Origin of the sequence: Microcystis sp. BLCC-F210 (genome assembly GCF_042134685.1) — a bacterium.
Taxonomy (GTDB): Bacteria; Cyanobacteriota; Cyanobacteriia; order Cyanobacteriales; family Microcystaceae; genus Microcystis; species Microcystis aeruginosa_D.
In genome coordinates, this window is sequence record NZ_CP169647.1 from 918,118 (window position 1) to 975,788 (window position 57,671).

Consider the following 57,671-nt stretch of genomic DNA (forward strand, 5'->3'; position numbering starts at 1 on the left):
CAGTTCCGATTCAGTAGGAAAGCTTCCTATCAAGCTTATTGCTCCTATTACAGACTGGAAAACATATTTTTCCGCAAATTTCTGGCACGTTAAAATTGAACCTAACAGTATCAATGGATTGAATAAAGCTTCTGCAATTGATACTCTTCAACTAAGGGGGGTGGATTTACAAAGGTTTATGCGTAAATTAGGAAGCGTTTCTGAAATTACAATGCTGGAAATTGTAGCCGCCATTGCTACTGTAATCGAATTTGAGGTCTAACAAATGATTGCACCCGACCGTGTGTTAGATAACTCCTAATCATGTAAACGTAGTCAATTCAGCTGGTAGGCTGCGTTCCCTAAGGTGGCTCCTACTGCTCCATCGATCGATTTTGGGGAACGCACCATGTACATTGATTGAAACTGTGGGTTAAAGTGCGATACCGAAGGCATTGGGTAGCACCCCTAGATGGGGTTGGAGGGATTGCTTTAGGGCGCTATACTGGGTTATAGGGGTTTTCAAGATTAGTGCTATTTCTCATCAAATCCTATGCTAGACTGGTGCTAGATTAGTTATCAACTACTACAAAAAGTTGAATTGGTAAAATACATGAGTACATCAGCAAAATCACTAGAAGAACTGGTGAGACAATTATCGCCCCAGTTAAAGGTTGAAGTACAAACGTTTGTAGAGTCACTTTTAAGTAAATCTAACCAACCCATAAGACCCAAACTCCGTCAAGACTGGGCAGGGATGCTTAAAACCGATTACACATCAATTGAGTTACAGCATCTTGCAGTTGAATGGAGAAATGGCTAGTGTTTCTTCTGGATACGAATATTTGGCTAGAACGTTTATTAGGACAAGGACAGGCGGAGGTTGTTGCGGAGCTACTTGATACGCTCTCACCCTCTGATATGTGTATGACTGATTTTACTTTACATTCTATCGGGGTGATCTGTAATCGGCTGAATCAAAGAGACGTTTTTATCAAATTTGTGGATGACGTTTTGATTGATGCTGGTGTTGTACTGATCGGTGTTCCTGCTAACCAAATGAAGAGAGTCGTAGAAATAATGGATCTCTTTCGCTTGGATTTTGATGATGCTTACCAATATGTTGCTGCCGAGCTTGAAAAAGCTACTATTGTGAGTTTTGATCAAGATTTTGACAGGACAGAGCAAAGACGTTTGACTCCTATGCAAGTGCTTAAAATTAGAAATTAATTGCTTGCTCCCGTCAGTCATTGCCGTAGGGTGCGTTCCCTAATGTAAGTCCTACTGCTCCACTAATAGATTTTGGGGAACGCACCATGTACGATACCGAAGGCATTGGGTAGCACCCCTAGATGTCGTTAGGCATTCAATCTACTTACAGATCAGAGGCAGGCATTGACAATTAATGTAGGATTAGTTAGTATGATGATCTAATCCTACCAAGCTGTCGTAAACAGTTTATGGCAATGAGTAAGAAAGTTAGCATAACCTTAGATGACGAAGTTTTGGAATTTGTAGATCGACTAGCAAGCAATCGTAGCAGCTTCATAAATGACGTTCTCTGGCAAGAGAAGAGAAGGGTTTTTATGAAAGAGCTAGAAGACGCTTATAAAGATCAGGCCAATGATCCAGAGATGCAAGCAGAAATCTCTGTCTGGGATATTGCAGTGGGCGACGGTCTAAATGCCTAATGGAAGACTAACCTACAAGCGAGGAGAGATCTGGTGGATCGATCTGAAACCCGTTGTTGGTTGTGAAACCGATAAAGAACGTCCTTGCCTGATTTTACAAAACGATATTGGCAATCAAAATGGAACAACGACAGTAGTTGCTCCATTGTTGCCCGGGAAAAGGACTTATCCTTTTGTTGTCAATATTACCCCGACAGTGCCGAATGGACTAGACGGAGATCGATACATCAACTTAAGTCAAATGAGGGCTGTAGATTCTCAAAGAATTAAGAATAAACAGGGTGTTTTAGAAGACGTTTATTGGGAAGAAATAGAGAAAGCAATATGTATTGAGCTCGGTTTCAGCAAATCCCTATCGCCGTAGAGTGCGTTCCCTAAGGTGGCTCCTACTGCTCCAGCGATTAATTTTGGGGAACGCACCATGCACATTGATTGAAGCTGTGGGTTAAAGTGCGATGTGGGCTAATCTGGCTAACACGCTTTTGGGCGTGATATAGGGAAAAGTTCTGGCGATTGCGCCTAAATGGGGTGATATACCGAAAGTTGACCCATATCGTTAGTCTGGAGAGTGTTATACGAAAAGTTTACCTATGTCGTTACTCTCAGGAGTGTTATTAGGAGTATGGAGAACCATGAGACTTGAAAATGTAACCGATACCACTATCCTATCTATCGATCAGATAAAACAAGACCGAGAATTAGCTCGTCAAATTCAAGAGATACTTGTTTATCGATTCTTTTTATTAGAACCACCTGTTGATGAAAATTAGCGTTCTGAAACTTTGCCGAAATGGGATGTGACGGTTCTGCCCTCCTAGCTGGCATCTTATTTTTACGCAAGTCCCTATTGGGGATGGGGAAATGGGGAAATGGGGAATTTAACTAAAACCCCAACACCCCAAAACCCTCTCAGTCCCAGAAAAAGTCAAGAAGTCAACTATTTGCTTCCGAGTTGCCAAAATCTGAGAAATTTTCAGCCATAGACTCGTCAACTGGGGAATTTTCCCCAGAGTTTAGGTTTTTGCGACTGCCTTTGTGGGAATTTTTACCCCCTTCCCGTCCAATAGCTGCCATGTGGGCGCGATCTCGGCTAACTACTTCACCGCCTTTTCGTCCCGCTTCGCGAGCTTCTTCGGAGGTAAATTCGTGGGCTGTACCTTTTTGATGAGCAGCTTTACCACCTTTACTAGCGATTTCCCTTTGTTTAGCTTGATCCATAGAGGCAAAACCGCGTTTACTCTTACCTGTCATAATATCCCTCCTGTGTGAATGCTGATTTTAAAAGTTCTTAAAGACTTATGCGAGATTTTTAAAACATCACAATCATGGTCTTGTGGGTGGGCAAAACATTGAGATTGCCCCGCTTTTTTCCTCTAAGAACTATAGATCCCTACCTACGATTATAACTCATTAGCTTGACTTCTAGGGAACCAATTACAGCAATCAAAGAGCAGATTTTATGTTAAAAAATATTAAGGGAATCGGGCATTTATCAGTCTAAAGATATAGAAGTTATCTCAATAGTGAGGTACAAAGTTTTCGTTTGGGGGAGTCAGTCCTCAGTTATCAGTTTTTTTCTCCTCTGCTCCCATCTCCCCACTTCCCAATTCATAATTCATAATTCCCACGTTTTTTGGGGATTCAATCGCGAAAAATCAGGGTAAAACTTGGGTTTTTTCGATCAACCATTTATCTCCTCGCCGTACCAAATCATAGCGCACCTTCAAGGACTCATTATAGGAACGCTCGACAATTTCCTTGCTATTATGGAAATACATGGCCTTTTCGTTGACTATCGCTTCCACTGTCGCTAAATTAGGATTTTTCGGATTATTAGTGACCGATCGCACATCCACTTGATGATCGTAGCGCCAATAGTTATTTCCCTGTAAAGCCGCCGCCCGTTTTTGCCAAATTTCCAAAGCTGAACCCGTTAAAACTTCTTTCAATGGCTCTTTTTGGTGTTCACTGCCAAAAGCGGCCGATTTTGCCTCTAACCAAGCTTGAATCGTCTCCTTGGCCGTTTCCTTGTCTAAGGGAGTCCTTTCCATCACCTCCGCGTTAGCCGAAGGAATTTCTAGTATAGGAGTATTTAAAGAAATCGGTAACTGTTCCCCTTGCAGGGCTGCCAAAGGAGATTGACTATCGACAATTGCCTTTATCCCCAGGGCTAAGACTGCGAGCGTTCCCACTAATCCTACCCCCAATATTGCCACTCGATCGAGTCGTAGTTTTCTGCGGGCCGGTCGTCTCCGTTTCGGTGGGACTAGGGCAGTTTTTAGCGTTTCTGGGGCTGCCTGCTGGGAGTTACCCGCTGCCAGGGGACGGGAGCGACTAGGACGACGACGGGGGGGATTAAGTGCCGGTTGACGATAGGCTGCTGTCACCACTACACTGCCCTGAGTATAGGGGGTAAGAGTTTCCTCCTGAGCAGTGGCTCTCAGGGCAGGTAAAGCAGAGCTTGTCCGCTCACCGTTAACTCTAGCTAAAGACGGTTTTTGGGGACGAGAGTGGGAAGAAGAATAAGCAGATTCCCTCATCGGTGTCGCTCCTAGCACTGGGTTTAAATGGGTGGGGGGGGTGTGGGTTTTGAGAACAGTTACCTCCGATTCTAAAGGTTCGCTAACCTTTTCTCGGACCGACACGGGAACCTTTTCGTCAGGAAAACCTGACAATTCTTCTAAATAATTTTGTACCTCTTCCTCGGCAAAATACTCTTTGAGTGAGGCTTTCCGCTCAACTAAATCACTAAAATGGCAGAAAACTTCTGTTTGTAACCAACGCTCACCGTAACGACATAACCCGGGTAAGAGATCGGGAGATTGCCCCGATTGTTCCTTAATATAATTTAATATTTCTTGCTCTTGACTTTTTTCTAAAATTGTGCCTGCTTGTTCGGTTTGACCGAGCAGTAGGGCGCAGATTGATCGCTCGAGGGAGACATCCTGATGTTTTTGTAATTGCTGCAGGCGATCGCTGGCTGCCACAATAGCGGCGGGTTGTTTTTGGGCGAAACCGCGGGCAATCAAGGCATAAACCAGCAGATAATTACCCACCGCCGAGGGGCGTTCTGCCTCTTTTGCCCAGATTTTCTCCTGTTCGGCCTGAGTTAAATAAACCCGTAACTGTTGAATAAAGCGTAAAAAATTATCCACCCCCAACCCAGAGCGATCGTCGCCCTGGCCATCAATGCCGCCGCGAGCGGCCAACATCTCCTCCAAGAGATTTAAGCCGCGCTGACGGGCAAGACCGGGGTTTTTTTCTTGGGATAACAATTCCAGAACCCGGTAGGGACGCAAGCGATCGCAATCATGACGAATCTCGCTGGCCACTTGTGGGAACATTTGTTCTTGTTCTAACCAAGTCAGGGCCTTGGCTGCGGTGCTGGCCGCCTGTTCATAATTTTTATCCTGCCAATATTCCCGACTTAATTCCCCGTAGGCCAAAGCCAAGGTTAAGATCATGTCTGGACGAGTAGTTGGCTCTAAATCTAGATAAGTTTCGGCCAAACGAATCACTAACTCGTATTCTCCCAACTCTTGCAGGATGAGCAAAGCTCCCACTAGATCGGCGGGGGCAATGGTAATCTGGGGAGTGGGATATTCTGCGGAAGTCGCAGCCACCTCCCCATCCTGAGAATCGAGGTTTTCGGTGCTGCTTTCTGGGTTGAGAAGCAGGGGATTGGGAGCGAAAAATTGGGCATCGTAATCACGACGGCGATCTGAATCACTTAACACTTGGTAAGCTTCATCTAACAAGTGCTGACGGGCAACGATCGCTGTTTGACTGTATTCTTGACGCGGCAATTGCCGTCCCCGATCGGCGTGGGCCAAATCAATCTGCTCGGCACTCACCTGAAAAGGGATTCCCAATATCCTGTAGTAGTCGAGAGGAATTCGCACGGTTAGCTGTACCTCAACTCTGGAGAGTCCTTAGTGAATTAAATGATGTAAGTGAGAGCGGAGCGAGTAAAATAACAAGATACCATCTTATCCTAGCCAATCTCTGACTGACTAAGATTAGATTTGAGAGAGAAAATACTAAGAACCCCTTGGTTTAAGACCAAAAAATTCACTGCCAGAATTCTCGAAAAATCTACCGCTTCCTCTCCCCTTGCCTTTTTGTTGTCTAAATGATACTACAGACCCTATGATTTCCGAACGTACTTTACCAACCTTTAATCCTGCTTCCATCATTATCACCAAAGCTGAAGGTCTTCGCCTATACGAGGATATGGTTTTGGGGCGGATGTTTGAAGATAAATGCGCCGAAATGTATTATCGGGGCAAAATGTTCGGTTTTGTCCATCTCTACAACGGTCAGGAAGCCATATCTAGCGGTATTGTTAAAGCCTTGCGTCAGGGAGAAGATTACGTTTCTAGCACCTATCGCGATCACGTCCACGCCCTCAGTGCCGGAGTTCCCGCTAAGGAGGTAATGGCGGAGTTATTTGGCAAAGCTACCGGTTGTAGTAAAGGACGGGGCGGCTCCATGCATATGTTTTCCGCCGAACATAAGCTTTTAGGGGGTTACGCTTTCGTGGCCGAGGGGATTCCCGTCGCTACTGGGGCGGCTTTTCAGAGTAAATACCGTCGCGAGGCCATGGGTGATGCCAGTGCCGATCAGGTAACGGTTTGTTTCTTTGGGGATGGGGCGAGCAATAATGGCCAGTTTTTTGAGTGTCTGAATATGGCCGCCCTCTGGAAGTTGCCGATTATCTATGTGGTGGAAAATAATAAGTGGGCGATCGGGATGGCCCACGATCGAGCCACTTCTCAACCGGAAATCTATAAAAAAGCCAGTGTTTTTAGTATGGTCGGTGTGGAAGTGGACGGTATGGATGTGGTCGCCGTTCATGCCGCCGCCAGAGAAGCCGTGGCCCGCGCCCGCGCCGGTGAGGGGCCGACTTTGATTGAGGCCTTAACCTATCGTTTCCGGGGTCACTCTCTGGCAGATCCCGACGAGTTACGCAGTGCTGACGAGAAACAATTCTGGGGCGAAAGAGATCCGATCACTCGCTTTGCCGCCTACCTCTACGAGCGAGATCTGGCCACGAGAGAAGAATTAAAAGAAATCGAGGAGAAAATTCAAGCTGAAATCGAGGCAGCGGTGAAATTTGCCGAATCTAGCCCCGAACCCGATCCCAGTGAACTAACTCGCTTTATTTTCGCAGAAGACGAGTAATTTCAGTGATCAGTTACCAGTTATTCAGAGTTGAGTTTTCAGTAATCAGTGATCACTGTTTATTGATCACTGATTACTGACGACTGATCACTGATTACTTAGGGTATTCTATGAGGGGGAGCAGAAAAATCCCGCCTCGAAGATGGCTGTCGTCAAAAAAATTTGTAAAAAACAGTTGCGCTCTTGTATAATTCGCTAAAATCCAGAGAAATAGCTTTTGCCATGGCGACTACAGAAGCATTGAACCCCAGTCAGTTCGCATTCTTAACCAACCTCACCGCTGATCGTTCAAGTTCACCCAACCCTCAACAAGAAATGGACAAAGTTATCATTCTCGTTAATGCCGAAGCTCAAGCCAGTGGTCAGATGTCTCGGCTATCGCCCGTTACCGAAAAGATGGTGATTGCCTTAAAAAATGCGGTTCCTAAATCCTTGGCGGTGGAGGTGACGGGAACAGCTTCTTTGTGGTCAAAAATGGAGTCGGGTAAAACCGCCCAAAATAATTTAATCTGGTGTCCCTTAACAATTCAATTGCCCAATTGGGTGAATTTTCCGGGTAAAAAAGTTTATCAAGCTTGTCGGGATATCGAAGAAAGACGCGCTTGGGTTGCCCATACCCTGCACTATAAAACCAGTCAGGGAGATTCTTCTTTTGGAGATCTTTGGTTGCCGATCACGGTGACATCTAAGGGTTTAGAATACGGTGAGGTCATCGGAGAGGGTATGATCCCTAATGCCTACAGTCAACCGATTAGTCTGGAAAGAGAGATTCTTAAGTCTTTACATCGGCTGGCAGCGCAATTACTGGATAATTTACAGGCTCCTGCTTCTGTTTATTTGCTACAGTTTCGTCTGGCTCATCGAGAAGTGGTTTTTGATCGTCTCTGGCCTTTTCCCGCCGCACCTGCGATCGCTTCCCTGCGCGGTCAACAGACGGATCTCTATGCAGCCTACTGGAATTGTTTACGTAGGCAAGCAATGGTCGATCATTCCTTGGCAATTTAATCCCATAGCGGAAGAAAACTGTCTAACTTTGGCCATAACAGCGATCGATCCCTAAACTATCTAAAGTTAAATCACTGACGGTGTTAGTGATGGCAAATTCACTGTAAAAACTTTTGGGGGGATGTAAGACCAAAAGCTGGGCGTGAGTCCGTCTTAAGGCAATCCCCTGGAAAACAGGAAGCTCTCAAAGGAGTTGAGAGTAGTTCATAGGAACTGTCTAGCAGGAATCTATTAAGTTGACAAAAGGAATACTTTGACGGAATATTTAGCGTAGCGGCCGCCATCAAAACACTGCTTTCGTCCGTTCAACCTCTCGAAAATGCTGAAATATTCGCTAATTATCCCGATTTATAACGAGGAAGAAACCATTCTGGAACTCTATCGCCGTGTCAGTGATGTCATGGATAGTTTAGACGATTCTGTGGAATTGATTCTGATTAATGATGGTAGTCGCGACCGCTCCTTAAATTTAATGCGGGAACTACAGGCAAGAGATGCTAGGGTCTGTTACATTAGCTTGGCTCGTAACTTTGGCCATCAAGCAGCAGTGACGGCAGGACTCAATTTCGCTAGGGGTCAAGTTATTGTTGTCCTCGATGCCGACTTGCAGGATCCACCGGAATTGATTCCCAAAATGATTGAGTCTTGGCAAGCAGGTTATCATGTGGTTTACGCCCAGAGAACAAAACGGAAAAAAGAAAGTTGGTTTAAACGCCTAACTGCCTACGTTTTCTATAGATTGCTGCGACAATTAGCCGACGTGGATATTCCTGCGGATACGGGGGATTTTTGTCTGATGGATCGTCAGGTGGTGGAGGTCTTAAATTCTATGCCAGAACGGAATCGTTATATTCGCGGTTTGCGCGCTTGGATTGGTTTCCGACAAACTGCTGTTAAATTTGAGCGGGATCCCCGGTTTGCTGGGGAAGTTAAGTACACTTTTAAAAAATCCCTAGCTTTAGCGATTAATAGCTTGGTGTCTTTTTCTAAGATTCCCCTGCGTCTTTCCACTTATTTAGGCTTATTTTCTGCTTTAATTGCCCTATTGATGGCTTTACTGGTTCTCTACTGGCGACTGCATCAACCCGAATCTCCCGTTACTGGTTTAGCTACTATCTTGATCGCTGTGTTTTTCTTAGGTTCGGTACAATTGATCAGTATTGGCATATTAGGGGAATACATTGGGCGAATTTACGAAGAAGTTAAAGGCAGACCCGCTTATACGATCGCTGAGATCGCTGGGTTGGAAATCAATTAAACCTTTCCAACAACTATCGATTAATTCTTGTCGATTGATGACCTACGGATAGATAAACTTATGATCGACCCAAAAAAATATTTACCCTATCAATCAGCCGCTAATTTCGGCAAGTTTTTGATTATTGCTATTTTATTAATCGGAATTGGCCTAAGATTTTTCAATTTAGAGCAAAAAGTCTATAGTGCCGATGAAGTTAGACGTATTATGCGTTTTTCGGGATACACGACTCAAGAGCTGCGAGAGCAGGCTTTCAACGGTCAAATTATTGGCAGGAAAGACCTACAATATTTTCAACATCCTCATCCCGAACGCTCTTTATCCGACGCCTTGCGCTCTCTGACGAGCAATCCAGAACATCCACCCCTATACAATTTGTTAGCGCGCTTCTGGATGCAGTTAATCCCCATCGAACATTCCGCCAGAACTTTCTCGATTTTCTTAAGCATCCTAGCCATTCCCTGTCTTTATTGGCTATCCCTAGAATTGTTCAATTCTTCGCTAACGGCCTGGATTACAATCGCTTTATTCGCTGTTTCTCCGGTTCGGATACTTTCGGCACAAAACGCAACCCAATATAGTTGCTGGACAGTGACAATTCTTTTATCAGGAATTGCCCTTTTACGAGCAATCCGTAAAAATACGCTTAAAAGTTGGCTCTGGTATAGCCTGAGTTTAGCCTTGACTTTTTATACTCATTTATTTTCTGCTCCCGTCGCCATCGCCCAAGCTTTATATGTGATTCTTCTAGAGAGATTGAAAATTACAAGAACAGTTGTTAGCTATGTATTGGCAGCCGTTGGCAGCTTAGTTTTATTTAGCCCTTGGCTATTCGTGATTTTTACCAACCTAGACAAAATTGATCGCAACACCCAATACTATCGACAGTTTAAGACTAATATCATCCAAATATCTAAAACCTTATTTCGTCATACTGGTCATGTATTTGTAAATTTCTTTCACCTCAAAGGAAGATTAGAGTCGGCTTTACATTTATTAATATTATTGTTAGTGGTTTATTCTCTTTACCATCTGATCCGATACGCATCGCCGAAAGTTTGGTTATTCCTCATAACTTTGATTGTTGTTCCGACACTGTTTCAAATTGTACCTGATTTATTAAAACCATCGATCCGCTCCCTACAGGCAAGATATTATCTACCGGTTTTTTTGGGAATACAGATGGCTATATCCTACCTGATTGCCAGTTGTATCGGCTCAAAGTCGCCAAAAAATTGGCTGCACTATTTAGGACAACAAATCTTGCTAATTTTCCTGCTACTAGGTATAGTATCTAGTGTATTTCTGGGTTTAAATCCTGAGGCGGGTTTAGACGATCAACGAGGTACAGGCAGTGGAGCTAATCTAAAAATCGCCCCTGTTTTAAACTCCATGACCAAGCCGATAGTTATTAGCGATAGTACCCCTAGTTTCTTTTTGGCATTATCCTATTTAGTTAATGATCGAGTTAAGTTTCAATTATTTCAGGATAGCGATGTGGAATCCTGGCGACAAAAACTCAATCTCAAGGAATTAGCCCAAAACTACAGTAATATCGTCGTGGCACATCCCGAAGAAGATTTTGTTAACTTTTTAAATGAGCAGTACCCAATTCGTACAGAAAAATTAGCAGAGCAGCTAATAGAAATTAAACTCGAATAGCGGAGGAAAACTGTCTAACTTTGCCCACAACAGCGATCGATTCCTAAACTATCTAACCTACATTCTGCACTTCGGTTTGTAACACAAAAAGTTACAAACAAAGGAAAAGACTAACTGATTATAAATACTCAGAAGTTTCTCGACCAAAACGTGGGATATTCAGGATAGGCAAAAGACTTCGACGGTGAGACTTCGGGGTGAGCTTTTGTCGGCTCTTTTGGATTTGGTGGGCAACATGTATTCTAAGATACAGTCCTGTTGGCGAGGGAGTGAAATGAACCACAGAGACACAGAGGACACAAAGATCGATCGTAATATAAGTTAAACTGATCACACAGAACCCAGAAAAGCCCCTCCAGAGGACAATACATCACCCCAGAAAGATATAGAGAACAACTGGCACTACAAATAGGAAGATTTTATGCTCACAATAGCGATAATCCAGGCTGCCATATTTCCCATCTCCTAAAACTGCTTAAGCCAGAACTCAACCCCAGGGAGCAGGAGTAAATTTAATCGCATTATTTGACCTTAAAAAAGAGGGTTCGCAGGTAGGTACGAATTGCCACTCTATATAAGTACCTAAGCAAAATTAATTACACATATCTAACCCCCTCTTGCCTTTTGCCTCTTGCCTTTTGCCTATCTTTACTAGGAAATTAATTTTGCACGACTACTTATAATTATCTGTCAAGAGCGGGGATTTGTCAAAGTTTTTTTTATTGAGATTTTGTTAATCATCTCGAATACCGTGCATCATGGATTAGTAAACGCTCCGAAAGATTGGCAATAGATCTCTTGCATAAGTCTAGACAAAATAGGATAAAATAGTCCAAGAGTTAAGATTGAAAGATGACTTACGAACAAGTAAAAACTTTAAAGCCAACAGAGTTCAAACGCTTGTGTGGCGTGTATCCAGATACATTTAAGGATATGGTAACAGTCCTAAAGGCAGAAAAAGTTTGGCAAAAAAAGACAGGTAGACCGAGCAAATTGAGTACAGAAGACCAACTACTAATAACATTAGAGTATTGGCGAGAATATCGCACCTATTTTCATCTGGGAAATAGCTGGGGTATTAACGAATCAACGGCGTATAGAATTGTTAGGAAAGTAGAGAATATTCTCATCAAATCAGGTCTGTTTAATCTACCTGGAAAAAAAGCCCTATTAGAAAGTAATAGTGAAATAGAAGTAATAGTGGTGGATGTGTCAGAACATGAGATAGAAAGACCCAAAAAAAAACAGAAATCATACTATAGTGGCAAGCAGGGATACCACACATTAAAGTCGCAAGTCGTTGCCGATCTCGCGCAGCGAGCGCGTTGCGACCAAAAAAGCGAGCAGGTAATCTGTGTCCGTTGTGAGAAAGGAAGAGTCCATGATTTTCGACTGGGTCAAGAGAGCAAAATAGGGTTAAATAAGGAAATAGAAATATTAGGGGACAAAGGCTATCAAGGGATTCAGAAAATCCATCAAAACAGTCAGATTCCTCATAAAAAAAAGAAAAAAGAAAAACTAAGTAAAGAGCAAAAAAAAGCCAATCGTCAGTTATCACAACGGCGCATAGTTATAGAACATATTCATCGTCGTCTCAAAATATTTCGGATACTTTCATCAAGATACAGAAATCGCAGACGGCGATTTGGTCTGAGATTGAATTTGATTGCTGGTATCTACAATTACGAACTTCGTTACCGAGAAAAATATATATCTTGATTACTTTTGCAAGAGATCTAATATTCCAGTTTTCACCGTTAGGTTGAAGAAGGAATTTATGGCTCTTCGTTACCCTTTATGCTAAATCAACAGACAAGATGCCAAGATAACATACTTCTAACCCAAAAATTCCGAAAGTTTCTAAAGCCATAGGCTCTCCGTTTTATTAGTTTAAGTTTATTGTTGATTCCCTCGACCACCCCATTTGTTGTCCTTTGCTCGAAATAACTAATTATTTCTCCAAACCAGTTTCGGATTGTTTGACAACTCTTAGTAAAAACACTGGAGGATTTTGCCAACCATTCCGAGATGGATAGCATTCCCTCTGTCGGATTCTCTGAGGTTTCATAAATCTTTCTAAATTCTTCCTTTAACTCGTGCATCTTTTTCAAATTTGGGAAATTTTCTTTGATAGCTTCTAGTTTGATTTTTTGAGTTTCCGTTAAATCTTTTTCATTTTTTAACAAGCTATATTTACTTCGCTTTAAAACTTCTAGCTTCGCTTCTTTTTCCGCTTTCTGTTTTTTATTTTTCTGCGCTTCTACGGCTCTTTTTTCTGCTTTTCTTTGTTCGTCTAACTCTTGATTAATTTGTTTCATTACATGGAATCTATCGGCGACTACCTCGGCCGATGGCATCAATTCTTTCACCAAATTTTTATAGGGCAACCAAAGGTCTATGCTGACTTCTTCAATTTGCTCTAACACCTCTTTTCCCCACCCTGTAAGCGTTTCCCTCAACTCCTCTTGTGTTCGCTTCTCTAGAATAGCTATTAGTTTTCCCGTATCTAAATTTACTAAAACCGCACAGTAATTTTTTTGTCCTTTGACTAGAGCGATTTCATCAATTCCTAGTCTTTTTAATTTCGATAGGTCTGTCTCTGTAATTTCTTCAGCTATGTCCTCTATCATTCTTTGAATCTCTTCTTCCGTTACGTCATTTCTTCGGCTAACATTTAAAATATCTCCTGATTTTAATTGTTCGAGTATATTCTCGGCTAGTCTTTTCGTATAGGTTCGTTTCTTGCCGACAAAATCTAACTCTTCGCTAAAGGGTTTCTGACAATTACCGCACTTAAATTGACGACGATTAACTTGTAGGTACACTGGTTGTCCTGAGATTGGTAAATCTTTGACTAAATGTCGATGATTTTGGTGGAGTTTATCGCTCTCTAACCCACAACGAGGACAGATTGCTTTTTGATTTTTCGATTCGATTTGGAAAACTATACCGATATTTTCTAGGTGTAGATAGCCTTGAATAGAGGTTCCTTCTAGGTTCAAAAATTTGTCAAGTATCATAAGTAAAATACTCTGGTTTTTGGCTATTATATCAAATCTTAACTCGATTGTCTATCTTTTTGTATTAACCAGTTTATGCCTTAAACCTTTTCCTGTATGGGTTTCAGCTATTTTTGGGCGTAGGCTCTCTCATCGAATTTTATTTTAAGTTAATTATTTGCATAACAGTTACCGAAGAGCCGAATTTATGATCAGATGTGGGGAGCTTCAGAAAAGCTGATCTTTGATAGTGATATTGGTATGGAATAAAATGTAGAAGTGAAACCCAAAAAATTAAGGTAAGAAATAAAGGAAGTGTTGGGTTTTGTCACCTCAACCCAACCTACAAGATCAGCGATCGCACTACAGGATCAGCGATCACCTTTATCGAGAAGAAATAGCTACCTGCACATTCGGAGAAAAATTCTCGATTTTTCGAGAAGCATTAAGAATTTCAATCCCGATTACATTACCTGCTTGATCATAGTCAAGAATAACCCCCGGACTGATTGCCTCACTTTCTTCTACGGGTGTGTCATGCCAGGTAATTGTTAAAACGTCAACTTCAGCATCATATTTAGCTTTCATTTGATAGCTGCCTATATTTTCTAAGTTTACTGGTAACATATAGTGTAACAATTTTTTGAGGCTCAACTAAGTCATTAATGTAAATTCTCAGAAGATAAGTTTTATTGTTAATGGCGACAAACGTACCTTGATAAACTTTGAGTCCATCTTCTTCTAAAATTTGCTCAGGATAATTGAGGATGTCCTGCAATATTTTTAAAGAGATTTGGCGTTGAATAATTTTTTCTTCGGCATGGTGACTTAAAATAAAGTTCACGAGGATTTCGGGTTCTTCGGTTTGTCTTATACAATGGACGGGGTTATAAGGAATGAAACCTTTATAGAGACAGACATTGCCGCAATTTTTGTCAATTGTTGGCGATATGGAGCGAACTAATCAATTAAATCTCTTGCCAGATAAGGATTGAGTCGATTTATGCCCCCCTATCGAACCATACCAAGTCCCGAAGAGCCACCTACAAGATCGCTTCTCCTCCTCATCAAAAAGCGATCGCCCTTTGCGTTCCTATCCCAAGCGGCAGCTTTAAAGTTTAACCAACAAGATGACAGCGAATAACAATCAATTTGGTGTGTTACATTTATAATATAGATATTTCAAGTAAAAATCATTTCACCAACAGATCATGCTTAATTCTATTAACGCATTATTTGACGGAAAGGTCTTTCATCCAGAGCAACCCGTTACATTGAAGGCTAATACTCGTGTCCGCATTATTGTTGATAACTTATCGGATGAAAATAATGAACTCACTTCTTTTTTAGAGACAGCAGAATCATTACAACTAGACGGCCCCTCTGATTGGTCAGAAAATCTAGATAAATATTTATATGGTGAAGAAAAAGAGCATGAACCCTGAGAAATTTCTCGATACAAGTTATGCGATCGCTTTATCTTCATCTACGGACGATTATCATCATAAAGCACTTGCCATTGCCCAACAATTAAAAACTTCAAAAACACCTTTAGTTACAACCAGAGCCATTATTTTAGAGATTGGCAATGCTTTATCTAAACAAAAATATCGCTCTAAGTCAATTAAATTATTGTCCTCATTAGAAAAGGACAGAACAGTGACAGTTATTCCCTTATCGGAAATTCTTTATCAAAAAGCTTTTCAACTATATTGTCAAAGAAACGATAAAAATTGGGGAATTGTTGACTGTATTTCCTTTATTGTAATGGAAGAGCGTAGAATAACGGAAGCATTAACAACGGATATTCATTTTCAGCAAGCTGGTTTTCGAGCTTTGTTGAGAGATTAATCTCAGGACAGGCGATCGCCCCTTCTCCTCCCAAAAAAAAACGATCGCCTCTCCCCATCATCAAAAAACGATCGCATTACAAGATCGGTGATTGCGCTCCTCCCAAAAATGATCGCCGCTCCTTCTCAAAAAACGATCGCCCCTTCTCATCCCAAAAAAGCAATCGCCCCTCCCCATCATCAAAAAACGATCGCATTACAAGATCGGTGATTGCGCTCCTCCCAAAAATGATCGCCGCTCCTTCTCAAAAAACGATCGCCTTTTCTCATCCCCAAAAAGCGATCACACTCATCCCCAAAAAGCAACCGCATTCCCAAACAGCGATCGCCCTCTCAATTAAAAGCAGGTTAAGTTAAACAAAGTGCAACACAACCTAACTAGAGATCGCAATTATTCCTTGTACTCTATTGTAAGTTTATAACTGCTTTTTCCTTTTTGTCCCAGTGTTATATTTACGTTTTCACTGGTTTCTAAACCTTTTAAATCAATACCTTGAACTATTTCGCTGTTTAATTCTATCTCAAATTTTTTCACATTATTCTCTCTTCCTGCTCTAATGATAGTTGCAATATTTTGAGCATCATCACTGGTAAGAGATACTGGCTGGGAAAAAATTCTTACAATTCCTACTGCTGCACGTATAGCAAGATACTCAAGTACTATTAGCAATGTCATAAAAGTTATAAATAGACTTATTCTGTAGTGCGATCACCGATTTTGTAACTAGGGTTAACGAATACAACCCGATGATAACATCATTGTCGAGTTACTGCAATCATTCTCTCTGACAAAGTTTGATCGCCAAATTTTATCACCTCAACCCAAGCAACAGATCGGCGATCCAGCCATATTCTGGATAGGACTACTTCAATAACTCGATTTCCCCTGGTCGCCAAGTCTTATCAAACCAAGGCTCAAGCAGGCCATAAAGTCGAAGAATCGTGTTCCAACCCGTTTCAGGAATCGTCTGCACCCAATTATTTTCCTTACCCGCAGGCGGTTTCGGCCCGAAATAGATATCCACAGAGCCATCGGCATTAACCAAAAGTCCCTTTGTCTGACTACCGACACTGGGAAACTGTTGATCCGTCTGAACCTGCGATCGCGTCTGGTTACTGTCAAGAATCACTGACCAGAATAGTAGCACGCTAGGATGTTTTAGCGTAACGCAGAATAATTACAAATTCATCATGATTAAAAGCAAAAAAGCCCGTTAAGTAGCTATTTTTTAAGTCAAGACGGCAATTAGCGATCGCGCCTCCTGATCAAAAAGCGATCACACCATGAGAAGAAAACCTGATCGCACTAAAGTCCAAAATAATCGCAAATCAGATAATTATTGTTAAGAAAACAATTTGGTTTGTTACATTTCATTAGCGTACCCTACAGGATCACCGACCATACTAACTGGTTGCTTGTCGAGAGCAATTTCAAATAAAAATTCAGGGGCAAAGTCTGCTCCGTTTGGCCATTCTATTGTCCGACTATTGACATATACTTTTTGAAATAAACTCTTATCTTTTAAGGGTTCAAAGATTTCTCCATACAATTCTTGTTCTAAATCTACAATCCCTTCTATTCCATTATTAAAGGTTAGCTTTAATTGATACTTATCCAGATATTCCACACAGATAACATGAAGAAATAGCTCCTTTTTAGGGAAGGGGATCGATTCTGTTAAGAGGTTTTCTTTGACGCGCATTTTCCCAGTTCTCCAATAGTTCAGATTGGTGTAGATCAAGCCACTCCCATATTAAATTTAGTCCTCTTTTGGGCATTTGACCACAAACTTCACCTGTGTGAATCATTATAACCGCTTCATAATCTTGATACTCGGCATGGATATGAGGCGGATTGTGATCGTTATAGTTCATGGTGATTTTTATTCCATAGAAGCTTGATAGAGTGGGCATGAGTAAGAATAGTAATCAAGGTTGCTTTCTAAAAGTTTTCCCCCTATTGTAAGCGATCGCCCCTCCTTCTCAAAAAACGATCGCCTCTTCTCATCCCCAAAAATGATCGCCCTTTCTCATCCCCAAAAAGCGACCACACGATGAAAAGAGATTAATTTGTCTAAAAATTTGCTAGACTGGGGGCAATAAAGGCTTATTTTAAAGGTGGTAAGTCAATGTGGTGGCAAAGTTCTCGATTAGACCGTATTGAAGCCAATATGGAGCGTATTGATGGAAGAATAGAACGTCTGGCGGAAATCAGTGAAGCAACGAATCGGCGTATTGATCGGTTTGTGGAGGCTACTGCTCAACAAATGGAAGACTCTAAGGCTCGTATTGACCAACTGCAAAAAGGGATGGAACAGCTTCAGCGTGCAGTTGGCTATTTTTTAAGTCAAGACGGCAATTAGTGATCGCAATTCCCCCAAAAATGCTCTATACAGTGCTTAATGCTTTGATTTTCGCTATCTCTGTTTCTAAGTTGGGAAGTTTTTGATTATATTTTTGGGCTGTTTCTAACCATAAATCTTTTACCATCAGTAATTCTTGTAGGGTTTCTTCTAAGGTTTCACCCTGAGCCAAACAGCCAGATAGTGCTGGAATTTCAGCGACAAAACCGCCTTCTTCACAGGGATAAATAATAATTGGATAATTCATCTTTAGTTATCTCCGATGATTTCAAGGACTCGACGAATATAAACAGATTTTACTTTTTTATTATGAACAGGTATGACCAAAATAATATCATTTCTTTTAAAAATGTGATGGCTACCTGTAATTCTATCAAGGGAAAACCCTTCTAATTCTAGCAGTTGACAAACATCGTTGAATCTTGCGTTATTAGGACTATTCTTGAGTAGTTCTAGTAGTTTATCCCTTTTAGACACGAGTGAATGCCATTCAACAATGAGCTTGAGCAAAAATCCATTTTAACCCAAAGGGAGAAAACTTTTAACAATACACTTGTTCTAACATAGCGGTAGTGAGAGATTTTTGGCCGTGATAATAGAGACGACGATTGAGACAACCGATCGATTTAACATAGGTAGATAGGGTTCCCAGATCATGGGAAATAATTAAAATGGTCATCCACTCATTCAATTCTTGCAACAGGGAAAAAATACTAGCACGCATTTGGGGATCGACACTGGCAGTGGGTTCATCTAAAATCAAGAGACGGGGTTCTACTGCTAAAGCGCGAGCGATATAAACCCGTTGGCGCTGTCCCCCCGAAAGTTCAGCAATCGATCTTTTTTTCAACGCTAACATTCCCACACTATCTAAAGCTTTATCTACCCTTATCTCATCTTTTTTACTATAGCCTTGCCAGAGTTTTTTGCTGCTCAATCTCCCCATTTTCACCACCTCACCCACAGTAATGGGAAATGAGCGATCGCATTCAACAAACTGCGGCACATAACCGACTAATTCCCGACCTTTTTCGACACTTTGCCCCAAAATACTGACTTCTCCCCGCCAAGGTTTAATTAATCCCAGTAAAACCTTAAGTAGGGTGGTTTTTCCTCCTCCATTCGGGCCGATAATTCCTAGAAAATCCAGTTCTTGAATAGTTAAATTAATATCTTCGAGGATGGGTTCCTGTTCGTAGCCAGCCCAGAGATTACTAATGGTAATGATCGTTGACATATACAAGCAATTACTGATTTAAAACTGTGGCCATTTTTTGGGAAACTTGTCGCAGGTTTTCACTCCAATTTTCAGCAAAGGCACTGATAGGGATTACCTGTCCCCCAATTTCCCTCGCAATAGTTTCGGCACTTTTCTGGCTAAATTCTGGTTGAGTAAAAATAACTTTAATATTCTCTTTTTTTGCCTGTTTGATTAGTTGACTCAACTGGGCAGCACTGGGTTCATTACCGTCGATTTCGATTGCAATCATCTCTAAACCGTAATCTTGGGCAAAATAGCCCCATTCAGGATGAAATACCATAAACTTTTTGTTTTTAATCCCTGCCAAGTTTTGCCGAATTTCTTGATCTAATGCGTCTAACTCCTGACTGAATTTTTCCAAGTTAGCCCGATAGATAGCTTCCTGACTGGGATCGAGTTGTGCTAGGGTTTGATAAATAGTCTCTGCTTGTGCTTTGACTCGTTTTGGGGATAACCAAATATGGGGATCTAGGGTGTTTTTTCCGGCTTGATGTTTTTCTTCCTTGCTGTGATCATGATCATGATCGTGATTATGTTCTGCTGTCAAAGGGATTTTATCTACCCCTTGACTGGTATCGACGATTAACATCTGTTGGTTAACACTGTTTAAGCGATCTTTCCAGGCATCTTCTAAGGATACACCAATTTTAAAGTAGGCTTGCGATCGGGCTGTGGTTTTTAATTGTTCGGGTTTTGGTTCATAGGTGTGGGGATCTGTCCCGGGTTGAATCATGGCATTAACACTGACTCTATCACCGCCGATGCGTTTGACGAAATATTCCTGCGGTACGATACTGACTGTCACCTGTAAGGGTGTCTTTGCTTCCTCTTCCTTGACCGAGGAATCGCTACAAGCTGTTAAGCTGGCTATAGTCAGGGTTAAAGCGATCGCTGTTAACTGGAAATTTTTACCCATCGGAGTTAACTGAGTCTGATTATGATTCTCATCTTATCACATTCGGTGAGAATCGTTATCATTCTGAAAATATCTCCGTATAGATGAACTGATTTTGCTGGCAATTAAAAAATTTTCTCTTGCCAACCAACGCTTGACATGATATTATATAAATAATGGAAAATCCGTGCGCCTGCGACCCCCCTCTGGTCAAGTCAAATAAAGCCCAAAAAAATTAACCCCAAAAAGTAGTCGCTGAACTGAAAACTCACAACTGATAAGTAGGGAGGCACAATTATTTGTAGGATGGGTTAGCGGTAGCGTAACCCATGCGGGCGTTGGGTTTCATGCTTCAACCCAACCTACGTTCTGATAACTGATACTCGTTAGGACTGCACCACAGTTGGGAGCAGGGAGAGGAAACCTGAGCATTTGTACTAAAACTCCCAAGAGACAGTTTAAATTCAGGAGAGCTTAACTAAAAACCGAGCGCCGATCACTAAAAAATGACTTTTGCCTCCGTTATTCGCAACATTGAAAAATCGCCCTTAACTGCCGAACTTATCCAAAAACTGGAGAAAAACGGCAATTTAACCCTAACTGGCCTTGCCCGCTTACCGAAAGGATTAATAAGCACAGCTTTCGCCCGTTGTCAAGGAAAAAATCTGGTAATTATTTGTGTCAATCTAGAAGAAGCGGCACGTTGGGCGGCACAATTAGAAGCGATGACGTGGAAAGGTGTTTTCTTTTATCCCACCTCGGAAGCTTGCCCCTACGAGACATTTAATCGGGAATCCGAGATGATTTGGGGACAGATGCAGGTATTATCGACCCTTCGACGTAGCTCAGGGCAAACCCTAATCAGTCATCAAGATGCCGGAATTGCGATCGTTACCACCGAAAAGGCCCTGCAGCCCCATTTACCCCCTAGAGAGGTTTTCGAGCAATATAGCGATAATTTTGCGGTAGGAAGGGTTATAGAAGCCAAAAACCTCGATCTAACCCTAGCTAGATTAGGATATGAAAGGGTTCCACTGGTAGAAACCGAAGGGCAATGGAGTCGTCGTGGCGATATCGTTGATATTTTCCCAGTTTCGGCCGAATTACCAGTCAGGTTAGAATTTTTCGGCGATGAATTGGAAAAATTGCGAGAATTTGACCCCGCAACCCAAAGATCGCTGGATTCTATCCCCAATCTGCTTCTTACTCCCACTAGCTTTGCGGCAATGATTGCCCCTTCTCTTCCCCCCACAGTGGCCGATTATCTGGGGGCCGAAGATCGAGAAAAATTGGCTAATGGCATTTATCCAGAGGGAATTGAGCGATTTTTAGGCTTGGCATTCCCTCAACCTGCCTCTTTATTGGATTATCTCTCTGAAAATACCCTTATTGCCTTTGATGAACTGGAAAGCTGTCAAGCTAGAAGCGATCGCTGGATAGAATATATTGGGGAACGCTGGCAAGAGATAGAACCAGCTTTACCGCAAATTCACCGTTCTTTTGGCGAATCTCTGCAAATATCGGTCAAATTTCCCCATCTCTACCTCTCGGAAATAGACGATCACCTGTCCGAAAATCGCCTTAATCTCTCCAGTCGTCCGATTCCCACCAATCCGGGGCAATTCGCCAAACTAGCGGAAATTTTACGGGGAAAAAGAGAGATTTATAGCGGTATTAAACTAAATAAGTACGCTACATGGTTAATATCTGCCCAACCCTCCCGCACAGTCTCGTTATTACAGGAACACGACTGCCCGGCCCAATTTATCCCCAATCCCCTCGATTTTGGGGCGATCGAGCGCTTAATAATTCAAAACACCGCTACAGCCCTAAAATACTCAGGATTAGCTGAATTAGAAGGTTTTATCCTCCCCACCTATCGCATAGTCGTCGTTAGCGATCGAGAGTTCTTCGGACAACATCTTTTAAATACTGCTGGTTACGTCCGCAAACGTCGGCAAGCAGCCTCGGTACAGGTGGATGTGAATAAACTCCGTCCCCTCGATTTTGTAGTACATAAACACCATGGCATCGGACAGTTTATCAAACTAGAAAAGCAAGAAAGCACAATTAGCGGAGTAGTGCAAGGTCGAGATTATCTAGTTATTAAGTATGCCGATGGATTATTGCGGGTTCCTGCCGATTCTCTCGATAATCTCTCCCGTTATCGTCATACAGGTAGTCAAGAACCCGAATTACATAAAATCTCTGGCAAAGCGTGGGAAGCGACGAAAGCCCGCGTTAGGAAGTCGGTTAAGAAGTTAGCGGTTGATTTAATCAATATTTACGCCCAACGCGCCCAAAAATCGGGTTTTGCCTATCCGATGGATAATCCCTGGCAGCGGGAGTTAGAGGATTCTTTTCCCTACCAACCCACTGCGGATCAACTGAAAGCGATACAGGATGTGAAACGGGATTTAGAAAGCGATCGCCCGATGGATCGTTTAGTCTGTGGGGATGTGGGTTTTGGTAAGACAGAAGTGGCCATTCGTGCTATTTTTAAAGCTGTCACCACGGGTCATAAACAGGTGGCTTTATTAGCACCAACAACGATTTTAACCCAACAACATTATCACACCCTGAAGGAACGTTTTGCTCCCTATCCCATCAACGTGGGTTTATTAAATCGTTTTCGCACCAATTCCGAGAAAAAAGATATCGTCCAGCGCTTGAAAACGGGGGAATTGGATATAGTGGTGGGGACGCAGTTGTTATTGAGTAAAGCGGTGGAGTTTAGGGATTTGGGGTTATTGGTAATTGATGAAGAACAGCGTTTTGGGGTTAATCAAAAGGAGAAAATTAAGGCTTTTAAGAGTAATATTGATGTATTAACCTTGAGTGCGACACCGATTCCCCGGACTCTTTATATGTCCCTTTCTGGGGTGCGAGAAATGAGTTTAATTACCACACCTCCCCCCTCTCGTCGTCCCATCCAAACCCACCTTTCTAGTTATAATTCTGATGCGATTAGAACGGCAATTCGCAATGAATTGGATCGGGGGGGACAGATTTTTTATGTAGTACCCAGAATCGAGGGAATTGAAGAAAAAGCGGCAGCCATTCAAGGGATGATTCCGGGTGCTAGAATTTCCATTGGTCATGGTCGTATGGATGAGGCTGAATTAGAGACCACCATGTTAGCTTTTAATAATGGGGAAGCGGATATCTTAGTTTGTACGACTATTGTGGAGTCGGGGTTAGATATTCCCAGAGTTAACACAATTATCATTGAAGATGCCCAAAAGTTCGGTTTAGCGCAACTCTATCAACTACGGGGACGGGTGGGGCGATCGGGAGTACAAGCGCACGCTTGGTTACTTTATCCAGCTAAGGGAGAACTAACAGAAACCGCTCGGGAAAGATTAAAGGCAATTCAAGAATTTACCCAGTTAGGATCGGGGTATCAATTAGCGACTAGGGATCTGGAAATTCGCGGCGCCGGTAACTTATTGGGTGCGGAACAATCGGGACAAATGGAAGCGATCGGTTTTGATCTATATATGGAAATGTTACAGGAAGCTTTGCGGGAAATTCAAGGTCAAGAAATTCCGCAAGTGGAGGATACCCAAATCGATCTGAAATTGACGGCATTTATTCCTAATGATTATATATCCGATCCGGAACAGAAAATGGATGTCTATCGGGCGATCGCTACTGCCAATTCTCAGAAAACTTTAGGAGAAATTGCTGCGGATTTAGTGGATAGATACGGGGCAATTCCTTCCCCAGTGGCACAATTATTTAAGGTAATCGAGTTAAAACATCTGGCTAAATCCCTCGGTTTTTCGCGCATTAAACCCGATGGAAAACAGCATATTATCCTAGAAACTCCCATGGAAGAACCAGCGTGGAAATTATTACAAGAACACCTACCCCAACATATACAATCACGCTTTGTTTATAGTCCCAAACAGGTAACGGTTAGGGGTTTAGGAACGCTAAAACCGCAACAGCAGTTAGATAGTTTATTGGAGTGGTTAGCTAAGTGTAAAGATGGTTTACCGACGAGGAATTAGACTAAATCCTGTTGAAAAAGTATAGGAGAGTGGGAATTATAAATTATAAATTATGAAGTGGGGAGCGGGTTCTTCTGGTTTCTGTGTGGAAACGGGGTCTATACTGATAGTTTCTTCAGCAAAATAGTCCTAAAAGTCTTTCTAGGTAAATATTTCACGATTCTATAAGCAAAAATTATCACACAAAGTCGAGAAGAGCCTGGAGTGGGAATTATAAATTATAAATTATGAAGTGGGGAGCAGGGGAGAAGATAATCGATAAGAGTAATCTCCTGAATTGAGAATCCCGACTCCTATAGTCTGCCATAAAAAGCACCTCCTAGGAGGTGCTTTAGGGACGGAGAGAGAGGGATTCGAACCCTCGTTAAAGTTACCCCTAAACAGCATTTCCAGTGCTGCGCCTTCAACCGCTCGGCCATCTCTCCAATTGAGGTCACGATCATCCATCGTACAGCAAATACTGCTGATCTGTCAAATAAGTTTTTTGAGATATCCCCGCTTTCAAGAGACGGGGATTCCAAAAGTCAGCCGTAGCAGATAAATCCCCAGTCAAGGAGCTAAAATTTCTAACTGGCTCTTCATCTGTCCCCAAGGGAACACTCACCCAATGTCTATCCGCACCAATATCAATTCCTTTTGGGTTGAGCAGGGAGGAAAGTTTCTCAGTCCCAATCTACTAGGTTTTGGGTTCTTGGGTTTCTGTTATGCAATGGACAGGGGTTATAAGGGATGGAACCCTTATATAGAAAGGCATTTAGTGATTTTTGTCAATTATTTTTGATCTAGAGCGAACTAATCAATTAAGTCTCTTGCCAGATAAGGATTTAGTCGATTTATGCTCCCATATCGAACCATACCAAGTCCCGAAGAGCCAGGTTTTGGTTCATTAAGTAATAGCAATTCTCCAAAATCTGACTACAGATAGGGTAGAATAGCACACTGCCAGATTAAGGAAACTCAATGAACCAAGAATGCCTCGCTTTTAGCGATGGGATTGTCAATCTGAAATCGCTTTCTTAATTAGATAAACTATCCTCTGGTGCAACTGTCCTCGATGTTGGTTGTGGTAAGCTGTACTGAATTTAAACTGCGTCAGAGTCTCTGAGCGCCCATTTATAGGGATTGCAGCCTCTGGATTTTCCTTTCTCTCCCCTCCTCAGTTCTGAAAAGATACTTAAGAGAGCCGTAGATTAATAACATTGTCGTTAAAGTTATGGCCATAATTAGGGGGGAGATTTTGGCTAACCAGAAAGCCACGAAGATTATGCCAATTCCGTCGGCGAGTAGGATGGGTAAACGTGGTACTATACCATAGTCAATAATTTTTTCCGTGCTTGGCTGCAGTTGAATTTTGGCTAAACAATGAAACCAAATTTGACTAACTAAAACTATTAAAGCTCCCCATCCTATCCAGAGGGCAGCCAAATAAAAGCCCGATAATTCTAAGACAATTGTACTAATTGTAACCACAAAAAAGCGATCAAGGCGAGGATCGCTGGTTTTTTGCTGAAATTCGGCAATTTCTGCCAAGTCCACCGCTGCCATGCGTGCCTGTTCAATACACATCCCCAGGGTACCTAGGGCAAGAATAGCAGCGGATAGGTTTTCCGGTGAGAAGATTTGGGAGATTATACCTAAACTAGCCGGAAAAAACAGTAAAAAAAGGATCGTTCGTCTCATCTATTCGCGGTGGGGTCGGATTAAGATAAGAAATGCTCTTGACTTGATCATTTCTGTAATGTCTTGTTTGCCTCCTTTTCAAAATGCTCTCCTTCTCACCCAAGCTTTAACCCATCGTTCCTATGTCAATGAACAGTCGGAATTGACGGAAAATAACGAGCGCCTAGAATTTTTGGGCGACGCGATTTTGGCTTTTTTGGTGGGCGAACTATTGTATCAAAAATATCCCACCATGAACGAGGCCGAATTAACCCGTTTGCGGTCAAATTTGGTCAAAGAAGAACAATTAGCGCAATTGGGCATTGAAATCGGTCTGGGGGAGTTAATGCGTTTAGGCAAGGGAGCAATTAAAGATCGGGGGCGATCAAATCCTACCCTATTAGCGGACACTTTTGAAGCGATAATTGGGGCTTATTATCTAGATTCTGGGTTAAATGCGGTTAAAAACTATCTGCACGGGCTTTTTATCCCTGTTGCCTCTCATTTAGTCTCTCAACAATCGGAATCGCCATCTTTTATCGATGCCAAAAATCTCTTCCAACAGTGGGCGCTGGCTAATTTCGCCTCTAATCCAGAATATGCGATCATTGATGTTACCGGACCCCCCCACGCTAGGGAATTTACTGCTGAAGTGCGGGTTAATAACCTTCTCTACGGTACAGGTAAAGGTAAACGGAAACAGGATGCCACCAAAGCGGCTGCCGAAGATGCCTTAAAGTGCTGTCAATGGCAATAATAAATAGGGTTTGCAGCAAAAAGGTTTGCGTGGGGGCAGGGTGTGGGGTGTGGGGTGTGGGGTGTAGGGTTTTACCCATTTTCAGGGGGTCAATTACCTAATTTTCAGGGAAAAAGTCCCTGAATTCTTCCCCCATCACCCCAATTTCTGGCACTTTTTGATGGGAAAAAAGTCTAAAATTCTTATCCAACAAAGTTTTTAGATTTATTCAGCAAATTCTACTTATCTTAGGGGCCACCAATTAACTTTATCTCTGGTAGCACTGTAAACTTCTTTTAAACCCTCCGCATCCAGTACCCGAATTAAATCCCCCGTCGATTCTGAGGCAATTAATCCCACGTTTTGCAATCCTTTTAATACCTGTTCGACGGTACGTTGATTGAGTTGACAAGCGCGAGCAATCACATCGACGGATAAATCAAAAGTATAGATATTTTCGGCACTCGGTTGACTGCCTAATTCTCTTTCTTGATAGATTAAAGCTCTCAGTAAAGTGGCGACAGCTTGGGGTGGATAGCTACTACAATTAAGCAAATGATACTCGAATTTTTGCTGTAATTCAAATAAAAAACAGTACCGTTGACGAAAACTTTCGTTATCGTTGTAAATCTTTTCTAGCGCCGATAAGGGAATTTTTAGGACATGGGTAGTTTTATAGGATTCCACCAAACAGGGAAAAGCGCGACTGGCTAAACCATAACTAAAGGGTAAACTCCTCATACCAAAACAGCCACCGGGGTAGGTAATGGCAATAATCCGGTCGAGGGGAGTGCTGCGGACAACGATTACACCCTCATCCAAAATCACATACAAAACATCTAGAAATTCATCGGGGAGAAAAGCCGTATAGACGGGACGATTGGAAAATAGCGTCTCTAACTTGAGATTGTCGGCATCGAGATACTGACTTAACCAAGCTTCCTCTAGTCCGCGAAAGAGAAAACTCTGGTTAATCAGTTGTTGTAGGAGGGTTGTTTTTTTGGCTTTGACGCTCTTGCCCATAGTCTCAAACCTAGATGTAGCACTGATTCTATCTTCTCACAGTTTCTCTTCTCCTAACTTGGTTTCAAATTTGTTTTATAAATGTATTGAAATTTTGTTTCCCGTGTTGTAGGATTAAACCACGCATGAAAACAGATACAACCTCAGAGTAAATTTTAGGAGCGCCGCCGATGCAGTCATCCCAGTCTTGTTTGTCCCTACTCATGGCAACTGTCCTGACGGGAGGAATGCTGGTATCTTGCACCTCATCCCCCACCAATAGCGGCAATGACAGCCAAAAACCCGTGACTGTGACGCTTGTTTCCTATGCTGTTACCCAAAGTGCCTACGAAAAAATCATTCCCAAATTTGTCGAGGAATGGCAACAAAAAACGGGGCAGAAAGTAACTTTTGAACAAAGTTATGGTGGTTCTGGTTCCCAAACTCGCGCCGTTATCGATGGTTTAGAAGCGGATGTGGTAGCGTTGGCTTTAGCTTTGGATACCACGAAAATTGAGCAAGCGGGATTAATTCAACCCGGTTGGGAAAAAGAAGCTCCGAATGAATCTATTGTTCATAAATCTGTGGTGGCTTTTGTTCCTCGCGATGCCAATATTAAAATTAATCAATGGTCAGATTTAGCCAAGGATAATATTAAAGTTATTACCGCTAATCCCAAAACTTCTGGCGGAGCGCGCTGGAATTTTCTCGCTCTTTGGGGTTCGGTGACGCAAGCAGGAGGTAGTAAAGAAGCGGCGGAAACTTTTGTCGAAAAAGTGTTTAAAAATGCGCCAGTTTTACCTAGAGACGCTCGCGAATCTAGTGATGTGTTTTTTAAACAAGGCCAGGGAAATGTGCTAATTAATTACGAAAACGAGATGATTCTCGCTAATCAAAAAGGTGAGAAGTTAGCTTATACTGTTCCCACTGATTATAATATTTCTATTGATAATCCCGTGGCGGTTGTTGATGCCAATGTGGATAAAAAAGGTACGAGAAAAGTGGCCGAGGCTTTTGTGCAGTTTTTATTTACTCCCGCAGCGCAAAGAGAATTTGCTCAGGTGGGTTTTCGTCCCGTTGAACCGACGGTAGTGAAAGAGTTTGAGAGTAAATTTCCTGAGATAAAAAATCTCTTTACCGTGCAGGATTTAGGCGGTTGGGATCAGGTACAAAAGCAATTTTTTGATGATGGAGGCTTGTTCGATAAAATTCTGACTAAAGCTGGTAAATCTTAAAGGAGAAAAACCATGGATAATCAACCTCAATGGCAAACTATTAATCATCCCCAAAGTGACTTACATCTCGATCAATCAGGACTTGATCGCCCCACTTCCCGAAGAATAAAAATTCGGATTCCTAAACAATATGTTAACGAGCCAATTATAGCACGTTTGGGGTCTTTTCCCGGTCTAAAAGTGAATATATTTTCTGCTTTGTTAGCTGCCAATAATAATCAAGATGGCTGGTTCGATCTACAACTGCAAGGCAACTCTCAAGGGATAGAAAATGCCCTTTCCTATCTGGCAGATTTAGATGTAGAAGTTTGGTATGATTCAGCACAAGTTCTTGAAGAAGCGGACAATTGGTAATCTCTAGCAATAATTAACAATGGCTAACCCACAATTATCTTTATCTCCCAGTCAACCCCTGAAAAAAGTTTCTATTCCTTGGGTAATTACCATTAGTTATCTAGTGGTTTTGTTGGTTTTACCGGCAGCGGCACTATTTGCTAAATCCCTAACTCTTGGTTTTGCCGAATTTTGGCGCATTGCCACTTTACCGATTTCTTTATCCGCCTACCAAGTCACTTTTTTTACTTCCTTAATCGCCGGATTAATTGACGGAGTTTTTGGCACTATTATCGCTTGGGTATTAGTGCGGTATCGATTCCCAGGTAAAAAAATTGTCGATGCTTGTGTGGATTTGCCCTTTGCTTTACCCACTTCTGTTGCCGGTTTAGTCCTAGCCACAGTTTACAGTGATAACGGTTGGCTCGGTCAATTTTTTGCCCCCTTTGGCATTAAGATATCCTTTACCATTTTAGGGGTTTTTGTGGCGATGTTATTTATCGCTTTACCCTTCATTGTCCGCACCCTACAGCCGGTTTTACAGGAAATGGAAAAAGAAGTAGAAGAAGCGGCTTTATCCCTCGGTGCTTCCTCTTGGCAAATCTTTTGGCGAGTGATTTTTCCCACAATACTACCGGCTATTTTAACAGGAGTTGCCCTCGGTTTTGCCAGAGCGATCGGTGAATATGGTTCCGTAGTTATTATTTCCTCTAATATCCCCTTTAAGGATTTAATTGCCCCAGTTTTAATCTTCCAAAGACTAGAGGAATATGATTACACAGGGGCGACAGTAATTGGCATGGTTTTATTACTGGTTTCTTTGTTGATGTTAGTAGTAATTAATTTTCTGCAACAATGGGGGCAAAAATACAGAGTTAAGTAAAAAGTAAAAAAATATTAGAGTATGACTGGAGACAGATCAAAAATGCAGAATCCAAAAGCCTTAACTAAAACGAAAGAATGGGATTACAAACCCCTACTAATTATTATCGCCCTTGTTTATCTTGCCTTCTTGCTTTTTATTCCAGCAGCGGCAGTATTTTACTATGCTTTTCGCAATGGATTCCAAGCTTTTTTAGAAGCGGCGGGAACTTCTGACTTTATCGAAGCGGTGAGATTAACAGTAATTATTGCCCTAATTACTGTACCCTTAAACACAATTTTCGGACTTTGTGCAGCCTGGGTAATTGCTCGCAATCAATTTCGTGGCAAAACGTTATTAATTAGTTTAATTGACTTGCCTTTTGCCGTTTCTCCCGTGGTAGCGGGTTTAATGATTGTACTGCTCTATGGGCGCAATGGTTGGTTAGGTTCTTTCTTAGAATTTTTCGATATAAAAATACTTTTCGCTTTACCCGGAATGGTATTAGCAACTATATTTGTTACTATGCCTTTTGTCGCCAGAGAAGTTATCCCAGTCTTAGAAGAAATTGGCTTAGAACAAGAGGAAGCCGGGCGCACTTTGGGGGCAAATGATTGGCAGATTTTCTGGCGCGTCACTTTACCCAATATTCGTTGGGGATTGATGTACGGCGTGCTGTTAACTAATGCCCGGGCGATGGGAGAATTTGGGGCGGTTTCTGTGGTTTCTGGCAGCATTTTAGGGAGAACTGCCACCCTGCCAATTTTCGTAGAACAGGCTTATAAAAATTATCTCACTCCTGCCGCCTTTAGTGCGGCGGCTATCCTAGCTTTACTAGCAGGAGTTACTTTAATTATCAAAGAAATTCTCGAACGTAAAACCGCCCACAAAATTCACACTACCTAACTACAAAAAACCTAAAAATATGAGTATTACTATCCAGCAAGTTTCTAAACGTTTCGGCAATTTTCAGGCTTTAGATAATATCAGTTTAACCATTCCTGAAGGTAAATTAGTCGCCCTCCTCGGACCATCGGGATCGGGAAAATCGACCTTATTACGTTCAATTGCCGGATTAGAAACTCCCGACAGTGGTGCGATTATTATTAACGGACAAGATACCACCCATGTGGATCCTAGACGGAGAAATATCGGCTTTGTTTTTCAACATTATGCCCTATTTAAACATTTAACTGTTCGTCAAAATATTGCTTTTGGTCTAGAAATTCGCCAGCAAAAATCGCCAGTAATTAGGAAAAAAGTTGAGGAATTATTAGAATTAATTCAATTACAAGGATTAGGCGATCGCTATCCCGCCCAATTATCGGGAGGACAACGGCAGCGAGTAGCTTTAGCCCGCGCTTTAGCCATTCAACCGAATGTATTATTATTAGATGAACCCTTTGGAGCTTTAGATGCAAAAGTTAGAAAAGAATTAAGGGTATGGCTGAGAAATTTACACGAAGAAGTTCACGTTACCAGTGTTTTTGTTACCCACGATCAAGAGGAAGCAATGGAGGTAGCCGATACGATTGTCGTGATGAATCATGGTAAAATTGAACAGGTGGGTTCTCCCGCCGAAATTTACGATCATCCCGCCACACCTTTTGTGATGCAATTTATTGGGGAAGTGAATATCTTACCCAGTTTAGCAGGATTAGGAAATGGACATCATCCGGGTGATAATTCCACCGTTTTTATCCGTCCCCACGACCTGGAAATTATGCCCGAACAAGATGGTTTGAATAGTTGGGCAGTGGTAAAAAGAGTTATTCATTTAGGCTGGGAAATACAAGTAGAATTAATGTTAGCCGATGGGGAAATGGTGGTGGCTTATCTCAATCGTGAGGAATACAAGCAATTACAGTTACAACCAGAACAAACGGTACATTTAAAACCAAGAAAAGCGACTTTACTCACTGATTTTGACAATAAAAGTGAGAAAGTTATCGATTACTCAATTTAAAAACTCCAGGTTTATTAAAGAGTTTTTCATAAAGCTGTAAGTGACCTTCACCGCTCCCACTTTCTCAGCACTGATAGAGTTAGAGCAACTTCTTTACCTTTCTCCTCAATAAAATCTAGCAATTCCTTGGCGGTGCTTTTATCTTCATCTACTTTGGTGTTAAGATTGACAGCTTTGAGGTCAAAGTTTTTGGCTTCGATTTCTTCACGGGTGACTGTCCAACTTCTCTCACTATCTTCTCGGTTGGGTAATAGTTCTAGAAACTCCTGAAAGTGATTCATCATCAGGGGTTTGCGCTTGGTAACTTTAACATCGGACAGGTCATAATACCAGATTTTTTCAGTGGGTTTGCCTTTAGTAAAAAAGAGGATGTTAGCTTTAACACCCCCACCGGCAGCCACAAAAGTCCCCGCGGGCAAACTAACGATACACCAGAGATTACAGTCGTTTAATAGTTTTCGTTTGCTCTGGACAAAAGCATTTTCATTGGTGCGAAATAACACCCCTTCATCTAGGACGATACCGCAGCGTCCCCCCGGTTTCAAACTATCGATAACGTGCTGTAAAAATAGGACTTGAGTAGCACTGGTTTTATAGGCAAATTGTGCCTGTACGGTCCTGTGTTCTTTGCCGCCAAAGGGGGGGTTAGTGAGGATAATATCGAACTGGGGCGGAGCATCTTGGAACAGGTCGCCATAGATGACTTCTCGGTTTAAGGTGTTGCCGTGCCAGAGGTGGGGGTAATCGATGCCGTGTAGGACTAAATTAGCGAGGGCAATGGGGTAGATGAGGTTCTCTTTTTCCCTTCCGTAAAAGGTTTTTAGTTTGACGGTTTCTAGCTGTTCGGGGGTGATGTCATCTGCTAGGAAATCGCGGATATATTCGTAGGATTGGGCCAGGAATCCGCCCGTGCCGCAGCAGGGGTCATAGATGGTTTCTCCTACTTGGGGGGTGATGGCTTTGACCATTGCCCGGATGACTTCCCGGGGGGTAAAGAATTGACCGCCATCGTTGTTTTTTTCTCCCATTTTCAACAGCAATCCCTCGTAAACTTGGGAGATGGGGAAGATGTGGGTAGGGTCAATGTAGTCGATTTCGTGGATTTTATCGAGGATGTCTAACAGGTTGGTTTCGGTGTCGATGCGGACTCGTTCGACACTGGATATGACCTCACTGATAATTTTTTGGCGGGGGGTGGCTTGGGGTTTGTTTTTGAGGCTTTTGAGGTAGGGAATGACTTCTTCATTGACAAAGGGCAGAAATTGACCCATTTCCCCCATTTGCAGGTTAAGGCGGCGGTTGCCTTCAGGGTTCGCCCAATCTCGCCAACGGTAGGGTTCGGGGATGGAATCGGCAAAAGAGTCCCCCACGGCTTCCGCTTCTTCCGCTTCTCGCTGTTCGGTGTCGTCAAGGATTTTGAGGAACAGTAGCCAACTGAGTTCGGGGACGTACTGTAAAGCACCGGCACAGTTGGAACGCCGCATGATGTCGCAGATGCCTTTGATGTAGCTGTTAAGTCCCTGTTGGGTGGTGAAGGTTTTACCGTTGTCGTTGCTGTTTTTTTTAGCCATTGAGTTTACCTAATTTGTCTAACCTGCCAAGCGGAGATTGGCGATGAGGGGGAGTTGGAGTTCGTTTTTTTCTTGCAGTCTTTGAGAAAAGAATAGGATTTCTAGGTTTTCGATTTCTTCGGTTTGGGGGTTGACTCTCACAATAATATCATCTCCTCATTCTTCTGATTCTTGTTCGGGATAGGGAGCGCATTTATTGATATAGAGAATGTCTCCCGTTGGGTCATATTTGATAATTAGGTTTTCTGTCATTTAGTAAAATAATAGCGATTTTCTTCTGATTCAGTACGAGGTATGAACAGTATTTGGTTTAAGTTTGTCCATGCTTGCTGTGTTTTTTCTATGTCTATTGTTTGCATAACTATAATTCTCCCTTAAAGGCGCGGCGCAATAGGACGGCGGGGAGTTTATTGATGGTGTCGAGTTGCTCTTTTAAGTTCTGTTTTAGTCGTTCCACTTCCTGCATTTGTTCGGTTAGAGTTGAGGCGATTTGTTTTTGTTTTTCAACTGTTGGAAAAGGGCATTCAATATTTGAAATAACTCCTTTTTTAATGTTGGGATCTCTTCGGTTGCCGCTACTATAGTCCATCCATTTAGGTCTAAAATTTAATACCCATGCGTGTAGGAACTCAGGAATAAAAACATTATAGTTTGGCAAAATCGAACAAATTGCTTGATTAGTAACAGCAGGTAAGCCTAAGATTCCAGATTTTCCAATAGTTCCACCACCACCATACATGGCAATCATCACAGAGCCAACTGGCAGCATTTCCCCTCGAATTTCATCAAAAGCAGTTTCAGAAATATATTCTTCTGTTTCTTTAACAACCTCACAATTAAGATCTAAAGTTTTAACCCAAGCTATAGTGCCTTTGAAGCTTGAGGAATTGTTTCGTGAGGGTGTACCACCACTAATAAGACGAGCAATATCCCCTAACTTTCTCCTCTCCCAAGAATTAGCCTCCTCACTTTCAAAAACAGCCCGAAGATAGGCAGCAGGTAAAGCCTTGGCAGCTTCTAACTGTGCTTCTGTTGCTTTTCGTGCCTTTTCTACCGCTTCCATCTGTTCATTAAGAATGGCGGCTATTCGTTTTTGTTCGCTTAGGGGTGGGAGAGGGATTTTTAATGTTTCTAAATCTTTTCTGCCAATAGCTTCAAATGTACTGCCACTACCTAGAGATACTAATTTATTTTCATATAACCTCAATGCTGCATGAATAAAATCACGTTCACTATCTTGATTGGGACGGATAGCTGCTAATCCTCTACCAATACAGCATTGAACGTCAACTATATTTGTTGGTCCAACAGGGGCGCGAACTGAAATTAAAATATCTCCTACTTCAGCGATTTTAATGGGTTCAAAACACCAAAATCGTGGAATAGGTGATATTTTACCAAAGTCGGCTTTACCTTGAAAAAATGGTAGTCCGCGGGGTTCATTTATATAACTAGAACTAGGTGGAGATTGTCCCATAATTAGTTCACAAACATCCCCCAACTTTACCCACTGCCAACCATCGGGCAACTGCCGATCATTTTCCTGACTCATAATAACTCCCTTGCCCAATCATAAACATTCAAATACCAATCCCCAATTAAAAACCCTAAGCGGCAAACAATCTTATCTTAGTTTCCTGTATGATCTCAGAGGGTTTACCTACTAACTTTAACGCCGATAAACCCCCAGCCTTAGTCACTTCCGGCACTTGAAAAATGAGCTTATTTTCCAATCCTTCCGTCCCCGACTTAGCAAACTGAGAAGCAATCGCCCTCACTGTCGCCGCCGTTTCTTCTGGCATTTCGCGTAACCAATCCTCCTGTTTATAACTAAAAGCTTCCGCTCTTTCCAGACGAGTCAGACGGTGCAAACCATAACCCAACTCTCCCAAAACATCAAATAAATCGCAAGCTTCCAACTCATCTAGTGTCCTAATTATACTTGCTGATCGCCCCCCATCAGGCAGTATTTGTAATAACCTCCCCCGCTCCTCCGGCTGAACCCAAATCGAACGAAATAAAGTCAAATTAGTCACCTGATTAACCAAGGATTCCGCCAGCCTCTCTCGATACTCCTCCACCGTTATCGGCTTCGTTTCTCCGCCTACCGTCGTCAGAATATAGCGCCCCACCGGAGTAATATTTACCTCGAACCCCTCAACGGAGATAACCCGGCGTTGCTGCCTTTCCTTTGGTTCCGCCGCCGTCCCCTTTTTGGTGGCTAACTTATCGAGAAACTTCTCCCCAAATAAACGGGTAGCATTAGTGTAGTCATACACCCGAAACATTAACTTATTAGTGGGTAGATCCAACCGCGTCCCCCGCCCTACCATTTGATAGAAACTAATGGGAGAATTGACATATTTAAAAAAGACAATATTTCTCACATTGGGGACATCAACACCGGTGGTTAAAAGATCTACCGTCGTCGCGACAAAATGGGAACGGGAACTGCCCTTTAAATCCGGCAAATAGTCATTACCCGAAGATTTGGCCGTACACTTGAAGGCATAATAATCCTTCGGCTTTTCCCCCTTAGCGGCACACCAACGAGCATAGAGATTATTCATCTCAATGGCTACAGCATCAGCATGGCGGTCATTAACACAGAAGATAATCGTTTTCTGTTCCACTTCCCCCGTTGTTAACAAATGATTGAATAAATCCCCCGCCATCGCCATCACACGGTCAGGGAGCAAAATTGACCGCTCATAACTGGTTTTCTCGTACATTTCCCTAATTTCTGCCTCTGGGATGGGCTGTCCCGTGTTGGCATCAAGGGGATTTCTGCTGATGACCTCCTCCACTGTAATGCCCGTGTCATCGAGGTTGATGGCACTCCTAACAATTTCGCAGGCGGCAAGATAGCCATCCTCTATCCCTTGTCCGATGTCGTATTCATAGACGGGTTCGCCAAAATAGGCCATATTATCGGCGGTGATTTGTCTATCGGCTTCTGATTCGGGCGAGTCTTCTGTAAACTCCAATTCCCGGGGAGTTGCCGTCAATCCCACCTGTACCGCCTCACTGTTGCGGGTGAGAACTTGCGACCACTTACCCCATGCGGAACGGTGACACTCATCGATGATGATATGGCTGAAGTAATTTTCCGGGTAATGGGTGGTTAAAAAATTCCCCATGTCCTCTTCCTTGTCCACATTCAGGGTTTGATAGGTGGCAATTAAAACACGGGCATTCTTGTGGGGTTGGTTCTTTTCTACTTCCGCCGCATCGGAACCGAAGGCAATTTGCAAAGCCGCCGCCCCCTGGGTTCTCAACTCATCGCGATCGCAGACAAATAACGCCCGCCGCAACTGTCCGGCATCTGCTATTTTTCGCAGTAGGTTACAGGCGATAAAAGTCTTACCCGCGCCCGTTGCCAGGGTTAGAAGGACTCGCGCCGGGGAGCCTGTTTGCTGGCAGCGGGCAATTTTTTCCAAAGCAGCGCGGATGGCAGCATCTTGGTAGTAACGCCGTCCTCCTTCTCCCCCCTTATAGGGAGTCAGCAGGGGACGGGCGACCTCCTCTGCTAGGCTGAAGCCTACATACTGCTCGTATCTCCCCCTCAGTTCGGCCGGGGTAGGAAATTGGCTGAGGGGTTGAGGGGCTGAAGTTATATTCGTCGTGCGATCATATTCGACAAAAAGATGACCGTTACAGGAGTACACAAACGGTACATTTAACCCTTTGGCATAGCGTTTAACCTGTTCTAAGCCTTCAGTGGGGGGCGCATCTTCCTTTTTTGCTTCTATTAGGGCGACGGCTAAGGGTTGGCTGTCGCTACTGACGGCCACTCGCAGGGTGTAATCAATCCTTCCCCTGGCGCGTTCGGCTTCCCCATCGATAATTTGAATGGCCCCCGGGGTTTCTTCTCGCTTGAGACAATCCTCGGTCCATCCTCTTTGATGCAGGACGGGGTCAATTAATTTGGCTCTGGTGTCTGTTTCTCCTAATCCCATGGTTCTCTCAAGACAGTAAACAGATAACTGATAAGTAGCTGGTTATAATTAAATTAAAAATGGATTTTAGGTTCGATCCCCCCTGCCCCCTTGATAAGGGGGGTGCCGGTAGGCGGGGGGATCCCCCCTTAATCCCCCCTTTGATAAGGGGGTGTCTGATAATTTTTAACGCCTACCGACTTAACTGATAACTGATAACTGATAACTGATAACTGATAACTGATAACTGATAACTCAGGTTAACTAACTATTTTTCGCCTCTAATTTGGTCAAACGACTTTTAAGTTCCTGATTTTCCTGTTTCATTTTTTCTAATTCCTCGCGAATTTCCTGAATTGCTTTCTCGGAACCTAATTTTTTCTGGACTTTTTGTACTGCTTCCTCCGCTACACGACGGACGCGACCATCGGGAGTTCGATCGCTCAAGGCTTGTAAAATAGCGATAGCTTTGGCATTTTCTATCTGTCCTAAAGCGTTACACAGTGCCACCTGCGTCAAGAAAAAAGTTTCCTTGGCAATGGTTTCTAAACGTTCCAAAATTACGGTTAATTTATCCGTGGTTTGTCCCGAAGAAATTGCTCCTAGGGCGCGGATAGCGGCTAATCTCAGGGGTTGAGGTGTGCCTAAAGCCGTGTAGGTCAAAATTGACTCTAAAGCCGCCGGCGAGGTTTTTAACTGGCTTAAACCCCCAATTGCGCCCGCTCTTACTACCTCATTCCACCCCTTTCTTGACTGTAAAATATGATTGAGCAGGTCAATAATTTCCCCTTCTTTATTTTGCAATTGTCCCACGGCCATGGAGCCTAATCCTCGCGCGGTGGCTGCTTCCACATAATAACTAGCGTCTCCGGCTTCTAGTAGGGATTTAAGCGCGTTATAACTATCTAAGGTTTTAATTTCACTTAATCCCTCGACAATTGCCCGACGTACTTGCGCTTTTTCGTCGTTTAAACCTTTAATTAAAGCAGTAACTGCCTGATCTAAACCAAGAGTTGCTAACTGTTTGGCCACCTCCACACGCACCCCCCAAAAAGGCTCATTTTCTAGGGATGTCCCTAAAGCTTCGATCGCTTCTAAACCGCCTTTTTTAGCAATGGCCGTCGCTCCATAGATACGGGAAATCGGGTCGGGATCCTGTTGTAATTGCGCTTTTAATTCGGCGATGGGATACTCAAGAGTGACGGTTTTGAGGAAATTATTACCCCGATCGAACTTGACAAAATCGGGCTTTTGTGCTAGGGGAAAATAGAAACTTTGTTCTTTTTGGTGAATCCGCAGATTATAGGTAATATCCTCAGAGTTGAGATAGGCAAAAGCGACGGGAATTTTCAAGTCGAATAGTTCCTTTTCATCCTGGGTTTGGGTGACGGTTAATTGGGCTAAATTATTCTGATTGTCCCAACTGTAGGCCACCTTATAATCGGGATGACCACCGCGATAAACGTACTGATCAAAGAGGAATAATAAATTGTACCCGGTCGCTTTTTCGATCGCCCGTAATAAGTCCACAGTTTCTACGGTTTTATGGGCATTATCCCGCACAAAAGTATGAATCGCTTTTTCAAATAAATCTTCCCCTAAAATAGAGCGGATCATCTGATAAACACAGGCACCTTTTTCGTAGAGATGACGATCATAAAGTTCGATCGCTTCTCGATAAACATGAGTAACAATCGGACGACGATAGCGGGAAGTATCTTCTTCTAAATAACTTCTTGCTTCCCCTAATAAATAATAACTAGCAGCAGCTTTTCCGTATTCCGATTCTGTCCATAAAACCTCAGAATAGGAAGCCATTCCCTCTTTAATCCAAGCGTGAGACCAGTGTTTAATTACCACTAAATCACCGAACCATTGATGAGCTAATTCATGGGCAACTAAGCTTTCTGTCCAAGTATGATCGATGCTGGCTCTTTGATCAATTAAACAGCGATCGGTTAAAATTGTGGTGGAAGTATTTTCCATCCCACCAAAGATAAAATCATCTACACAAACTTGCGCGTATTTGGGATAGGGATAGGGATAACCAAACTTTTGGCTAAAAAACTCGATCATGCGGGGAGTTTTACCCATACTTCTTTGTCCCTCTTCTTCCCGTCCTTTTTCCACATAATAAGTAACAGGAACACCATTCCATGAGTCGCATAATTCGGCAAAATCTCCCACCGCAAGAGTCATTAAATAGGTAGGATGAATTTGCTTTTGTGACCAGTGATAAATTCTGTCCTCACCAACGGGTTCCACCGAGATTAATTCCCCGTTAGAAATAGCGATATAGGGTTGGGGAATTTTAACCCGAATTTCGGAGGTGGCTAATTGGCCGGGGTAATCAAAACAGGGAAACCAAAAGCGAGAATCTTCATCTTCTCCCTGGGTCCAAACTTGCATCGGTTTGTCGGGATGATATTCGTCGGGGCCGATAAAATATAATCCCCGTTGTGGTTGGTTAACTTGATAGTTAATCGTCAGGATAATCGGTTTATCGGTGGTGGGTTGTAGCAGATGAATGGTCAGTAGAAAACGATCATAGTCAAAGGGTTGACTGATACCTTCAATGAACACAGAATCAATATTTAGATCCACCGCATCCAGGGTTAAACTGCTAATTCCCTGACGAATGGGGGTGAGGGTAATCTGACAGCTGCCCTGAAAACTTTGTCGGGGAATATCAATAATTAAATCGAGAAAAATATGATTAACTTGTCCGGGTCGATCGGGGTTATAATGGGGTTTAGCCCCCGGTAACTCAAAGGGTTGACGCTGATTATTTTCCGTGTCGATGGTGAGATGAGACATATTAGCCCTAACTTGCTGATTTTTGTCCGGTAAACTTAAATTAACACGATCGGTCGTCCCTTTCCTTGCTAACAATAATCCCCCCCTATGAATCTCCCCTCCTTTCTCTGGTTATGGAAAATTGCCGCTTGGTCGATGGGATTTTCCCTCTTTGCCTATTTTTTACTAGCGGTTTCGGGGGTAAACATGGGTTATCGACGACTTGCGGGCCAATCTCGACCGAAATGGTTAAGACCTTTTCATCTCCTCAGCGGCCTGATCATGGTTGCTTTGGTCTTAATTCTGCTGGGAATCGGATTAGTGGGAACAATCGGTCATTATGGCAGTTTAGGCCACTCTTCCCACCTGATAGCGGGTTTATCGGTGGTTTTTCTGGTTTTTGTTTCGGCAATTAGCGGCCTGAACATTACAACTCGTCCACCTCTAGCGCGGTCTCTCCACATCGGCACTAATCTTTTATTGTTTCTGGGTTTTCTTTTTGTTACCCTAACAGGATGGGATGTGGTCCAAAAATATCTACAATAAAAATAGTCGGCGATCGAGTGGAGACTGTTTGATCGAGAAAAACTAGCTATCTCATCCCGAAAAATCGCTTTTTAGTGACAGAATACTCACCCCCAAATCATTATGCAAACCGTCGAATCACAAGCTATTAACACGATGTCAGTGCCAAAACAAGGTCTTCCAGTAACAATTATTACTGGGTTTCTTGGTAGTGGTAAGACTACTCTCCTCAATCATATTCTCAGCAATCAACAGGGATTAAAAACTGCTGTTCTTGTCAATGAATTTGGTGAAATCGGTATCGATAATGAACTGATTATCAGCAGTGATGACAGCATGGTAGAATTAAATAATGGCTGTATTTGCTGCACGATTAACGAAGATTTAATTCAAGCAGTTTATAAAGTTCTCGAACGTCCCGAAAAAATCGATTATTTAGTCGTAGAAACCACGGGATTAGCCGATCCTTTACCGGTAGCTTTAACCTTTTTAGGGACGGAATTACGAGAAATGACCCGTTTAGATTCCATTGTCACTATGGTGGATTGTGCCAATTTTAGTCTCGATTTATTCAACTCGCAAGCGGCCTTAAGTCAAATCACCTACGGTGATATTATTGTTCTTAATAAAACCGATCTAGTGGATGAAGCAGATGTGGATTCTTTAGAAATAAGAATCCGGGACATGAAGGAAGGATCAAGAATTATTCGCACTAGCAAAAGTCAGATTCCTTTACCCTTAATTCTCAGCGTCGGACTATTTGAATCGGATAAATATTTCGACACAGAAGAAGAACATCACGACCATCATCACCACGACCACGATCACGACCATTGCGATCATGATCATGATCACGATCATCATCACCACGATCATGATCATGATCATCACGACCATTCCAATCATTTAGAGGTGGATGGATTTACTTCTATTTCCTTTGCTAGTGACCAACCTTTTTCGATTCGGAAGTTCCAATATTTCCTCGATAATCAGTTACCAGAAAGTGTTTTCCGTGCTAAGGGTATTCTCTGGTTTGATGAAAGTCCTAAACGTCATATTTTTCACCTCAGTGGTAAACGTTTTACTCTCGAAGATGACGAATGGAAAGGTACTCCGAAAAATCAGCTAGTTCTTATCGGTCAAAATCTCGATCATGAAACCCTAAAAGAACAGATTAACAGTTGTCTCATTTTACCTGCTGTCAATCGCGGTAAAGGATTTGGTAAATAAACCCCGCTTTGTAAATTTACTAAGTTGGGATTTTTAAGGGGAAACTCTCTGCTAAAGTCGGTCGTTACTTTCGATTTTTTACCTCAATCCAAGCTTTTGGGGGGTTCTACCCCCCAAACCCCCCGCGCATTAGCTTTTCGGTGGGATGCTTACAGCCAGCTGCTGATCCATTTGTCATCATCTAAAAGTCACTGATAATTGCTGATTGTCGGTATTTCTGCCTTCCTAACTCCTGACTCTAAGGACAATTTTTTGATTTTTACAAGAGGTCTAATTGAGCTTCTGTGGGTACTTTTCCCCCTAAAGATTCCACGATCGATCGAGTATTTTCTTTCAGCATTTTTACATAACTATCCCCCCTAGTACCCACCGCGCCGATTGAATCAGAATATAATTGTTGTGGTGCTAATTTCACCCCCGCTTCTTCGGCTACAGTGGTAATTAAAGCGGGATTAATAGTCGTCTCGGCAAAGATAGCAGCAACCTGGAGATTTTTAATAGCATCGGCTAAATTTTTCACCGTTTGGGCGCTTGGTTGTTCTTCAGTACTAATACCAATTAAAGTTCCCGCAACTTTTAAACCGTAGGCATGAGCATAATACTGGAAAGCGTCATGAGTGGTGACTAATTGTCTTTGGGAAGGGGGGATAGTTTCAATAGCCGCAGTAATCCAGCGATCAAGATTTTCTAATTCTGCGATTAATTGGGCGGCATTTTGGGTAAAAATCTCTTTATCTTCGGGACTTAATTTAATCAGTTGATCTCGGATTTTTTCCACCATAATTATCCCATTTTTCGCCGAACCCCAAACGTGGGGATCGGGGACTTTCTGCCCCTCTTTTTCCAGTTGTAAAGGCTTGATTGCTTCTCCCACGGCCACTTTTTTAGCTTTAATTCCCGTAGAATTGATCATTTTAATTAACCCCGGTTCGAGATTATAACCGTTATAAAGAATTAAATCGGCTTTTTCTAAAGCCACACTATCGGCGGGAACCGGTTCATAAACGTGGGGATCATCCCCCGGTTTTAAAATGTCTTGATGGTCAATTTCTTCACCGCCCACTCGTGCGGTTAAATCGGCGATAATTGTGCTAGTAGATATTACCTTTGGTTTTTGGTTATCGGTGGTATTAACCGAGGTATGACAAGCAACCAATCCCAAAAATAAACAGGATAAAATTAGTTTTTTCATCGGGAAATAGAGATGAGGGGTTAGCGGTTAGAGATGGGGGGAAATGGCACTGATATCTATCTTAATTTTTTTCCTGACTAAAGACTCCTTTTACTATTAAAATAGAGAATAGAGAAGGTGTAAATTGAAGAAATATGGATAACCAAGCCCCGATTAAACTACCGAAAACCAGCGAATCCGACCACCTCAAGCGCATTCGTCACACCACCTCCCATGTTATGGCCATGGCGGTGCAGAAATTATTCCCGAAAGCCCAAGTTACTATCGGGCCTTGGACTGGGGAGCATCTCACTTACGCGATGAGTAATTATACTTAGCTTAAAAGCCACTCTTAATCGTGTCTTGGAACGAAATAGAGGCTTTTAAAGACCGCGTACATGGAGAATTAAAACAAGAATTACCCTCGAAAAGCCTATTTTTCTACTAAGTATTTATGCTTATTGCAAAGGTGAGATGCTCCCTTGGACTGAAACCGGATTTTACTACGATTTTGATGTGCCGGAACCTTTTACCGACCGTAGATTAATTCTTTACCCCCTGAAGCGAATGGGGGGGATTTTTGTAAGTTCGATCCCGAGAAAGAACAGGGCTTTCGATTCGGTCTCTCTCTGTCATCTATCGATATGGATAGATATTTTGACATCGAGTAAGTGGTTATGGTATTTTCGAGGTGGAACCGTGTAGGCTTATTCTTAGTCGGAAAAAACTATACAAATTCGGTTCTTCGGTTCATGTTATGAAGTGGACGGGGTTATAATGGATAAAACTCTTATAGAGAAAGACATTCATCGATTTTTGTCAATTGTTTTTGCTCTAGAACCAACTAATCAATTAAGTCTCTTGCCAGATAAGAATTTAGTCGATTTATGCCACCTGATCGAACTATACCAAGTAACGAAGAACCACAAATTCATCTATAAGCTAGGAGACCTACTATTCAATCCATGTCTTTAATGAAAACCTTATCCGAGCAAAAGTACCCCGTTCGTTTTTTGCTGTCTAGAATTTTGATGAGAACCGGTTTATGTAAGTTATTTATCGTCCAGAGAAAAGGCTATAAAATTCGATTTAATCCCTCGGGTATCAGCGCTCAATTGTGGGTCGATCCCGCTCGTATGCGATGGGAAGAGAGGTTTTTGGAAGATTATTTAAAACTGGGCGATCGGATGATAGATGTAGGGGCGAATATCGGTACTCTCTCCCTAAGAGCTTCCACATTAGTGGGAGCGGAGGGAGAAGTGTTCTCTTTTGAGGCCAATCCAACACTCTCTGAATTTATTAAAGATAATCAGACATTGAATCAGTTCACCAATATTAAAATTTATAATCTAGCCGTCGGAGATAGTAATGGTACGATTTATTTTGCCTTGAATAAATCGGATGATCGCAGTCGGGTTCACCTATCGGATCAAGGGATTGCGGTTGAAAAACAGCCTTTGGATCGGGTAATTCCCGATACACCGATCGATCTTCTCAAGATCGATGTAGAGGGATATGAAAAATGGGTATTTCAAGGAGCGGAAAAAACGATTCAAAATAGTCAAGTGGTGATGTTTGAATCGATCCCCGCCAATACGGAGCATTATCAGTATAGTGTTCGAGAAAATTTTCAGTTCCTGCTCGATCGAGGGTTTCAAATTTTTAAATTAGGAGCCAATAAGACCATGTATTCTGTAGACATCGATCAAGTATCCCAATACAATGGGGATTTATTCGCCCTTCGCAATGTAGAGTCCTTTATCGCTCGAACCGGCTATAGGTTTCCCAATGCCTTGTAAAATATAGGGGATGGGCTAATCGCTATCTCTCGCTTGGGGTGACTACCTGGTCTGTTCGAGACAGACCAGGCACCCGGACAGTAAGATAGATAGAGACGGCATAGTATAGAGATATGGATAACCAAGCCCCGATTAAACTACCGAAAACCAGCGAATCCGACCACCTCAAGCGCATTCGTCACACCACCTCCCATGTTATGGCCATGGCGGTGCAGAAATTATTCCCGAAAGCCCAAGTTACTATCGGGCCTTGGACTGAAACCGGATTTTACTACGATTTTGATGTGCCGGAACCTTTTACCGATAAGGATCTCAAGGACATCAAAAAAGAGATGGTCAAAATTATCAATAAAAAACTGCCGGTGATTCGCGAGCAAGTTTCTCGGGAAGAGGCGGAAAAGCGCATTAAAGCGATTAATGAACCCTATAAGCTGGAAATTCTGGCGGGAATTCAAGAACCCATCACTCTCTATCATCTTGGTGACGCTTGGTGGGATTTGTGCGCCGGTCCGCACCTAAGCAATACAAGTGAACTAGAGCCGAAAGCGATCGAATTAGAGACGGTAGCGGGTGCTTATTGGCGCGGGGATGAGAATAAAGCCCAATTACAGCGCATTTACGGAACAGCTTGGGAAAATCCCCAACAATTAGCCGAATACAAGCGGCGTAAGGAAGAAGCACTGAAACGGGACCATCGGAAATTAGGCAAAGAATTAGGTTTATTTATTTTCTCTGATTCTGTCGGGCCAGGGTTGCCTTTATGGACACCGAAAGGAACTTTAATTCGTTCTTTGTTAGAAGATTTTCTGAAAAAAGAACAGTTAAAACGCGGTTATTTACCCGTAGTTACTCCCCATATTGCTCGCGTCGATTTGTTTAAAATTTCTGGTCACTGGCAAAAGTACAAAGAAGATATGTTTCCCATGATGGCAGACGATGAGGAATCTGCTAGTAAGGAAATAGGATTTGTCCTCAAACCGATGAACTGTCCTTTTCATATTCAAATCTATAAAAGTGATTTGAGATCCTATCGGGAATTGCCGATGCGTTTGGCAGAATTCGGGACGGTTTATCGTTACGAACAATCGGGAGAATTGGGAGGGTTAACTAGAGTTCGCGGTTTTACCGTCGATGATTCCCATTTATTTGTCACTCCCGAACAATTAGACAAGGAATTTTTAAGCGTTGTTGATTTAATTTTGACGGTGTTTAAGAGTTTACAATTAAAGAATTTTAAGGCGCGATTAAGTTTTCGTGACCCCGAATCAGATAAGTATATCGGTTCCGATGAAGCTTGGGAAAAGGCACAATCAGCGATTAGAAAAGCGGTGCAAACTTTGGGGATGGATTATTTTGAAGCCCCCGGAGAAGCGGCTTTTTATGGTCCAAAATTAGACTTTATTTTCCAAGATGCCCTCGAAAGAGAATGGCAGTTAGGAACGGTACAGGTAGATTATAATTTACCCGAACGTTTTGAATTAGAATACGTTGCCGAAGATGGTAATCGTAAACGTCCGGTGATGATTCATCGCGCACCTTTTGGTTCTTTGGAACGTTTAATCGGTATTTTAATCGAAGAATACGCAGGCAATTTTCCTCTTTGGTTAGCTCCTGTCCAGATACGATTATTACCGGTTAGTGATAGTCAATTGGATTACGCTAAAGAGGTGACAGCGAAAATGCAGTTGTTAGGAATTCGCGCCGAAACCGATACCAGTGGCGAACGTTTGGGTAAAATGATTCGCAATGCTGAAACTGCAAAAATACCCGTGATGGCAGTGGTGGGGGCAAAAGAAATGGAAACTAATAGTTTAAGTATTCGCACCCGTGCCACCGGCGATTTAGGAGTAATTAGCGTCGAGGAAGTGGTGGCAAAATTAGAAACTGCCATCCAAAATCACGGTAATTTTTAAGCGCTTGCTCATCTAATTATATGGGGCAGAAAATATTTCTGTCCCAGCATTTTTGAGCAACCCAGGAGATTTTTCCTGATTATCCTTTAGGTATCATCATCTTTTTGAAAGGGATTTTCCCCAATACCCAGGCCTTTTTTGCTCTGTTTTAAGTCTTTCCAGAGGGCTTTAATTTTTTGGTAGGCTTCTAGAGAACTGATTTTGCCCCCCGTTTCCAGATTACAAATAAAACTGACTTTTTGGGCAAATTCCTGTAAATTGGCGTTAAATAACAAGTTTTCTGGCTTAAATTCTCCATAGTAGGGGGCGCGAGGATAGAGAAAATCCTCCTTGCGGCGATCGGGGAGATTCGGGTTATCATCGTTAGGAGGACTCTGGTTCATAGGGCGACGGCGGGTAATTGTGCGGAATTTCTTTAGATTTTTCGGTAATGGTAATGGGAGATAATATCAATTGTTGGCTATCATTGAGGATTTAAGTAAAAACTTGACTGATTCGCCAAAAGTTGACCCCTGGGATACTGACAGTTTTTGGTTATAGATTAAGGTTCAGTCGCCAAATGTTGGCATTTATCTTTAAGCAGCAATTATACATTATTTTTTCTCAACAATCATCTCCCTGATGAGATAAACTTTTTGTCTAGGTTGATCGCCAAAATTTGCTGATGCCACTATCTGATTAACCATCGATTTTCTTTTATCAATTGCCGAGGATGATAACTATGGAAAAACTCTATGAAGGTAAGGCCAAAATTCTCTATCAAACCAATGATCCCGATATTCTCCTCACTTATTACAAAGATGATGCCACGGCTTTTAATGCCCAAAAACGCGGGCAAATTGTCGGTAAAGGGGCAATTAACTGCACCATCTCCACTGCCCTATTTCAATGGTTAGAATCCCTAGGAATACCTACCCATTATATCGATCGCCCTAGTTCTAGGGAAATGCGCGTCAAGGCGATTAAAATTATTCCTTTGGAGGTAGTAGTCAGAAATATCGCCGCCGGGAGTTTGTGCAAGCAAACGGGATTAAAGGAGGGGAAAGTTTTACCTTTTCCTCTTGTAGAATTTTACCTCAAGGATGATGCTTTAGGCGATCCTTTGTTAACAACCGATCGCATAAAAGTGATTGATATTGCCAGCGAGGAGCAAGTCAATCAGTTACGAGATTTAGCCATGAAAATCAATCAATATCTACAGGAATTTTTTGATAAGTGCCAGATTATTCTCGTCGATTTCAAGTTAGAATTTGGAGTTGATAAAACCGGCAAAATTTGTCTAGGTGATGAAATTAGCCCCGATACCTGTCGTCTCTGGGACAAAACCCAAGAGGATACCCAAGCGCGCATTCTCGATAAGGATCGTTTTCGTCGCGATTTAGGAGATGTGGAAACTGCCTATCAACAAGTACAAGCAAGAGTTTTACAACAGATAGAGAAATGACTATAAATCCCGTTTAAAAGGTATAGGGGAGCAGGGAGCGAGTTTTTTAAAGTTGGATTGGGGGTTAATCATCCTATTAAAAGCCGATTGGGTAGGAGGCACTCACCATCTTGTGGGAGAGAAGCAGGGCATAACTTAGCCGTTAGCTGAACTAAACAACTATCCTGATCAAGTTCTGCGTATTTCCCGTTCCGAAGTTACTAATTAGGGTGGTTCTTCCGAACTTACACTGTAGAAAATTCCCCAAGCTCCCTCTCTGTCCAGCAATGCTCTAAAGTTGATAAATATCAATCTAACAAAAACTCAAAGCCTTGCTTTACAAGCTTTACAAGCATGAGTTGTTAATAGTTTTGCATGACAGATTTGGTAGAGCCATTAGGGTTTGCTGAAAAAGTTTGTTGGTGGGGTCAGGAGTCAGGATTCAGGCTTCGGCCGTAAGCTCAGCGTTCGACTGAGCGTTCGTGTTAGTGAGCTTGTCGAACTACTGAGCGTTCGTGTTAGTGAGCTTGTCGAACTACTGAGCTCACGCGGCTCGACTGAGCGTTCGACTGAGCTCACGCCGAAGTCTCGCCGAACGTCCGAAGTCTCACGCGGCTCGACTGAGCGTTCGTGTTAGTGAGCTTGTCGAACTACTGAGCGTTCGTGTTAGTGAGCTTGTCGAACTACTGAGCTCACGCGGCTCGACTGAGCGTTCGACTGAGCTCACGCCGAAGTCTCGCCGAACGTCCGAAGTCTCACGCGGCTCGACTGAGCGTTCGTGTTAGTGAGCTTGTCGAACTACTGAGCGTTCGACTGAGCTCACGCCGAAGTCTCACGCGGCTCGACTGAGCGTTCGACTGAGCTCACGCGGCTCGACTGAGCTCGCCGAACGTCCGAAGTCTCGCCGAACGTCCGAAGTCTCACGCCGAAGTCCGAACGGAGTCGGTCGTTTCAAGCTTTGTTGCCCTTCTTTTTTTGTACCAGTGTTCGTACTATAAAAAGGATGATGCAAGGTTTTTGAGGGTTCTAATCCTATTTTCGCAGCATGAACATCGGATTTTAACAGGTCAAAAGCCTTATTTTAGAAGGGTTTTACCATTATTCAGCAAGCCCTAATTAGGGCTTGCTGAAAAAGTTTTTCCTGGGGCAAGGTGTGGGCTTCGGCCGTGAGCTCAGCGTTCGACCGAGCGTTCGACTGAGCTCACGCGGCTCGACTGAGCTCGCCGAACGTCCGAAGTCTCACGCCGAGGTCCGAACGGGTGTGGGGTTTTATCGATTTTCAGGTGGTCAACTACCTAATTTTCAGGGAAAAAGTACCTGAATTTTCCCCCCAATCACTCCAATGGTAGGCACTTTTTGAGGGAAAAAAAGTCTAAAAACCTTATCCAACAAGGTTTTTAGATTTATTCAGCAAACCTTAATTATTCATTATTTTGACATTTTTCAATCTCTTCATCTCTAGATTCCCGCAACAAGTTATGGGGATATTTATTTATCTTTTAGAAAGCAAAGTAATTGCTTTTTTACCACCGCTTCTTCAATATTAATAATCACTTCCCCTAAAGTTTCACCCTGACTCATACATCTGGGTAAATTGGGAATTAGTGCCGTGTATCCGCCTTCTTCTTCGGGATAAATTGAAATCGGATATTTAAGAGATAAAAAGTATTCTAATATTGGTTGTTCCATTGATAGGTCTAAATAGGTCTAACCGAGTCGCCAATTTGAGGGTTTTCAAAAGGTAACGTTTCGGATAATTCCCGTACTAGCAGTTTATTTAACAATTCACGATTTATTAGCTCGGATATTGGCTTTTTATCGTTCTTAGAATTCGCTCCTACGGCTCTTTTTAAGAATTTTCCTATCAAATCGGACGGGGTTTCTTGTTCTTTAAGCAACAACTCCAGCAATCTAGATCCTTTATTATTGGCTCTATCCGATTGTAAAATCGATATTTTTTCTTGAACAAAAGTAATTGTCCCCGTCCCTCTCACTAAGTCAAGATAGCCTAAAGACTCACCAGTCTGATGATCTTTTATTTCCTCTTCACTTGTATTGTAAACTAACATTCTTTGACCTTCTCGAATTCCACTAATTTCACCTCTATTGATCACTAATTTATAGTCGTCAATAACTTTAACAACTTTGGCGGGAAAGGTTCCTTTAGGAGATAAAAGGGTAGTTTCTGTGACGTTTTCCATAATGATTTATCTTTGGTATAAATCTGGTTAATATTAAATATTATCGCTCTTAGGGCGCAATAGCTATAATTTAAACTTATATTTGTCAGGATTTAATGATAAGGTCGGTCAATTGCCTTGATCATTAATAGTACCAATGTAGGAGCGATGTATTGTAACTGCAAAAAATGGGTTAAGTGTGATAATTTCTTATAAATTCAAAAAATTGCTATGATAAAATGCTAGAATAAAGGGGTAGGCATAACTTAAACGAGGGTGTTATGGTAAAAAAATACTATCGTGACATTTCTTCCCAAAATTACTCTATTCCTAGACGGTACTTTATGGATGGTCTGGTCTCTGTTCTAGATATAGGGGGGACTTATCGTGCCAATCTAGATTATCGTTGTCGTGTTCGTGTGGGCAAAAAAGTAGTAAATTAGTAGGTCGGGTTGAGGCTACGAAACCCGACAACCCGACAGAAACCCTCTTAATCCTTTTTTTTGCTGAATAAAATGCACAACCGGACTAATTTTTGATTATAACGATTAAATAGGCTTGACTAGATCGCCAACTTGAGGATTTTCAAACGGTAGTCTTTCTCCTAATTTATCAATCATTGATTTTAACTCTCTTTCTCTTTTTGATTGTAACTCTTTCTTTGCTAAGTATTCAATTCCAGAAGGAGTCAAGGGAGGGATATAAGATAATTCAGACAAGTCTCTAGGTTGCAGCAAATGATATTCTCTGATCAAATAATAAAGTTTATTTAAATCTATGTCTGGCTTTTTGTCTGATTCTATAATAGATATTTTATCTTGAACCAAAATAATTCTTCCCGTACCTCTTACTAATTCGAGAAACCCTAAAGATTCTCCCGTATTAGGGTCTATAATTTCTTCCTCGCTTATCCCATATATCAATACTCGGCGACCCACTTGAATTCTATTTCGTTCGCCTCGATTCATGACTAATCGATACGGATCAAGGATATTAACTATCTGGGCGGGGAATGTACCTTTAGGCGATAATAATGTCGTTTCAGTTAGGTTTTCCATGTTTCTTCTAGGGTTGACCGGTATTGAAATTTCTAGGAATGCTAGGCTTGATGATTATTTTTTCAATTAATTTGGGATCGTTTCCATCTAGGGCATCGATAATATTTTGATAGTTAGGATACGGCTGATTTAGAATAGCTTGTATTTTTCCATCATTTTGGATCACGTTTACGAAACCTATTGCAATTAAATTTTCAAACCCGTCATCATCCGTGTAGTAGAAAGAAATATAGATATCATTCGCAAATAGATCTGATGCTTCCAGTAAGCATAGAATATTATTATTCGCATCCTTTTGAACTCTTAGAATTTTAGGGATAATGCGCTGTTTAATTTCAGTCTCTAGCTTTTGGTTTACCTCCTGAAGTTGCTTAACTTCTGCCTCTAATTTTTGCTTCTGTCTAAGAAGTGTGTTAACAGCACTTAACAAAGTGGCTATAAACAGTAGGGTGAAGAAACTGACAATAATTACTAGATCTAGAGGAATAGAAGTATTGAATGGATAACGAATTAAGGCAATACCTCCTAAAAATCCAAGAAGACCGAGTAAAACCCCTTGAATTTCGTTAAAACTAGACCAAATTAACCCCCAAAAGTTATTTTTCATCTTTTTTGAAAACTCAAGAGACCGGCGATTAGCCAGTCTCTCAAGTCTTATCTATCTATTCTACTCGATTCCTTCGATACGGTCCTCCACTTCTTGATAAAGTTCCTGTAAGCGGTCTAAATTCTCTTGAGAAGTTTCCCAGTAACCGCGACCATTAACTTCTAGCAGGGTTCCCACCATCTTGCGGAAAGAATTAGGATTGAGATTCATCAGACGCTGACACATTTCCTCATCTTGAATAAAGGTGGTGTTCACATCTTCATAAACCCAATTATCCACCGCGTCAGCAGTTGCCGACCATCCCATGGTATTAACCAAACGCTTCGATAATTCTCGGACTCCTTCGTAACCGTGACTTAACATTCCCTCGTACCATTTGGGATTGAGTAATTTGGTGCGGGTATCCAAGCGCACGGTTTCCGATAAAGTACGCACCTGAGCATTAGCGGTGGTAGTATCAGCAATATAGGCCGCCGGTTTTTTGCCATCATCGCGTAAACTAGCGACAACTTTCGTCGGATCCGAGTCGAAATAGTGGGAAACATCGGTTAAACTAATCTCGCTAGAATCCAAATTTTGGAAAGTTGCCTCCGCAGTTTTTAAGGATGCTTCAAACAACTGACGATTATCGGCCATCATCCCGGGGTTATCGGAATCGAAAGCAAAACCCTTGCGGTTGAGATACATATTCTGTAACTCTTTTTCCTCTTCCCAACTGCTATTTTCCACCGCGAGATTGATGTTAGAAGAATAGGAACCGGAAGCATTAGAAAAGATGCGGGTGGCTGCCTGTCGAACCGTTAAACCCATATCTTTTGCCTGTTCAATAGCGTGTTTGCGGACATAATTCATCTCCATCGGTTCCTCTGCTTCCGCGGCCATTTTTACGCCTTGGTCAAGCAAGTTCATCTGATTGATAAATAAATCCCGGAAGACACCAGAACAGTTGACCACCACATCAATGCGCGGTCTTCCTAACTCCTCTAGGGGAATCAATTCCAATTTATTCACCCGTCCCAAAGCATCGGGAAGAGGACGAACCCCCACCATCCAGAGAATTTGTGCTAGGGATTCCCCGTATGTTTTGATATTATCCGTTCCCCAGAGAACACAAGCGATGGTTTCGGGATATTTACCACCATTATCCAGCTTTTGCCGTTCCAACAGACGATCCACCACGATTTTAGCCGATTTTACCGCCGCTAGAGTCGGGATAGACTGGGGATCTAAAGCGTGGATATTTTTACCCGTCGGTAAAACCCCCGGATTACGGATGGGGTCGCCACCGGGACCGGGAAGAACGTATTCCCCTTCCAATGCTTTTAATAGGGCCCCTAATTCATTATCAGCACAAACCTGTTCTAAACAGAATTCTAGGTATTCAAACAGGGGTTTTAACGCCACCGGATCAACTTTTGGATAACCCATCGACTGTAAAGTGTCGATCCAAGGCGATCTTTTGCCTATATTCAAGAAATTCAGCTTAGAAAGCATTGATACCCGACCTTCTGCCTTGCCCTGAGCTAAGTCGAAGGGGTCGGTTTGGGACTCGACTAAAGCGGAAACGGCAGCGCGAGTCGCGAGGGTGATGTTTTGCAGTAATTCCACATCCTCTAACACACCTCGATCGCTATTGCGATAAACTTCCTCTAGATCCCGGCCGATGCTGTTAGCAATAATTCGGGGTAAGGAAAGTAAATCGTCTTCTTCCCGGTCTAAACTGGCAATATTGACCAAAGTTGCCACCGCTTCCAGCGCCGAGGGGGGTTTCCCAATAACGTGCAGTCCGCAGGGAAGCAAGCGCGACTCAATTTCCATCAGTTTACGATAGACGGAACCGACGATATGATCCCGTTCCTCTTGACTGAGATCGGCGGCATCACTATTAGGTAAACTTATATCTTTATCGAGATTGACCAATAAACATTTATCGACAATGGTATTGACAATTTGCACCCCACGCCCACTATCCTTCAAAGTTTGGTAGGAACCGATCAACTCGCTTAATTCCTTTAACCCCTTGTAGAGTCCGGCATTTTCTGCGGGGGGAGTGAGATAGGAGATAGTTTCCGCATAACTACGACGTTTAGCGATCGTCGCTTCGCTGGGGTTATTAGCGGCATAATAGTAGAGATTGGGAATCATCCCGATGAGGTTATCGGGGTAGCATTCCCCAGACATCCCCATCTGTTTCCCCGGCATAAATTCTAGGGAACCGTGGGTGCCAAAATGGAGAACCGCGTCTGCTTTCCAGACTTGATTGAGATAGGTATAGTAGGCCGCAAAACCGTGATGAGGACTAGCAGAACGAGAAAAGAGCAGACGCATGGGATCCCCTTCATAACCGAAGGTGGGTTGAACCCCAATAAAAACATTACCGAACTCTTTCCCGTAGATTAATAGATTTTGTCCATCACTGTTGAGGTGTCCAGGTGGTGGTCCCCAATTTTCCTCTAAACGGACGGAATAGGGGGTTAAGCGTTCATATTCCGGTACAGACATCCGATAGGCGATATTTAGCTCCGGACTATGGTACTGTGCGGTGGCATCATGGATTACCGCTGCCATCAGTTCTTGGGGAGATGCGGGTAGATCCTGCAAGTCATAACCATTATTTTGTAACGCTTTCATCACCTCGTAGATGGAACCGAACACATCTAGATAGGCTGCGGTTCCCACATTCCCCTTATCGGGGGGGAAACTAAAGACAGTGATGGCGACCTTTTTGTTTAGTTTCGGTTTCTTTCTTAGGGTAGCCCATTTTAGCGCCCGTTGAGCGATCGCTTCTATCCGGTCCTGTAAGGCGATCGCTTTACCCGTGGCCCCATCCCGGCCTGATAATATAATAGGTTCGATCGCACCGTCTAATTCCGGAATAGCAATCTGTAGCGCCACTTGAATCGGGTGTAACCCTAAATCGCTCTCTTCCCATTCCTGAGTGGTTTGGAAAACTAGCGGTAAAGCGCACATATAGGGACGATTGAGACGTTTTAAGGATTCTATCGCTTTCGGATGGTCTTGTCGCGCTGGACCTCCCACCAAAGCAAATCCTGTCAGGGAAATTACCGTGTCAACGATGGCCACCGCTGCCACTCCTTTTAAGCTTTTATCCCAGAAATATTCTTCTACCGGTTTAGAAAAGTCTAATCCCCCGGCAAAAACGGGAAGGACTCGCGCACCCATAGACTCGAATTCCTGCACGAGAGCGACATAATGAGCATCATCCCCAGTAACCAGGTGAGTTCTCTGTAAAATTAAGCCAACACAGGGAGCCAAGGGGTCTTTTAAGTCATCGGCAATATCACTGCGGTTATTGTACCAAGCGAAGTATTCCTTGACATCCGACCACATTTTCATGGATAAAGGATGCCAGATACCCATATCTGGATAAACTACCGGTTCCTTGTAAACTACGCTGTCATCCTTGTTATCGAAGACGTACTTATCGGCCAACATTAACAGGAAGTTCTCTAAATTTTCTGCCGAACCCCCTAGCCAATACTGGAAACTTAACATAAAGTTGCGTGCGTCCTGAGCTTTTTCCATGGGGAGGTATTTCAGGACTTGCGGTAAGGTTCGCAATAACTTTAACATCGCGTCTTGGAAACCAGCACCGGAGTTTTCCTTGCGCTTTTTCATAAAGTTAGCGATGACACTCTTAGACTGTCCCAATTGAGCCATGGAAAAGCTGCCTAATTTATTTAAGCGCATTACCTGGGGCATGGAGGGAAAGACGATCGCCGCGTCTAATTTATCCCGATGGGGACCGACAGCGGCCACAACTTTATCGGCTAAATCTTCGATAAAGATGAGAGAAGCGATGAAAATATTAGCTTTGGCTACATCCTCCTGAAAATTGCGATAATTTTCCCCATCGCGCAGTTCTTCGATTAAATAACCACTAATTTCGATCGCTAGTTTCGGGTTGTTAGCGTTGATTTCCCTGACCGCACTACTCAGCGCACTTTGGTACTGAGGTTCTAGCACGACATAGACCACCTTGACCAGCGATCGACCATTCAACGCGTCAGGAACTATGTGACGAATGGTGGACTTGACGTGAGTGAACATATATGATGATTCTCCTTAGGATTGCTGAGTCTGGTATGAAGTGATTTTCGTCATCAGATGACGATCGCCCTTTGTTTAAGGTATTTAGATATATATGTTTCTGTTTTGTATCAGAAAATGTCACCCAAGTGAGTATTTACTCTGGGTTTTGACACAATTCGATAAATATCTTGCCATATTTTGTAACAGATGGTAAAGAGATTTTTGAGTAACTACTCAGGCTTTCCTTTACAAAAATTAATATTTAATCTATTGACTTTTAATTGCAAAAATGTTAGGTGTTAGCACCTCAGACGAGATGTCCCTGTTCAAAGATGATCAGGGTGAGGATCTGATTAATTCTCCGTAATTAATTAAATTATATTAATTTTCTATAAAACACTTGACATTACCCTGTGGCCCTATTGGGGTTAGGATTGGGTGCCTTGACTTCTAGAGGTAAGAAACAGGGTTAATGAGAGGTGAGGGTGCAAGCAGTTCGATAAACTCACTGACCATCTTGCACCCCTACAAGGTTTCATCGGGATTAATGCCTAATTCTCTTAATCTTGCCGTTAATTGCTCAATTTTTTGTAAAGCCAGTTCTTTTTGTTGTCTTTCATGTTCTTTTTGTTGTCTTTCATGTTCTTTTTGTTGTAAAGCCAGTTCTTTTTGTTGACGTTCAGATTCTTTGGCCTGTTTCTCCAGAAGAGCGGCTTCCTCAGGTGTTGGGATTAACTGACCTTTAGGACTAAAATAACGCAATTTATCGGCGTAGATCCCTAAATATAAGCCCAATTCTTCACTCCATAACCAACCCTTCGGCCTGGCTCAGGGCAAGCCTTGCTGATTGGGTTCAATCGGTTGATATTTTCCCCTAATTAACGTATGTCCTTCAAACTCTAAACTATAGGGGTCAAACCCTTCGACTTAGCTCAGGGCAAGCCAGAAATAATCAGGAGTCCTAAATGTATTTTGATAAATTTCTTTCTTTTCTTCCCTATCAGTCTTAGCGGTACTTTCAAAAGAGGATTTCTATAATCACATTAGGATATTTTCCCTCTTCTTGCCATACTACCCAACTTTTCCGGTTTTGGTTTCTAGTTGTTCCCAATACTACAAAAAAGTCGGGTCCTCTAAAGTATTCTGATTTTTTCTGATTGGGACTGTAGTAGATGGTTAAATTCCCGGTTGCAAAGTAATCTTCTCTATCTTGCCATAACCATTCTAGGCATTTTATCAACAAAATAATCTGAGTTAGATGTAAATTACTTTCCAATGGCGGTTCATCAATCCAAAATTCGCCCTTTGAGAAGATTATCTCATCTTTTCGGGCGGTTTGGCTAGGGGATAGGGGTTGAGTCAGCAATTCTCATTTTGAAACGATTTTGCGTTGTTTCAGCGATCTAGAGATTCGTTAAGAATTATTAACCCCTCTAGGTGCAAGGGTTTTA

The 57,671-nt window shown here is 42.5% G+C and carries 55 protein-coding genes, 1 tRNA gene and 2 pseudogenes (1 of these 58 running past the window's edge); 30 read left to right on the forward strand and 28 right to left on the reverse strand.

The window, feature by feature from the left end; translation table 11 throughout:
- The 6 genes from ACE3JL_RS04530 to ACE3JL_RS04555 all read left to right on the forward strand — a co-directional run.
- Nucleotides 1-262, forward strand: the 3' portion of a protein-coding gene (locus tag ACE3JL_RS04530; RefSeq protein WP_375328937.1) for a type II toxin-antitoxin system PemK/MazF family toxin. It extends 113 nt beyond the left edge of the window; the window shows 262 of its 375 coding nt (coding positions 114-375); its start codon lies off the left edge, out of view; its stop codon occupies nt 260-262.
- Nucleotides 263-592: 330 nt separating this feature from the next.
- A complete protein-coding gene (locus ACE3JL_RS04535) occupies nt 593-802 on the forward strand; it encodes a DUF2281 domain-containing protein (protein ID WP_271988263.1) in 210 nt (69 codons plus the stop codon).
- Nucleotides 787-1,209, forward strand: a complete 423-nt coding sequence (locus ACE3JL_RS04540) for a PIN domain-containing protein (RefSeq protein WP_288141622.1) — start codon at nt 787-789, stop codon at nt 1,207-1,209. The genes ACE3JL_RS04535 and ACE3JL_RS04540 overlap by 16 nt, the downstream gene beginning before the upstream one ends.
- A 236-nt stretch (nt 1,210-1,445) precedes the next feature.
- Nucleotides 1,446-1,670: a hypothetical protein gene (locus ACE3JL_RS04545; RefSeq protein ID WP_002746763.1), complete on the forward strand. Its 225-nt coding sequence runs from the start codon at nt 1,446-1,448 to the stop codon at nt 1,668-1,670.
- Nucleotides 1,663-2,034 carry a type II toxin-antitoxin system PemK/MazF family toxin gene (locus ACE3JL_RS04550; protein WP_271989587.1) on the forward strand — a complete coding sequence of 124 codons (372 nt, stop codon included), beginning with the start codon at nt 1,663-1,665 and terminating at the stop codon, nt 2,032-2,034. Before ACE3JL_RS04545 ends, ACE3JL_RS04550 begins: the two co-directional genes overlap by 8 nt.
- Before the next feature lie 268 nt (nt 2,035-2,302).
- On the forward strand, nt 2,303-2,440 hold the full coding sequence (locus ACE3JL_RS04555) for a hypothetical protein (RefSeq protein ID WP_271989588.1): 138 nt from the start codon (nt 2,303-2,305) through the stop codon (nt 2,438-2,440).
- A 163-nt stretch (nt 2,441-2,603) separates the two neighbouring features.
- On the opposite strand, the gene ACE3JL_RS04560 is transcribed toward ACE3JL_RS04555, so the two are convergent.
- Together ACE3JL_RS04560 and ACE3JL_RS04565 are read right to left on the reverse strand one after the other, a co-directional pair.
- The gene (locus tag ACE3JL_RS04560; RefSeq protein ID WP_375328938.1) at nt 2,604-2,921 is read right to left on the reverse strand and encodes a KGG domain-containing protein; all 318 of its coding nucleotides are present in this window, start codon (nt 2,919-2,921) and stop codon (nt 2,604-2,606) included.
- A gap of 404 nt (nt 2,922-3,325) precedes the next feature.
- On the reverse strand, nt 3,326-5,572 hold the full coding sequence (locus ACE3JL_RS04565) for an IMS domain-containing protein (protein ID WP_375328939.1): 2,247 nt from the start codon (nt 5,570-5,572) through the stop codon (nt 3,326-3,328).
- A gap of 247 nt (nt 5,573-5,819) precedes the next feature.
- Between ACE3JL_RS04565 and pdhA the strand changes: the two genes are divergently transcribed.
- From pdhA to ACE3JL_RS04590, 5 genes are all read left to right on the forward strand, one after another.
- On the forward strand, nt 5,820-6,854 hold the full coding sequence (gene pdhA, locus ACE3JL_RS04570; protein ID WP_002749403.1) for a pyruvate dehydrogenase (acetyl-transferring) E1 component subunit alpha: 1,035 nt from the start codon (nt 5,820-5,822) through the stop codon (nt 6,852-6,854).
- 222 nt (nt 6,855-7,076) lie between these two features.
- Nucleotides 7,077-7,859, forward strand: coding sequence for a hypothetical protein (locus ACE3JL_RS04575; RefSeq protein ID WP_271989593.1), 783 nt, complete (start codon nt 7,077-7,079; stop codon nt 7,857-7,859).
- A 319-nt stretch (nt 7,860-8,178) separates the two neighbouring features.
- Entirely contained in the window at nt 8,179-9,117 is a 939-nt protein-coding gene (locus tag ACE3JL_RS04580; RefSeq protein WP_271989595.1) for a glycosyltransferase family 2 protein, read from the forward strand.
- Nucleotides 9,118-9,177: 60 nt separating this feature from the next.
- Nucleotides 9,178-10,779: a glycosyltransferase family 39 protein gene (locus ACE3JL_RS04585; protein ID WP_375328940.1), complete on the forward strand. Its 1,602-nt coding sequence runs from the start codon at nt 9,178-9,180 to the stop codon at nt 10,777-10,779.
- An 852-nt stretch (nt 10,780-11,631) separates the two neighbouring features.
- Nucleotides 11,632-12,498, forward strand: a complete 867-nt coding sequence (locus ACE3JL_RS04590) for an IS5 family transposase (RefSeq protein WP_375328941.1) — start codon at nt 11,632-11,634, stop codon at nt 12,496-12,498.
- Between the two features lie 86 nt (nt 12,499-12,584).
- Here the strand turns inward: ACE3JL_RS04590 and ACE3JL_RS04595 are convergent, their stop codons facing one another.
- Together ACE3JL_RS04595 and ACE3JL_RS04600 are read right to left on the reverse strand one after the other, a co-directional pair.
- Nucleotides 12,585-13,799: an ISL3 family transposase gene (locus ACE3JL_RS04595; protein ID WP_375328942.1), complete on the reverse strand. Its 1,215-nt coding sequence runs from the start codon at nt 13,797-13,799 to the stop codon at nt 12,585-12,587.
- 363 nt (nt 13,800-14,162) lie between these two features.
- Nucleotides 14,163-14,405 carry a DUF2283 domain-containing protein gene (locus ACE3JL_RS04600; protein ID WP_002775710.1) on the reverse strand — a complete coding sequence of 81 codons (243 nt, stop codon included), beginning with the start codon at nt 14,403-14,405 and terminating at the stop codon, nt 14,163-14,165.
- 376 nt (nt 14,406-14,781) lie between these two features.
- Here ACE3JL_RS04600 and ACE3JL_RS04605 point away from each other — a divergent pair, with 376 nt between their 5' ends.
- The 5 genes from ACE3JL_RS04605 (at nt 14,782) to ACE3JL_RS04625 (ending at nt 15,985) form a co-directional block, all read left to right on the forward strand.
- Nucleotides 14,782-14,922, forward strand: a complete 141-nt coding sequence (locus tag ACE3JL_RS04605) for a hypothetical protein (protein WP_174236776.1) — start codon at nt 14,782-14,784, stop codon at nt 14,920-14,922.
- A 67-nt stretch (nt 14,923-14,989) separates the two neighbouring features.
- Entirely contained in the window at nt 14,990-15,223 is a 234-nt protein-coding gene (locus ACE3JL_RS04610; protein ID WP_002755783.1) for a hypothetical protein, read from the forward strand.
- Nucleotides 15,213-15,629 (forward strand): type II toxin-antitoxin system VapC family toxin, encoded by a 417-nt coding sequence (locus ACE3JL_RS04615; RefSeq protein WP_002792614.1) that lies wholly within the window; start codon nt 15,213-15,215, stop codon nt 15,627-15,629. The genes ACE3JL_RS04610 and ACE3JL_RS04615 overlap by 11 nt, the downstream gene beginning before the upstream one ends.
- Before the next feature lie 87 nt (nt 15,630-15,716).
- Nucleotides 15,717-15,839, forward strand: a complete 123-nt coding sequence (locus ACE3JL_RS04620) for a hypothetical protein (protein ID WP_375328943.1) — start codon at nt 15,717-15,719, stop codon at nt 15,837-15,839.
- On the forward strand, nt 15,836-15,985 hold the full coding sequence (locus ACE3JL_RS04625; protein WP_375328944.1) for a hypothetical protein: 150 nt from the start codon (nt 15,836-15,838) through the stop codon (nt 15,983-15,985). Before ACE3JL_RS04620 ends, ACE3JL_RS04625 begins: the two co-directional genes overlap by 4 nt.
- A gap of 34 nt (nt 15,986-16,019) precedes the next feature.
- On the opposite strand, the gene ACE3JL_RS04630 is transcribed toward ACE3JL_RS04625, so the two are convergent.
- From ACE3JL_RS04630 to ACE3JL_RS04645, 4 genes are all read right to left on the reverse strand, one after another.
- On the reverse strand, nt 16,020-16,304 hold the full coding sequence (locus ACE3JL_RS04630; RefSeq protein ID WP_004163554.1) for a hypothetical protein: 285 nt from the start codon (nt 16,302-16,304) through the stop codon (nt 16,020-16,022).
- Nucleotides 16,305-16,491: 187 nt separating this feature from the next.
- On the reverse strand, nt 16,492-16,776 hold the full coding sequence (locus ACE3JL_RS04635; protein ID WP_271937633.1) for a DUF1214 domain-containing protein: 285 nt from the start codon (nt 16,774-16,776) through the stop codon (nt 16,492-16,494).
- A 216-nt stretch (nt 16,777-16,992) separates the two neighbouring features.
- Nucleotides 16,993-17,331: a DUF2442 domain-containing protein gene (locus ACE3JL_RS04640; RefSeq protein WP_002737024.1), complete on the reverse strand. Its 339-nt coding sequence runs from the start codon at nt 17,329-17,331 to the stop codon at nt 16,993-16,995.
- Entirely contained in the window at nt 17,285-17,542 is a 258-nt protein-coding gene (locus tag ACE3JL_RS04645; protein ID WP_002792623.1) for a DUF4160 domain-containing protein, read from the reverse strand. The genes ACE3JL_RS04640 and ACE3JL_RS04645 overlap by 47 nt, the downstream gene beginning before the upstream one ends.
- 215 nt (nt 17,543-17,757) lie before the next feature.
- Here ACE3JL_RS04645 and ACE3JL_RS04650 point away from each other — a divergent pair, with 215 nt between their 5' ends.
- A complete protein-coding gene (locus ACE3JL_RS04650; RefSeq protein ID WP_016514908.1) occupies nt 17,758-17,991 on the forward strand; it encodes a hypothetical protein in 234 nt (77 codons plus the stop codon).
- A 25-nt stretch (nt 17,992-18,016) separates the two neighbouring features.
- Here ACE3JL_RS04650 and ACE3JL_RS04655 read toward each other — a convergent pair whose 3' ends face one another.
- From ACE3JL_RS04655 to ACE3JL_RS04670, 4 genes are all read right to left on the reverse strand, one after another.
- Complete coding sequence (locus ACE3JL_RS04655; RefSeq protein ID WP_002744564.1) at nt 18,017-18,238, reverse strand: type II toxin-antitoxin system HicB family antitoxin; 222 nt, start codon at nt 18,236-18,238, stop codon at nt 18,017-18,019.
- 2 nt (nt 18,239-18,240) lie between these two features.
- Entirely contained in the window at nt 18,241-18,468 is a 228-nt protein-coding gene (locus tag ACE3JL_RS04660) for a type II toxin-antitoxin system HicA family toxin (RefSeq protein WP_072926196.1), read from the reverse strand.
- 64 nt (nt 18,469-18,532) lie between these two features.
- A complete protein-coding gene (locus ACE3JL_RS04665) occupies nt 18,533-19,228 on the reverse strand; it encodes a metal ABC transporter ATP-binding protein (RefSeq protein WP_375328945.1) in 696 nt (231 codons plus the stop codon).
- A gap of 10 nt (nt 19,229-19,238) precedes the next feature.
- Complete coding sequence (locus ACE3JL_RS04670; RefSeq protein WP_271990528.1) at nt 19,239-20,168, reverse strand: metal ABC transporter solute-binding protein, Zn/Mn family; 930 nt, start codon at nt 20,166-20,168, stop codon at nt 19,239-19,241.
- A 485-nt stretch (nt 20,169-20,653) separates the two neighbouring features.
- Here ACE3JL_RS04670 and mfd point away from each other — a divergent pair, with 485 nt between their 5' ends.
- Nucleotides 20,654-24,163 carry a transcription-repair coupling factor gene (gene mfd, locus ACE3JL_RS04675; protein ID WP_375328946.1) on the forward strand — a complete coding sequence of 1,170 codons (3,510 nt, stop codon included), beginning with the start codon at nt 20,654-20,656 and terminating at the stop codon, nt 24,161-24,163.
- Nucleotides 24,164-24,501: 338 nt separating this feature from the next.
- Here mfd and ACE3JL_RS04680 read toward each other — a convergent pair.
- Nucleotides 24,502-24,588 (reverse strand) — tRNA-Ser (locus ACE3JL_RS04680).
- 688 nt (nt 24,589-25,276) lie between these two features.
- Nucleotides 25,277-25,843, reverse strand: a complete 567-nt coding sequence (locus tag ACE3JL_RS04685) for a hypothetical protein (protein ID WP_271990533.1) — start codon at nt 25,841-25,843, stop codon at nt 25,277-25,279.
- A 58-nt stretch (nt 25,844-25,901) separates the two neighbouring features.
- Between ACE3JL_RS04685 and rnc the strand changes: the two genes are divergently transcribed.
- The gene (gene rnc, locus ACE3JL_RS04690; RefSeq protein ID WP_271990536.1) at nt 25,902-26,579 is read left to right on the forward strand and encodes a ribonuclease III; all 678 of its coding nucleotides are present in this window, start codon (nt 25,902-25,904) and stop codon (nt 26,577-26,579) included.
- 222 nt (nt 26,580-26,801) lie between these two features.
- Here rnc and ACE3JL_RS04695 read toward each other — a convergent pair whose 3' ends face one another.
- A complete protein-coding gene (locus tag ACE3JL_RS04695) occupies nt 26,802-27,581 on the reverse strand; it encodes a Crp/Fnr family transcriptional regulator (protein ID WP_375328947.1) in 780 nt (259 codons plus the stop codon).
- Between the two features lie 170 nt (nt 27,582-27,751).
- Here ACE3JL_RS04695 and ACE3JL_RS04700 point away from each other — a divergent pair, with 170 nt between their 5' ends.
- The 5 genes from ACE3JL_RS04700 to ACE3JL_RS04720 are packed head-to-tail and all read left to right on the forward strand — an operon-like array spanning nt 27,752 to nt 31,956.
- Entirely contained in the window at nt 27,752-28,795 is a 1,044-nt protein-coding gene (locus ACE3JL_RS04700) for a sulfate ABC transporter substrate-binding protein (RefSeq protein ID WP_271990541.1), read from the forward strand.
- A 12-nt stretch (nt 28,796-28,807) separates the two neighbouring features.
- Nucleotides 28,808-29,149: an NIL domain-containing protein gene (locus ACE3JL_RS04705; protein WP_052277241.1), complete on the forward strand. Its 342-nt coding sequence runs from the start codon at nt 28,808-28,810 to the stop codon at nt 29,147-29,149.
- Nucleotides 29,150-29,168: 19 nt separating this feature from the next.
- Nucleotides 29,169-30,011 (forward strand): sulfate ABC transporter permease subunit CysT, encoded by an 843-nt coding sequence (cysT, locus tag ACE3JL_RS04710; protein WP_072924081.1) that lies wholly within the window; start codon nt 29,169-29,171, stop codon nt 30,009-30,011.
- A 42-nt stretch (nt 30,012-30,053) separates the two neighbouring features.
- Nucleotides 30,054-30,896: a sulfate ABC transporter permease subunit CysW gene (cysW, locus tag ACE3JL_RS04715; RefSeq protein WP_375328948.1), complete on the forward strand. Its 843-nt coding sequence runs from the start codon at nt 30,054-30,056 to the stop codon at nt 30,894-30,896.
- Between the two features lie 19 nt (nt 30,897-30,915).
- Nucleotides 30,916-31,956, forward strand: a complete 1,041-nt coding sequence (locus ACE3JL_RS04720) for a sulfate/molybdate ABC transporter ATP-binding protein (protein WP_375328949.1) — start codon at nt 30,916-30,918, stop codon at nt 31,954-31,956.
- A 47-nt stretch (nt 31,957-32,003) separates the two neighbouring features.
- Here the strand turns inward: ACE3JL_RS04720 and ACE3JL_RS04725 are convergent, their stop codons facing one another.
- From ACE3JL_RS04725 to ACE3JL_RS04745, 5 genes and pseudogenes are all read right to left on the reverse strand, one after another.
- Nucleotides 32,004-33,527 carry an N-6 DNA methylase gene (locus tag ACE3JL_RS04725; protein ID WP_375328950.1) on the reverse strand — a complete coding sequence of 508 codons (1,524 nt, stop codon included), beginning with the start codon at nt 33,525-33,527 and terminating at the stop codon, nt 32,004-32,006.
- Nucleotides 33,528-33,545: 18 nt separating this feature from the next.
- Nucleotides 33,546-33,779, reverse strand: a pseudogene (locus ACE3JL_RS04730) (DUF2283 domain-containing protein).
- 109 nt (nt 33,780-33,888) lie between these two features.
- Nucleotides 33,889-35,079 (reverse strand): restriction endonuclease subunit S, encoded by a 1,191-nt coding sequence (locus tag ACE3JL_RS04735; protein ID WP_375328951.1) that lies wholly within the window; start codon nt 35,077-35,079, stop codon nt 33,889-33,891.
- A gap of 55 nt (nt 35,080-35,134) precedes the next feature.
- A complete protein-coding gene (locus ACE3JL_RS04740) occupies nt 35,135-37,486 on the reverse strand; it encodes a DEAD/DEAH box helicase family protein (protein ID WP_375328952.1) in 2,352 nt (783 codons plus the stop codon).
- A gap of 243 nt (nt 37,487-37,729) precedes the next feature.
- Nucleotides 37,730-40,282, reverse strand: coding sequence for a M1 family aminopeptidase (locus ACE3JL_RS04745; protein WP_375328953.1), 2,553 nt, complete (start codon nt 40,280-40,282; stop codon nt 37,730-37,732).
- 87 nt (nt 40,283-40,369) lie between these two features.
- Here ACE3JL_RS04745 and ACE3JL_RS04750 point away from each other — a divergent pair, with 87 nt between their 5' ends.
- On the forward strand, nt 40,370-40,807 hold the full coding sequence (locus tag ACE3JL_RS04750; protein WP_193956161.1) for a DUF4079 domain-containing protein: 438 nt from the start codon (nt 40,370-40,372) through the stop codon (nt 40,805-40,807).
- Nucleotides 40,808-40,909: 102 nt separating this feature from the next.
- On the forward strand, nt 40,910-42,016 hold the full coding sequence (locus ACE3JL_RS04755; RefSeq protein WP_375328954.1) for a CobW family GTP-binding protein: 1,107 nt from the start codon (nt 40,910-40,912) through the stop codon (nt 42,014-42,016).
- A 259-nt stretch (nt 42,017-42,275) separates the two neighbouring features.
- Here the strand turns inward: ACE3JL_RS04755 and ACE3JL_RS04760 are convergent, their stop codons facing one another.
- A complete protein-coding gene (locus ACE3JL_RS04760; RefSeq protein WP_271990555.1) occupies nt 42,276-43,208 on the reverse strand; it encodes a metal ABC transporter solute-binding protein, Zn/Mn family in 933 nt (310 codons plus the stop codon).
- Nucleotides 43,209-43,342: 134 nt separating this feature from the next.
- On the opposite strand from ACE3JL_RS04760, the gene ACE3JL_RS04765 reads away from it, so the two are divergent.
- From ACE3JL_RS04765 to thrS, 3 genes are all read left to right on the forward strand, one after another.
- A complete protein-coding gene (locus ACE3JL_RS04765; protein WP_375329662.1) occupies nt 43,343-43,525 on the forward strand; it encodes a hypothetical protein in 183 nt (60 codons plus the stop codon).
- Nucleotides 43,526-44,152: 627 nt separating this feature from the next.
- Nucleotides 44,153-44,986 (forward strand): FkbM family methyltransferase, encoded by an 834-nt coding sequence (locus tag ACE3JL_RS04770; RefSeq protein ID WP_375328955.1) that lies wholly within the window; start codon nt 44,153-44,155, stop codon nt 44,984-44,986.
- Between the two features lie 113 nt (nt 44,987-45,099).
- Nucleotides 45,100-46,899, forward strand: coding sequence for a threonine--tRNA ligase (gene thrS, locus ACE3JL_RS04775; protein WP_375328956.1), 1,800 nt, complete (start codon nt 45,100-45,102; stop codon nt 46,897-46,899).
- A gap of 86 nt (nt 46,900-46,985) precedes the next feature.
- On the opposite strand, the gene ACE3JL_RS04780 is transcribed toward thrS, so the two are convergent.
- Nucleotides 46,986-47,282 carry a hypothetical protein gene (locus tag ACE3JL_RS04780; RefSeq protein ID WP_002789365.1) on the reverse strand — a complete coding sequence of 99 codons (297 nt, stop codon included), beginning with the start codon at nt 47,280-47,282 and terminating at the stop codon, nt 46,986-46,988.
- Between the two features lie 338 nt (nt 47,283-47,620).
- On the opposite strand from ACE3JL_RS04780, the gene purC reads away from it, so the two are divergent.
- Nucleotides 47,621-48,343 carry a phosphoribosylaminoimidazolesuccinocarboxamide synthase gene (purC, locus tag ACE3JL_RS04785; protein ID WP_271990561.1) on the forward strand — a complete coding sequence of 241 codons (723 nt, stop codon included), beginning with the start codon at nt 47,621-47,623 and terminating at the stop codon, nt 48,341-48,343.
- A gap of 1,467 nt (nt 48,344-49,810) precedes the next feature.
- On the opposite strand, the gene ACE3JL_RS04790 is transcribed toward purC, so the two are convergent.
- The 6 genes and pseudogenes from ACE3JL_RS04790 to ACE3JL_RS04815 all read right to left on the reverse strand — a co-directional run bounded on the left by ACE3JL_RS04790 (nt 49,811) and on the right by ACE3JL_RS04815 (nt 57,586).
- Nucleotides 49,811-50,011, reverse strand: coding sequence for a type II toxin-antitoxin system HicB family antitoxin (locus ACE3JL_RS04790; protein ID WP_149107767.1), 201 nt, complete (start codon nt 50,009-50,011; stop codon nt 49,811-49,813).
- A gap of 8 nt (nt 50,012-50,019) precedes the next feature.
- Nucleotides 50,020-50,523, reverse strand: a complete 504-nt coding sequence (locus ACE3JL_RS04795; protein WP_375328957.1) for a hypothetical protein — start codon at nt 50,521-50,523, stop codon at nt 50,020-50,022.
- Between the two features lie 527 nt (nt 50,524-51,050).
- Nucleotides 51,051-51,560 (reverse strand): hypothetical protein, encoded by a 510-nt coding sequence (locus ACE3JL_RS04800; protein WP_024969926.1) that lies wholly within the window; start codon nt 51,558-51,560, stop codon nt 51,051-51,053.
- Between the two features lie 7 nt (nt 51,561-51,567).
- Nucleotides 51,568-52,167 carry a hypothetical protein gene (locus tag ACE3JL_RS04805; protein ID WP_024969927.1) on the reverse strand — a complete coding sequence of 200 codons (600 nt, stop codon included), beginning with the start codon at nt 52,165-52,167 and terminating at the stop codon, nt 51,568-51,570.
- Between the two features lie 60 nt (nt 52,168-52,227).
- Nucleotides 52,228-56,238 carry a magnesium chelatase subunit H gene (locus ACE3JL_RS04810; protein ID WP_375328958.1) on the reverse strand — a complete coding sequence of 1,337 codons (4,011 nt, stop codon included), beginning with the start codon at nt 56,236-56,238 and terminating at the stop codon, nt 52,228-52,230.
- A gap of 507 nt (nt 56,239-56,745) precedes the next feature.
- Nucleotides 56,746-57,586, reverse strand: a pseudogene (locus tag ACE3JL_RS04815) (Uma2 family endonuclease).
- Nucleotides 57,587-57,671 lie beyond the last annotated feature (85 nt).

Coding starts and splice junctions, on each gene's coding strand:
- ACE3JL_RS04535 (WP_271988263.1), top strand. CDS start 593: ATGAGTACATCAGCAAAATCACTAGAAGAACTGGTGAGACAATTATCG.
- ACE3JL_RS04540 (WP_288141622.1), top strand. CDS start 787: ATGGAGAAATGGCTAGTGTTTCTTCTGGATACGAATATTTGGCTAGAA.
- ACE3JL_RS04545 (WP_002746763.1), top strand. CDS start 1,446: ATGAGTAAGAAAGTTAGCATAACCTTAGATGACGAAGTTTTGGAATTT.
- ACE3JL_RS04550 (WP_271989587.1), top strand. CDS start 1,663: ATGCCTAATGGAAGACTAACCTACAAGCGAGGAGAGATCTGGTGGATC.
- ACE3JL_RS04555 (WP_271989588.1), top strand. CDS start 2,303: ATGAGACTTGAAAATGTAACCGATACCACTATCCTATCTATCGATCAG.
- ACE3JL_RS04560 (WP_375328938.1), bottom strand. CDS start 2,921: ATGACAGGTAAGAGTAAACGCGGTTTTGCCTCTATGGATCAAGCTAAA.
- pdhA (WP_002749403.1), top strand. CDS start 5,820: ATGATTTCCGAACGTACTTTACCAACCTTTAATCCTGCTTCCATCATT.
- ACE3JL_RS04575 (WP_271989593.1), top strand. CDS start 7,077: ATGGCGACTACAGAAGCATTGAACCCCAGTCAGTTCGCATTCTTAACC.
- ACE3JL_RS04580 (WP_271989595.1), top strand. CDS start 8,179: ATGCTGAAATATTCGCTAATTATCCCGATTTATAACGAGGAAGAAACC.
- ACE3JL_RS04585 (WP_375328940.1), top strand. CDS start 9,178: ATGATCGACCCAAAAAAATATTTACCCTATCAATCAGCCGCTAATTTC.
- ACE3JL_RS04590 (WP_375328941.1), top strand. CDS start 11,632: ATGACTTACGAACAAGTAAAAACTTTAAAGCCAACAGAGTTCAAACGC.
- ACE3JL_RS04595 (WP_375328942.1), bottom strand. CDS start 13,799: ATGATACTTGACAAATTTTTGAACCTAGAAGGAACCTCTATTCAAGGC.
- ACE3JL_RS04600 (WP_002775710.1), bottom strand. CDS start 14,405: ATGTTACCAGTAAACTTAGAAAATATAGGCAGCTATCAAATGAAAGCT.
- ACE3JL_RS04605 (WP_174236776.1), top strand. CDS start 14,782: ATGCCCCCCTATCGAACCATACCAAGTCCCGAAGAGCCACCTACAAGA.
- ACE3JL_RS04610 (WP_002755783.1), top strand. CDS start 14,990: ATGCTTAATTCTATTAACGCATTATTTGACGGAAAGGTCTTTCATCCA.
- ACE3JL_RS04615 (WP_002792614.1), top strand. CDS start 15,213: ATGAACCCTGAGAAATTTCTCGATACAAGTTATGCGATCGCTTTATCT.
- ACE3JL_RS04630 (WP_004163554.1), bottom strand. CDS start 16,304: ATGACATTGCTAATAGTACTTGAGTATCTTGCTATACGTGCAGCAGTA.
- ACE3JL_RS04640 (WP_002737024.1), bottom strand. CDS start 17,331: ATGCGCGTCAAAGAAAACCTCTTAACAGAATCGATCCCCTTCCCTAAA.
- ACE3JL_RS04645 (WP_002792623.1), bottom strand. CDS start 17,542: ATGCCCACTCTATCAAGCTTCTATGGAATAAAAATCACCATGAACTAT.
- ACE3JL_RS04650 (WP_016514908.1), top strand. CDS start 17,758: ATGTGGTGGCAAAGTTCTCGATTAGACCGTATTGAAGCCAATATGGAG.
- ACE3JL_RS04655 (WP_002744564.1), bottom strand. CDS start 18,238: ATGAATTATCCAATTATTATTTATCCCTGTGAAGAAGGCGGTTTTGTC.
- ACE3JL_RS04665 (WP_375328945.1), bottom strand. CDS start 19,228: ATGTCAACGATCATTACCATTAGTAATCTCTGGGCTGGCTACGAACAG.
- ACE3JL_RS04670 (WP_271990528.1), bottom strand. CDS start 20,168: ATGGGTAAAAATTTCCAGTTAACAGCGATCGCTTTAACCCTGACTATA.
- mfd (WP_375328946.1), top strand. CDS start 20,654: ATGACTTTTGCCTCCGTTATTCGCAACATTGAAAAATCGCCCTTAACT.
- ACE3JL_RS04685 (WP_271990533.1), bottom strand. CDS start 25,843: ATGAGACGAACGATCCTTTTTTTACTGTTTTTTCCGGCTAGTTTAGGT.
- rnc (WP_271990536.1), top strand. CDS start 25,902: ATGTCTTGTTTGCCTCCTTTTCAAAATGCTCTCCTTCTCACCCAAGCT.
- ACE3JL_RS04695 (WP_375328947.1), bottom strand. CDS start 27,581: ATGGGCAAGAGCGTCAAAGCCAAAAAAACAACCCTCCTACAACAACTG.
- ACE3JL_RS04700 (WP_271990541.1), top strand. CDS start 27,752: ATGCAGTCATCCCAGTCTTGTTTGTCCCTACTCATGGCAACTGTCCTG.
- ACE3JL_RS04705 (WP_052277241.1), top strand. CDS start 28,808: ATGGATAATCAACCTCAATGGCAAACTATTAATCATCCCCAAAGTGAC.
- cysT (WP_072924081.1), top strand. CDS start 29,169: ATGGCTAACCCACAATTATCTTTATCTCCCAGTCAACCCCTGAAAAAA.
- cysW (WP_375328948.1), top strand. CDS start 30,054: ATGCAGAATCCAAAAGCCTTAACTAAAACGAAAGAATGGGATTACAAA.
- ACE3JL_RS04720 (WP_375328949.1), top strand. CDS start 30,916: ATGAGTATTACTATCCAGCAAGTTTCTAAACGTTTCGGCAATTTTCAG.
- ACE3JL_RS04725 (WP_375328950.1), bottom strand. CDS start 33,527: ATGGCTAAAAAAAACAGCAACGACAACGGTAAAACCTTCACCACCCAA.
- ACE3JL_RS04735 (WP_375328951.1), bottom strand. CDS start 35,079: ATGAGTCAGGAAAATGATCGGCAGTTGCCCGATGGTTGGCAGTGGGTA.
- ACE3JL_RS04740 (WP_375328952.1), bottom strand. CDS start 37,486: ATGGGATTAGGAGAAACAGACACCAGAGCCAAATTAATTGACCCCGTC.
- ACE3JL_RS04745 (WP_375328953.1), bottom strand. CDS start 40,282: ATGTCTCATCTCACCATCGACACGGAAAATAATCAGCGTCAACCCTTT.
- ACE3JL_RS04750 (WP_193956161.1), top strand. CDS start 40,370: ATGAATCTCCCCTCCTTTCTCTGGTTATGGAAAATTGCCGCTTGGTCG.
- ACE3JL_RS04755 (WP_375328954.1), top strand. CDS start 40,910: ATGCAAACCGTCGAATCACAAGCTATTAACACGATGTCAGTGCCAAAA.
- ACE3JL_RS04760 (WP_271990555.1), bottom strand. CDS start 43,208: ATGAAAAAACTAATTTTATCCTGTTTATTTTTGGGATTGGTTGCTTGT.
- ACE3JL_RS04765 (WP_375329662.1), top strand. CDS start 43,343: ATGGATAACCAAGCCCCGATTAAACTACCGAAAACCAGCGAATCCGAC.
- ACE3JL_RS04770 (WP_375328955.1), top strand. CDS start 44,153: ATGTCTTTAATGAAAACCTTATCCGAGCAAAAGTACCCCGTTCGTTTT.
- thrS (WP_375328956.1), top strand. CDS start 45,100: ATGGATAACCAAGCCCCGATTAAACTACCGAAAACCAGCGAATCCGAC.
- ACE3JL_RS04780 (WP_002789365.1), bottom strand. CDS start 47,282: ATGAACCAGAGTCCTCCTAACGATGATAACCCGAATCTCCCCGATCGC.
- purC (WP_271990561.1), top strand. CDS start 47,621: ATGGAAAAACTCTATGAAGGTAAGGCCAAAATTCTCTATCAAACCAAT.
- ACE3JL_RS04790 (WP_149107767.1), bottom strand. CDS start 50,011: ATGGAACAACCAATATTAGAATACTTTTTATCTCTTAAATATCCGATT.
- ACE3JL_RS04795 (WP_375328957.1), bottom strand. CDS start 50,523: ATGGAAAACGTCACAGAAACTACCCTTTTATCTCCTAAAGGAACCTTT.
- ACE3JL_RS04800 (WP_024969926.1), bottom strand. CDS start 51,560: ATGGAAAACCTAACTGAAACGACATTATTATCGCCTAAAGGTACATTC.
- ACE3JL_RS04805 (WP_024969927.1), bottom strand. CDS start 52,167: ATGAAAAATAACTTTTGGGGGTTAATTTGGTCTAGTTTTAACGAAATT.
- ACE3JL_RS04810 (WP_375328958.1), bottom strand. CDS start 56,238: ATGTTCACTCACGTCAAGTCCACCATTCGTCACATAGTTCCTGACGCG.